At 70.5% G+C, this 44,353-nt stretch carries 35 protein-coding genes, 3 pseudogenes and 1 riboswitch; of the genes and pseudogenes, 17 read left to right on the forward strand and 21 right to left on the reverse strand.

Annotated elements, in window-relative coordinates; genetic code table 11:
• Positions 1 to 204 precede the first annotated feature (204 nt).
• Positions 205 to 2,874, reverse strand: coding sequence for an ATP-binding protein (locus tag ACFWP7_RS36710; RefSeq protein WP_384390959.1), 2,670 nt, complete (start codon positions 2,872 to 2,874; stop codon positions 205 to 207).
• A 260-nt stretch (positions 2,875 to 3,134) separates the two neighbouring features.
• On the opposite strand from ACFWP7_RS36710, the gene ACFWP7_RS36715 reads away from it, so the two are divergent.
• From ACFWP7_RS36715 to ACFWP7_RS36725, 3 genes are read left to right on the forward strand one after another with little or no spacing between them, the layout of a single operon-like run.
• The gene (locus tag ACFWP7_RS36715) at positions 3,135 to 4,430 is read left to right on the forward strand and encodes an MFS transporter (RefSeq protein ID WP_384390963.1); all 1,296 of its coding nucleotides are present in this window, start codon (positions 3,135 to 3,137) and stop codon (positions 4,428 to 4,430) included.
• A gap of 4 nt (positions 4,431 to 4,434) precedes the next feature.
• Complete coding sequence (locus ACFWP7_RS36720) at positions 4,435 to 5,589, forward strand: anhydro-N-acetylmuramic acid kinase (RefSeq protein WP_384390965.1); 1,155 nt, start codon at positions 4,435 to 4,437, stop codon at positions 5,587 to 5,589.
• A gap of 55 nt (positions 5,590 to 5,644) precedes the next feature.
• The gene (locus tag ACFWP7_RS36725) at positions 5,645 to 6,628 is read left to right on the forward strand and encodes a DUF2510 domain-containing protein (protein ID WP_384390968.1); all 984 of its coding nucleotides are present in this window, start codon (positions 5,645 to 5,647) and stop codon (positions 6,626 to 6,628) included.
• Between the two features lie 185 nt (positions 6,629 to 6,813).
• On the opposite strand, the gene ACFWP7_RS36730 is transcribed toward ACFWP7_RS36725, so the two are convergent.
• A complete protein-coding gene (locus ACFWP7_RS36730) occupies positions 6,814 to 7,428 on the reverse strand; it encodes a TetR/AcrR family transcriptional regulator C-terminal ligand-binding domain-containing protein (RefSeq protein WP_384390971.1) in 615 nt (204 codons plus the stop codon).
• 244 nt (positions 7,429 to 7,672) lie between these two features.
• Between ACFWP7_RS36730 and ACFWP7_RS36735 the strand changes: the two genes are divergently transcribed.
• A complete protein-coding gene (locus ACFWP7_RS36735) occupies positions 7,673 to 8,545 on the forward strand; it encodes a phosphatase PAP2 family protein (RefSeq protein WP_384390974.1) in 873 nt (290 codons plus the stop codon).
• On the forward strand, positions 8,542 to 9,483 hold the full coding sequence (locus tag ACFWP7_RS36740; RefSeq protein WP_384390977.1) for a DMT family transporter: 942 nt from the start codon (positions 8,542 to 8,544) through the stop codon (positions 9,481 to 9,483). The genes ACFWP7_RS36735 and ACFWP7_RS36740 overlap by 4 nt, the downstream gene beginning before the upstream one ends.
• A gap of 50 nt (positions 9,484 to 9,533) precedes the next feature.
• Here ACFWP7_RS36740 and ACFWP7_RS36745 read toward each other — a convergent pair whose 3' ends face one another.
• Positions 9,534 to 11,585: a phosphocholine-specific phospholipase C gene (locus ACFWP7_RS36745; RefSeq protein ID WP_384390980.1), complete on the reverse strand. Its 2,052-nt coding sequence runs from the start codon at positions 11,583 to 11,585 to the stop codon at positions 9,534 to 9,536.
• A gap of 346 nt (positions 11,586 to 11,931) precedes the next feature.
• A riboswitch (cobalamin riboswitch) is annotated at positions 11,932 to 12,151 on the forward strand.
• Positions 12,152 to 12,316: 165 nt separating this feature from the next.
• On the opposite strand from ACFWP7_RS36745, the gene metE reads away from it, so the two are divergent.
• The 3 genes from metE to ACFWP7_RS36760 all read left to right on the forward strand — a co-directional run bounded on the left by metE (position 12,317) and on the right by ACFWP7_RS36760 (position 16,259).
• Positions 12,317 to 14,635, forward strand: coding sequence for a 5-methyltetrahydropteroyltriglutamate--homocysteine S-methyltransferase (gene metE, locus ACFWP7_RS36750; RefSeq protein ID WP_384390983.1), 2,319 nt, complete (start codon positions 12,317 to 12,319; stop codon positions 14,633 to 14,635).
• 144 nt (positions 14,636 to 14,779) lie between these two features.
• Positions 14,780 to 15,367, forward strand: a complete 588-nt coding sequence (locus tag ACFWP7_RS36755; protein WP_384390986.1) for a histidine phosphatase family protein — start codon at positions 14,780 to 14,782, stop codon at positions 15,365 to 15,367.
• 169 nt (positions 15,368 to 15,536) lie between these two features.
• Entirely contained in the window at positions 15,537 to 16,259 is a 723-nt protein-coding gene (locus tag ACFWP7_RS36760) for an FAD binding domain-containing protein (protein ID WP_384390989.1), read from the forward strand.
• Positions 16,260 to 16,319: 60 nt separating this feature from the next.
• On the opposite strand, the gene ACFWP7_RS36765 is transcribed toward ACFWP7_RS36760, so the two are convergent.
• Complete coding sequence (locus tag ACFWP7_RS36765) at positions 16,320 to 17,174, reverse strand: NAD(P)H-binding protein (protein ID WP_384390992.1); 855 nt, start codon at positions 17,172 to 17,174, stop codon at positions 16,320 to 16,322.
• A complete protein-coding gene (locus tag ACFWP7_RS36770) occupies positions 17,171 to 17,596 on the reverse strand; it encodes a nuclear transport factor 2 family protein (RefSeq protein ID WP_384390995.1) in 426 nt (141 codons plus the stop codon). The genes ACFWP7_RS36765 and ACFWP7_RS36770 overlap by 4 nt, the downstream gene beginning before the upstream one ends.
• A gap of 94 nt (positions 17,597 to 17,690) precedes the next feature.
• Here ACFWP7_RS36770 and ACFWP7_RS36775 point away from each other — a divergent pair, with 94 nt between their 5' ends.
• On the forward strand, positions 17,691 to 18,287 hold the full coding sequence (locus ACFWP7_RS36775; RefSeq protein ID WP_384390998.1) for a TetR/AcrR family transcriptional regulator: 597 nt from the start codon (positions 17,691 to 17,693) through the stop codon (positions 18,285 to 18,287).
• 16 nt (positions 18,288 to 18,303) lie between these two features.
• Here ACFWP7_RS36775 and ACFWP7_RS36780 read toward each other — a convergent pair whose 3' ends face one another.
• From ACFWP7_RS36780 to ACFWP7_RS36810, 7 genes and pseudogenes are all read right to left on the reverse strand, one after another.
• Positions 18,304 to 18,438: a hypothetical protein gene (locus ACFWP7_RS36780; RefSeq protein WP_384391001.1), complete on the reverse strand. Its 135-nt coding sequence runs from the start codon at positions 18,436 to 18,438 to the stop codon at positions 18,304 to 18,306.
• A gap of 134 nt (positions 18,439 to 18,572) precedes the next feature.
• Positions 18,573 to 19,430 carry an isocitrate lyase/phosphoenolpyruvate mutase family protein gene (locus tag ACFWP7_RS36785; RefSeq protein ID WP_384391003.1) on the reverse strand — a complete coding sequence of 286 codons (858 nt, stop codon included), beginning with the start codon at positions 19,428 to 19,430 and terminating at the stop codon, positions 18,573 to 18,575.
• Between the two features lie 48 nt (positions 19,431 to 19,478).
• Positions 19,479 to 19,757 carry a hypothetical protein gene (locus ACFWP7_RS36790; protein ID WP_384391059.1) on the reverse strand — a complete coding sequence of 93 codons (279 nt, stop codon included), beginning with the start codon at positions 19,755 to 19,757 and terminating at the stop codon, positions 19,479 to 19,481.
• Between the two features lie 67 nt (positions 19,758 to 19,824).
• Positions 19,825 to 20,118: pseudogene (locus ACFWP7_RS36795) on the reverse strand (hypothetical protein); the annotation flags it as partial.
• Positions 20,119 to 20,620: 502 nt separating this feature from the next.
• Complete coding sequence (locus ACFWP7_RS36800; protein ID WP_384391006.1) at positions 20,621 to 23,560, reverse strand: hypothetical protein; 2,940 nt, start codon at positions 23,558 to 23,560, stop codon at positions 20,621 to 20,623.
• 2 nt (positions 23,561 to 23,562) lie between these two features.
• The gene (locus ACFWP7_RS36805) at positions 23,563 to 25,410 is read right to left on the reverse strand and encodes an HSP90 family protein (protein ID WP_384391009.1); all 1,848 of its coding nucleotides are present in this window, start codon (positions 25,408 to 25,410) and stop codon (positions 23,563 to 23,565) included.
• Between the two features lie 46 nt (positions 25,411 to 25,456).
• Complete coding sequence (locus ACFWP7_RS36810) at positions 25,457 to 26,443, reverse strand: hypothetical protein (protein ID WP_384391012.1); 987 nt, start codon at positions 26,441 to 26,443, stop codon at positions 25,457 to 25,459.
• Positions 26,444 to 27,034: 591 nt separating this feature from the next.
• Here ACFWP7_RS36810 and ACFWP7_RS36815 point away from each other — a divergent pair.
• Positions 27,035 to 27,467, forward strand: a pseudogene (locus tag ACFWP7_RS36815) (flavin reductase family protein); the annotation flags it as partial.
• On the opposite strand, the gene ACFWP7_RS36820 reads toward ACFWP7_RS36815, so the two are convergent.
• Positions 27,418 to 28,233 (reverse strand): IclR family transcriptional regulator C-terminal domain-containing protein, encoded by an 816-nt coding sequence (locus tag ACFWP7_RS36820; RefSeq protein WP_384391015.1) that lies wholly within the window; start codon positions 28,231 to 28,233, stop codon positions 27,418 to 27,420. The pseudogene ACFWP7_RS36815 and the gene ACFWP7_RS36820 overlap by 50 nt on opposite strands.
• A 188-nt stretch (positions 28,234 to 28,421) precedes the next feature.
• On the opposite strand from ACFWP7_RS36820, the gene ACFWP7_RS36825 reads away from it, so the two are divergent.
• Genes ACFWP7_RS36825 through ACFWP7_RS36840 form a run of 4 tightly spaced genes read left to right on the forward strand, consistent with a single transcriptional unit; the run spans position 28,422 to position 31,766 of the window.
• Positions 28,422 to 29,393 carry an ABC transporter substrate-binding protein gene (locus ACFWP7_RS36825; RefSeq protein ID WP_384391018.1) on the forward strand — a complete coding sequence of 324 codons (972 nt, stop codon included), beginning with the start codon at positions 28,422 to 28,424 and terminating at the stop codon, positions 29,391 to 29,393.
• The gene (locus ACFWP7_RS36830) at positions 29,390 to 30,163 is read left to right on the forward strand and encodes an ABC transporter permease (protein WP_384391021.1); all 774 of its coding nucleotides are present in this window, start codon (positions 29,390 to 29,392) and stop codon (positions 30,161 to 30,163) included. Before ACFWP7_RS36825 ends, ACFWP7_RS36830 begins: the two co-directional genes overlap by 4 nt.
• Positions 30,160 to 30,939 carry an ABC transporter permease gene (locus ACFWP7_RS36835; protein ID WP_384391024.1) on the forward strand — a complete coding sequence of 260 codons (780 nt, stop codon included), beginning with the start codon at positions 30,160 to 30,162 and terminating at the stop codon, positions 30,937 to 30,939. Before ACFWP7_RS36830 ends, ACFWP7_RS36835 begins: the two co-directional genes overlap by 4 nt.
• A 20-nt stretch (positions 30,940 to 30,959) precedes the next feature.
• The gene (locus ACFWP7_RS36840) at positions 30,960 to 31,766 is read left to right on the forward strand and encodes an ABC transporter ATP-binding protein (RefSeq protein ID WP_384391027.1); all 807 of its coding nucleotides are present in this window, start codon (positions 30,960 to 30,962) and stop codon (positions 31,764 to 31,766) included.
• Here the strand turns inward: ACFWP7_RS36840 and ACFWP7_RS36845 are convergent.
• The 8 genes and pseudogenes from ACFWP7_RS36845 to ACFWP7_RS36880 form a co-directional block, all read right to left on the reverse strand.
• Positions 31,738 to 33,903, reverse strand: coding sequence for a discoidin domain-containing protein (locus tag ACFWP7_RS36845; protein WP_384391030.1), 2,166 nt, complete (start codon positions 33,901 to 33,903; stop codon positions 31,738 to 31,740). The genes ACFWP7_RS36840 and ACFWP7_RS36845 overlap by 29 nt on opposite strands.
• 64 nt (positions 33,904 to 33,967) lie before the next feature.
• Positions 33,968 to 35,578, reverse strand: coding sequence for a glycoside hydrolase family 13 protein (locus tag ACFWP7_RS36850; protein WP_384391032.1), 1,611 nt, complete (start codon positions 35,576 to 35,578; stop codon positions 33,968 to 33,970).
• Between the two features lie 39 nt (positions 35,579 to 35,617).
• Positions 35,618 to 36,493 carry a carbohydrate ABC transporter permease gene (locus ACFWP7_RS36855; protein ID WP_384391035.1) on the reverse strand — a complete coding sequence of 292 codons (876 nt, stop codon included), beginning with the start codon at positions 36,491 to 36,493 and terminating at the stop codon, positions 35,618 to 35,620.
• Positions 36,490 to 37,452, reverse strand: coding sequence for a carbohydrate ABC transporter permease (locus ACFWP7_RS36860; RefSeq protein WP_384391038.1), 963 nt, complete (start codon positions 37,450 to 37,452; stop codon positions 36,490 to 36,492). The genes ACFWP7_RS36855 and ACFWP7_RS36860 overlap by 4 nt, the downstream gene beginning before the upstream one ends.
• An 8-nt stretch (positions 37,453 to 37,460) precedes the next feature.
• Positions 37,461 to 38,807, reverse strand: a complete 1,347-nt coding sequence (locus tag ACFWP7_RS36865) for an ABC transporter substrate-binding protein (RefSeq protein WP_384391041.1) — start codon at positions 38,805 to 38,807, stop codon at positions 37,461 to 37,463.
• A gap of 145 nt (positions 38,808 to 38,952) precedes the next feature.
• Entirely contained in the window at positions 38,953 to 39,951 is a 999-nt protein-coding gene (locus ACFWP7_RS36870) for a LacI family DNA-binding transcriptional regulator (protein WP_384391045.1), read from the reverse strand.
• 131 nt (positions 39,952 to 40,082) lie between these two features.
• Positions 40,083 to 40,302, reverse strand: a pseudogene (locus tag ACFWP7_RS36875) (ABC transporter permease); the annotation flags it as partial.
• Positions 40,303 to 40,814: 512 nt separating this feature from the next.
• Positions 40,815 to 41,471 (reverse strand): hypothetical protein, encoded by a 657-nt coding sequence (locus ACFWP7_RS36880; RefSeq protein WP_384391048.1) that lies wholly within the window; start codon positions 41,469 to 41,471, stop codon positions 40,815 to 40,817.
• A 222-nt stretch (positions 41,472 to 41,693) separates the two neighbouring features.
• Here ACFWP7_RS36880 and ACFWP7_RS36885 point away from each other — a divergent pair, with 222 nt between their 5' ends.
• Genes ACFWP7_RS36885 through ACFWP7_RS36895 form a run of 3 tightly spaced genes read left to right on the forward strand, consistent with a single transcriptional unit; the run spans position 41,694 to position 44,116 of the window.
• Complete coding sequence (locus ACFWP7_RS36885) at positions 41,694 to 42,350, forward strand: helix-turn-helix domain-containing protein (RefSeq protein WP_384391050.1); 657 nt, start codon at positions 41,694 to 41,696, stop codon at positions 42,348 to 42,350.
• Between the two features lie 32 nt (positions 42,351 to 42,382).
• Entirely contained in the window at positions 42,383 to 42,913 is a 531-nt protein-coding gene (locus tag ACFWP7_RS36890) for a toxin-antitoxin system, toxin component (protein WP_384391053.1), read from the forward strand.
• 6 nt (positions 42,914 to 42,919) lie between these two features.
• Positions 42,920 to 44,116, forward strand: a complete 1,197-nt coding sequence (locus ACFWP7_RS36895; protein WP_384391056.1) for an MAB_1171c family putative transporter — start codon at positions 42,920 to 42,922, stop codon at positions 44,114 to 44,116.
• The last annotated feature ends 237 nt before the right edge of the window (positions 44,117 to 44,353 follow it).

Genomic DNA, 44,353 nt, shown 5'->3' on the forward strand with positions numbered 1-44,353 from the left:
CCGAGCAACTGCTCGCCGGTTAGGGCCGACGCCCGCGCCCAGGGGGTGTCGTTCGGATCACTTCGGATCAGGCCGCGGCGCATGGTGCGGTGCATCGCAAGGCGGAGCATGACCCCGGGTACTGGGCCGTACTCGGGTGATGCGACGACGCGGCCAGCTGCCGTGCCAGGCGTCGCGGACCCGAGGCGATCCGAACGACACCCCCTAGATGCCGTCGAGCGCCCGCTCCGCCTGTGCCACCAATCCGTCCGCGCCGCATGAACGCGCCAGTGTCAGGCCCTTGTTGAGCTCGGACACCGACCGAGCGGCGATGCCGTACTCGACGCGGGCCGCCGCGTGCTCGTACTGGCAGGGGGAGGCCTCCAGATAGGTGACCGCCTGGGCGGCGAGCCGTACCGCGCGCTGGCCCGATTCCAGCGCCGCCGCGCAGCGCAGGGCCTCACCGATGGCCGTGTCCGTGCCGAAACGCTCGGCCTGGCGGCGGGCTTCGGCAGCCAGTGCTGCGGCGCGCGCCGGGTCCTCCGTGGCGAGAGCGCGGGCGAGGTCGCCCGCCCAGGGCGCGAGCACCGTGTTGTGGTGGCCCCGTGCGGCGGCGGCCTTCTCGGCTGCCTCCAGTTCGTTGACGCCTTCCTTCGTACGGCCGACGGCGCACAGCAGCCGGCCCCGTACGGAACGGATGTCGGGGAGGACGATCGTGGAGGGGTAAGGCGGTGCGAAGCCGTACTCCTCGGCGATCTCCTCCGCCTCCAGGAGGTGGCCGCGGGCGAGCAGTGTGTCGATGAGCCCGCAGGTCGCGGACCAGTACAGGGGCAGCCCGCGCCCGACCCGCTCGGCGAGGCGCAGCGACTCGCGCTGGTAGGTCTCCGCGTCGGCGAGGCGGCCCCGTCTGCGGTGCGCGAGGCCGAGGTAGGCGTTGGCCAGGGCGAGATGGCCGCCGCTCCAGCCGGCCTTCATATAGGCGTGCAGGGCCTCGCTGAACAGGCTCTCGGCGCGGTCGAGCCGGTCGGCGTAGGCGTACGCGCTGCCCAGCATCAGGAGGAGTTCGATGCCCCATTCGGTGTCGGTCCAGCCCAGTCCCGGTGCGAGGCGGCCGTTGACGAGGACGCGGTCGCAGAGTTCCGCGACCTCCTCCGCGTTCTCGCCGCGCGTCATCGCGTCGAAGCCGCGCAGTATGAGCAGCGCACGCTCGGAGTTGTCGCGGCCCGTGCAGGTCCTGGCGAGTTCGGCGAGACCGCTGGAGCGTCCCGAGGCCTGGTCCTCGCCGGCGTGGATGCCCTCCCACATGTAGTGCACGGCCTGGAGCCGCATCCGGGCAGGGCCGGGATCGAGCCGTGCGGCCTCCGCGTCGACGGTGCGGACGGCCTCTTCCAGCTGATCGTTGTGGAGGAGTGCCTGGGAGAGGCGGAAGACCGCGTCCACCCGGAGGTCGCCCTGGAGGCCGGGCCTGTCGAGTGCGGCCCGTAGATGGCCGATCGTCCTGGCGGGCGCGGTCAGGAGCGTGGCACAGCCCAGTTCGTAGAGCACGCGCGCGTGGACGTCGGGACGCGGGGGTTCGGCCAGTGCGCGCTCCAGACAGCGCCTGGCCGCGTCGGGCGCGCCGACGGCGAGGTGTTCGCGGGCGGCCTCGCGCATCTGCTCGACGAGTTCGGGGTCTTCGTCCGGGTGCACTTCGAGGAGGTGGCGGGAGGCGGCCGCGGCGCCTCGCCCGGAGTCGGTGACCGCCCAGGCGGCCTGGCCGTGCATCGCGGTGCGCAGGGCGTCCGGGATCGAGCGGTAGACCGCGCTGGCGATGAGCGGGTGCACGAACTCCAGGTCGCCTTCGGGAACCCGGCCGTTCACTGGCTCGGTCCTGGTCAGGATGCGGGCGACGCCGAGCAGTTCGGCGCAGCGCACTGCCTCCTCGGCCGGCATTCCGGCGAGGTGGGCGGCCAGGTCGAGGGAGATTCCGGTGCCGAGGATCGCGGCCGCCCAGGCGAACCGGGTGGCGTCAATGCCGAGTCCTTCGAGGCGGGCGACGAGTCCACGGCCGCGGGCCGAGCGGTTCAGGGCGCGCAGTTCGGCGGCCGTGGCCTCCACCGGATCGAGCCCGCTGTCCTGGACCTTGGCGAGCAACTCGACGGTCTCGTACGGATTGCCGCCGGTGACCGCCCAGACCTCGCGGCAGAACGGGCTGTCGGCGTGCTCGCCGACCGTGGCACGGGTCAGTCCTTCGGCTGCCGACGGGGTCAGCGCGCTCAGGGTGGCGGTCGGCCGGGCCGCGGCGGCGATGGTGTCCAGGTGACCGGCGCTCACACCGCTCACACCGCCCGGGCGGCGGGCCACCACGATGAGGACGGACAGGTCGTCGAGGCGCTCGGCGAACGCGGCCAGCCAGCGCAGGGTCTCCTGGTCGGCCCAGTGCGCGTCGTCGACGAGGAGGACGAGCGGCCACTCGCGCTTGGCCAGCCGTCGCACGGCCGCGACCAGGCCGTCGCAGACGCCCTGCGGGTCGGGTTGCCGGTCGCCCGGTTCCGCTATGCCGAGCGCGGGTCCCGCGATGTCGTACCAGTCGCCCAGGTATTCGCGCGCCTCCTCGGGCAGCAGCGACACCAGGGCAGGCTGCAGGAGCTGCCGTACGACATTGAAGGGAACGGACGTGACGGTCTCGCCGCCGCGGGCCGACCACACCGCGCAGCCGGCGCTCTCCGCCATCCGGCGCGCCTCCGCGAGGAGTGCCGTCTTGCCCAAGCCGGCGTCACCGCTGAACACCAGCAGGCTTCCCGGCGTGGCGGAGTCCGCGCGCAGGGCGCCGATCGCCTGTTCGAGCGTGGCGACTTCCTCGTCGCGCTCCCACAGGGGAGCCGAGGCGGCCATTCCTGGCCCAGCCTCCGTCATCCCGCTACCTCCCCAGGTCGCCCAAACGACGTACAGGCAATGAGCGTAGCCCTCTCGGAGCCGTCATGTCGGCGGGTCCGGGCAGCTGTTGCCGAGACGAGTGACGGCGGGGTTCCGCAGGCGACGCGCCGACGCTCCGACCAGCCCGGGTGAAAATTATTGACAGTCAACCACCCCCGAACTGAAACTAATTTTCCACCATCAGTCTCCGCCGTCCCGCCGCGGCCATCCGGCCCCGGCGCGCCCCGGGAGGAACCGGCATGAGCGCCCCCGCGCACGACTCCGACCTGCGCGCCTCTCCGCCCGGGCAGTCCCGCAGAGCTCTGTTCGCGGGCTCCGTGGGGAACTTCATCGAGTGGTACGAGTTCGGGGTCTACGGCTATTTCGCCACGATCATCGCGGCGCGGTTCTTCACACCGGAGGGCGGCAGCGAGGTCGAGGCTCTGGTGAAGACGTATGCGTCCTTCGCACTCGCGTTCTTCTTCCGGCCCGTCGGCGCCGCGCTGTTCGGACGGCTCGGCGACCGGATCGGGCGCCGTCCGGTGCTGATCCTGGTGATCGTCCTGATGACGGCCGCGACGACCCTGATCGGCCTGCTGCCCACCTATGCCACTGTCGGCGCCCTCGCTCCCTGGCTGCTCACTCTCCTGCGAGTCCTCCAAGGGCTGTCCGCGGGCGGGGAGTTCGGGGGCGCGGTCTCGGTGATGACGGAGTTCGCGCCGCCGGGCAGACGCGGGCTGTACGGGTCCTGGCAGTCGTTCACGGTGGCGCTGGGGCTGCTGGCCGGCGCGGGGGTCGCGGCGCTGCTGGCCACGGTGCTCGGCGCACAGGAGCTGGGCGACTGGGGCTGGCGGCTCCCCTTCCTGCTGACGCTGCCGCTCGGCCTCGGCGCGCTGGGGCTGCGACTGCGGCTGGACGAGACGCCCGCCTTCGAACGGGAGCAGCACCAAGAGCGTCCGACAGGGCGGGAGTTGGCCCGCGCGATCGCGCTCGGCGCCGGGCGCGTCATGGGCTGGGCGGCGGCCGGTTACACCTTCCTGGTCGTGCTCCCCTCTTATCTCCAGAGCACCCTGAACGCCACCTTCCAGCAGGCGCTGCTCGCCACCGTCGTCGCCAACCTCGGCTTCGCGGCCACGATCATCCCGGCGGGTCTGCTCAGCGACCGGATCGGACGGCGCCCGGTGATGCTCACGGGAGCCGTTCTGGTCACCGTGCTGGCGATCCCGATGCTCAACGTCCTTCAGGACAGCGGGACTTCGAACACCGTGAAAGGTGTCGCCGTGTTCCTTGCGGGTGCCGTGGTCGGGCTGATGGCCGGGCCCGGACCGGCGATGCTCTCCGAGATGTTCCCCACGAGCGTCCGCCACACGGGCCTGGGACTCGCCTACGCCCTGTCCAATGCGGTGTTCTCGGGCTGCGCGGGGCTCATCATCACCGAGACGATCGAACGGACGGGGAACGTGGACATTCCCGGGTACTACGCGGGGGCGACCTGCGCCGTCAGCGTCCTGGCGCTGGCCACACTGCCCAAGGGACAGCATCAGCAAGGGAGTTGAGAAGGTGCGGGTGATCGGCCTGATGTCCGGCACATCGTACGACGCCATCGACGCGGCGGCCGCCGAGCTGACCCTCGACGAGGACGGTCTCGTACTGCGGCCGCTCGGGTTCGTCAGCGAGCCGTACGCCCGCGAGCTGCGCGACGCGCTGGCGGCGGCGCTTCCGCCCGCCGCGACCGACCTGGCCGAGGTGTGCCGCCTGGACACCCGGATCGGGCAGGCCTTCGCGGCGGCAGCCGTCCGTGCCGACCGCGAACTGTGCAACGAGGAGGCCGAGTTGGTCGCCTCGCACGGGCAGACCGTCTACCACTGGGTGGCGGACGGGCGGGTGCACGGGACCCTCCAGCTCGGGCAGCCGGCCTGGATCGCCGAGGCGACAGGGCTGCCTGTGGTCGCCGACTTCCGGCCACGTGACATCGCCGCCGGCGGGCAGGGCGCACCCCTGGTCAGCCTGTTCGACCTGCTGTGGCTGCGCGGCAGGCCCGGGACACCGGTGGCACTGAACCTCGGCGGTATCGCCAACCTCACCGCGCCGGACGGCACCGCCTTCGACACGGGGCCCGCGTGCGCGCTCCTCGACGCGGCGGCGCGTGGCTTCAGCGGCGGCCGCCTCGACCACGACGTGGACGGCGCGCTCGCCGCCCGCGGCACCGTCCACGGCCCGCTGCTGCGACGCCTGCTCGCCGAGCCGTACTACGGGCTGCCCACGCCCAAGACGACCGGCAAGGAGCTGTTCCACCTCGGCTATCTGCGCGACGCACTGACGGGTTTCGGGACGCTGACCGGCGAGGACGTCGTCGCGACACTCACCGCGCTCACCGCCCGCACCGTCGCCGATGCCGTGCGCTCAGTGCGGGCCACCGAGGTGATCGCCTCCGGCGGCGGCACCCGTAACCCCGTACTCATGACGATGCTCGGCGCCGAACTCCCCGGCGTCACGCTGCGCACCTCCGACGCGCTGGGCCTGCCCTCGGCCGCCAAGGAGGCGTACGCCTTCGCCGTGCTCGGGTTTCTGACCCTGCACGGCCTCGCGGGCTCCGATCCGGCGAGCACCGGGGCCCGTCATCCCAGCGTGCTCGGGTCCCTCACGCCGGGGCGGGACTGGCTGCGGCTGCCGCCACGAGCGGACCGGACACCTCTCCGGCTGGTCCTGAAATGAACCTTGCCCGGCCCCTCTCATCCGTCTTTCACTCAGGCCTCATACGGTGGGCACCATGACGCAGGTGACTCCTCCCGGCTGGTATCCCGACCCCGGGCAGACAGATGACATTCCCGCCACCGAGCGCTGGTGGGACGGGGAGACATGGACGGACCAGACCCGGCCCGTCGGGTCGGCCGCCGCATGGGGTCCCCCGGGGCACCCGCCGGCCACCGGACCGTATCCGGACTATCCGCCGGGTCCGCCGCGGCGCGGGATGCGCACGGGCATAGCCGTCGCCGTGGCGATAGCGGTCCTCGCCGGCATCGGGGGTGGGGTGTACGCGCTGACGAAGAACGACAGCAGCAGCGGCAACACCGCCAACTCCCAAACTCCCGGCGGGTTCCCGGGCGGTTCGGGCGGTCCCTCGGACGCCCCCAGCGGCGGCCCCAGCGGCGGCCCCCGTGGCGGCCCCGGTGGCGGCTCCGGCGGCCAGACCGCGCCGCCGGGTCAGCCCCTTCCGCAGCAGACCGAGGACGGTTTCGCCACCGACCCGGTCAACGGCATCAGCATCCCGGTGCCCGACGGCTGGACCGGCTCCAGCATCACGGTGGGCGCCGCGGTGACCTCGGACGACTCCTACAAGTGCCCCGGTGACACCACGGCGACGTGCACCGCAGGCGGCCTGTACTCGGCTCCGGCGGTGGCGCTGGAGCTGAAGGCCACCACGGCCGAGGCGGCGGCGAAGGAGGACATCTCCAAGAACGCCGAGGAGTCCTACGGCGGCAAGTCCTACGGCGAGATCACCTCGCACGAGGTACTCGCCTCCAAGGCGGTCACCGTGGCCGGGCAGAAGGGCTACCTGGTCCGCTGGAAGGCGGTCACCAGCAAGGGCGAGGACGGCTATGTCGAGTCGCTCGCCTTCCCCTCCCCCCTCAATGCCAAGCAGCTCGTCGTGATCCGCTTCGGCGTCGACGTCAGTCAGAAGCAGGACGTGATCGACGTCATCACGAAGGGCATCAAGGTGGCGTCCGGGACCGGCAGCGGGCAGGGCGTGTAGGGCCGTACCGCCTGCCCGGCGGATCGCGCCGGACTCGGAAGAGGATCAGGAAGTAGTTCGGCCGGGTGGGGTGCCCCTCCGCTCAGGAGGAACCCCACCCGGCCGGGGGTTCGCGCCGCCCCCGTCCCCACGGTGCGGCGCGCGCAGGCCGACGTCCGGTCATCCCGCGGACGGCGGCCTGAGTCTCAGGTCAGGCCGAGGGCCGGAATCACGACCGCCTCCACGAACTGTGTGAGATAAGCCGCGTCCGCGTACTCCCCCTCCAGCACGGGCCGGACCCTCATCACACCGATGACCTGCGCGGGAATGAACTCCAGCGCGGGGTGATCGGCGGCGATCTCACCTCGGTCGACCGCGCGCTGGATCATCCCCCTCAGCGCGGCGACCTCGGGCTCGACGAGCGCTTCGCGCAAGGCCCGCTGGAGCTCCTCGTCCGCCATCACGGTGTGGCCGAGCGCCTGGAGCAGCTGCGTGTCCCGGCCCGACCACTCACCGGCGGCGCGCGCCGCGGCGCGCAGATCCTCGGCGAGTGAGCCGGTGTCGATACCCAGGAACCGGGGGCAGCGGTTGGCGCGCAGCGCCGCCGCCACGAACTGGGGCTTCGTCTTCCACTGCCGGTAGAGCGTGGACTTGCTGCAGCGGGTGCTCGCCGCCACGCCCTCCATGGTGAAGGCGTCATAGCCGCACTCGCGGAGCTGGTCGATCACAGCGTCGTAGAACTCCTGCTCACGCTCGGGCGTGATCTTGGAGCGGCGCGAGGCGACGACCGTCTCCGGTCCGTCCGCGGCCTGCGACGTCATGCTCTTCTCCTCGCTCGGTCGGATCGACACGGTGGGGTTCGGTGGTCCGTCTCACACAGCCTAATCGATACGCCACTGTACCGGAACGGAAGCGTATCGGTACACTCTCGTATCGGTACACTGGCGTATCGATGAGCCTTGGACAGGACCCACTCCGTTGTCGAGTGGACCGGCATGGAGTGGACCTTGTCCTGGGCTCACCACGCACCACGCCACGCAATACCGTCAGCAAGGGGGCCGGGGGATGGATTCCCGAACCGAGCCTGCAGAATCCGCAACCGAACCGGAGACCGACGCGGCGCCCGGCCGGGCCGAACCGTACGAGAAAGTGGCGCACCCGCCGAACGACACCGCCGCACGCCCGCCGCTGCTGCGCGAGCTCCTGCTCGTGGTGGGCCTCTTCCTCGTCTACAAGATCGGGCGGCAACTGGCCGCCGGTCACACCGCCGAGGCCTTCCGCAACGCGGACCGCGTGTGGGACTGGGAGCGCGCCCTCCATCTGCCGAGCGAGAGCGACATACAGGGCGTGCTGCTGCACAGCGACACCCTGGTGCACATCGCGAACACCTACTACGCGACCGTCCACTTCCCGGCGACCGTGGCCTTCCTGGTCTGGCTGTATCTGAAGCGCCCGGCCCACTACGTATGGGCGCGCCGCGTCCTGGCGATGGTCACCGGCGCCGCTCTGGTGGGGCATCTCTTCTTCCCGCTCGCGCCACCGCGGCTGCTGAAGGCCGCGGGGCTCGTGGACACCGGACAGGTGTACGGGCCCACGGTGTACGGGGCGCACCCCGCGACCGATGCGGTGGCGAACCAGTTCGCGGCGATGCCCTCGCTGCACTTCGGCTGGGCCCTGATGGTCGCGATCGGTCTGATCGCCGCGACCAGGTCCCGGTGGCGCTGGCTGTGGCTGCTGCATCCGCTGATCACCCTGCTGGTGATCGTCGGTACGGCGAACCACTACTGGCTCGACGCGATCGTGGCGGCCGCGCTGCTCGGCATCGCCCTTTCGGTGATCCACCTGCCGCACCGGACGACGACAACGGCGGGGCGTACACAGGAATTTGCCGATGACGCCGTACGGGACATACCGGAGCTCGTGGGAGCCGGCCGATGAACGCCACGGTCGCCGCCGTCGTCCTGTCGCTGTTCTCGGCCGTCGCGTACGCCGCCGCGGCCGTGGCACAGGAGCGGCTCGCGTCCCGCAGCTCGGACTCCGGTGTGCTGCGGCTGCTGGGCAGCGGCGCCTGGTGGTGGTCGGTCGCGCTGAACGCGTCCGCCGCGCTGCTGCATGTCGCCGCGCTCAAGTTCGGCACGCTCACGCTGGTGCAGCCGCTCGGGGCGCTCACCCTGGTGGCGGCGGTGCCGCTGGGTGCGCGGGTCGCCGGGCGACGGGTCAGCGCGGTCGAGTGGCGTGGCACCGCGCTCACCCTGACCGGACTGGCGGCGCTGCTCGTCACGGCGTCCGGTCCTGCGCCCGACAACGTGCTGAGCCTGCCGCAGGCGCTGGGCGTCGCCGCCACGACCGCCGTACTGATCGGCGCCCTCGCGCGCCGGGGCGCACGGCCGGGGCTGCGGCACGCGACCGCCTCGGGATTCGCCTCCGGCGTCGCCTCGGCGCTCACCCAGACGGTGACGGTGGCCGCGACCGACCGCTCGGATTCGCTGCTCAGCGCCCAGGTGATCGTGGTGGCCGTGCTCGTGGCGGCCTTCGCGGTGGGCGGACTGTTCCTGTCGCAGACCGCGTACCGGGGCGGCCTCGGCGCGCCGCTCGCCGTGGTGACGCTCGCCAATCCGGTGGCTGCCGCGGTGATCGGCCTGTCCCTGCTCGGCGAACGGCTCCAGGATGGCGCGGCGGGTGTGCTGCTGGCCCTCGTGGGAGCGGGCATCGCGGCCTGGGGTGTGGTGACGCTGTCCCGCTCGACGCCACGGCCCCCGCTGCCGGTCGACGACCATCCGGTCGCCGCGGTGCTGGCCCTTGAGCCCCAGTCGGCGGCGTACGAACCCTCGTTGCTGCCGCAGCAACCGAACGCGGGGCATCTCACCGCGCTGTAGAACCGCCATGGAACGGGCGGTCACGGAGGGGCCGTGACCGCCCGTTCCCCTCAGTCGGTCACGATCGCCGGGTCGCTCACGCCCGGCCGCCCGTTCTCCACATGTCCGGCGAACCTGCGCAGGAAGCTCGCATCCGCGTCGGAGACGACGGTCAGGTCGTACCAGCGCTTGCTCGCCCACAGGTCGAACGTGCGCTGCACACTCGCGCCCGACCGCACCTTGAACGACTTCGGTCGGCCGCCGTAGCCGTTGCTCACCTTCAGGTTGACCGTTCCGGGGCCCTTGTTGGTGAGGGTCAGCTCGACGTTGTCGCCGACGTGTCGTGCGGTGACCTCGGGTCCGGCCTTCTTGCCCGGGCCCCCGAAGGTGCGCAGGAAGCCGTTGGGGCCGTGCACCGTCAGGTCGTACGAACCGTTCGAGTACGCCGAGTTCCAGCTGTCGTCGACCTTCTTGCCGGCCCCGGTCGTGTAGGTCCAGGGGCCGTCGGTGCGGTTGCCGGACGTGACGAGGAAGACGGCGCCGGCCTCGGCGCCCGAGCCGAAGGTGAGCGTGTACTTGCCGGCCGCCGCGTCCGCCGAACCGTCCACCGCGGGCTCGTACTTGAGCGGGCGGGCCGGCCGCGAGCCGGGCTCCTGCTTGGGCAGGACGGGGTTCGCGGGCGGGGTCGGCACGTAGTCGGGGTGGTGGTCGTTGTCCGGCGGTTCGTAGCCGTCGGTGTCCGGCAGCGTGACCGGCGACGCGTTCTTGTGGGCGAAGTCGAAGGCCGAGCTGAGGTCGCCGCTGATCGCCCGCCGCCAGGGCGAGATGTTGGGCTCGTGCACTCCGAAGCGGCGCTCCATGAACCGGATGATGGAGGTGTGGTCGAGCGTCTCGGAGCAGACGTAACCGCCCTTGCTCCAGGGCGAGACGACGAGCATCGGCACCCGCTGGCCCAGCCCGTAGGGGCCCGCCGTGTGGCTCGCGTCGCCCGCGAAGAGGTCCGGCGCGACGTCGACGGTGGACTTGCCCTGCGCGGCGGACTGCGGCGGGAATGGCGGTACGAGGTGGTCGAAGAAGCCGTCGTTCTCGTCGTACGTGACGAACAGCGCTGTCCTTCCCCACACCTCGGGGTCGGAGGTGAGCACGTCCAGGACCTGGGAGATGTACCAGGCTCCGTAGTTCGCGGGCCAGTTGGGGTGCTCGGTGAAGGCCTCGGGCGCGACGATCCAGGAGATCTTCGGCAGCTTCTTACCCTGTACGTCGGCCTTGAGCTGGTCGAAGAAGCCCTCACCCTTGCGGGCGTCGGTGCCGGTGCGCGCCTTGTCGTAGAGCGGGTCGCCGGGCTTGGCGTTGCGGTACTTGTTGAAGTACAGCAGCGAGTTGTCGCCGTAGTTGCCGCGGTAGGCGTCGGGTATCCAGCCCCAGGAGCCGTTCGCGTCCAGGCCGTCGCCGATGTCCTGGTAGATCTTCCAGGAGACGCCGGCAGCTTCGAGGCGCTCGGGGTACGTCGTCCAGTCGTAGCCGACCTCGTCGTTGCCGAGGACCGGGCCGCCGCCGGTGCCGTCGTTGCCGGTGTAGCCCGTCCACATGTAGTAGCGGTTCGGGTCGGTGGACCCGATGAACGAGCAGTGGTAGGCATCGCAGATGGTGAACGCGTCGGCCAGTGCGTAGTGGAAGGGAATGTCCTCGCGCGTCAGGTACGCCATCGTCGTCGACGACTTACTGGGCACCCACTTGTCGCACTTGCCCTTGTTGAAGGCGGCGTGTCCGTCATTCCAGTCGTGCGGGAGGTCCTGGATGAACTGCAGGCCCAGGTCGTCGGCGTCGGGCCGGAAGGGGAGCACGTCCTTGGCGCCGTCCGACTGGTGCCAGACCGACCTGCCACCCGAGGTCGTGGCCGGACGGGGGTCGCCGAAGCCGCGGACACCCCTGAGCGAGCCGAAGTAGTGGTCGAACGAACGGTTCTCCTGCATCAGGACGACGATGTGCTCCACATCGTCGATCGTGCCGGAGCCTTGGTGCGCGGGCAGCGCCGCGGCCCGCTCGATGCTGTTGGACAGCGCGGTGAGCGCCGCGGTGCCGCCGGTGACCTGGAGGAAGCGGCGCCGATTCACTTGAGGCATGGGTTGGGTGACCTCTTGTCCTGACGGAAACAACGGAACTACCGAACCACCGAACGACGGAACTGCGGGATGACCGGGTGGCCGGGCTGCTGCTGGAACATGTGCGATTGGAGTGTTGCAAGAGCACCGAACGACAAGGAAGGGCCTCATGGCCCCTGTGTGAAACTCGGCGATACGTGCGGCGAACGGCGACAATAGGAGCGCCAATGGCCGACTCCCGCAACCAACGTCAGGCAAAACCCGCGGCGAGGCGGCCGCCCGGTCCCGACTCGGATCGCAGGGACGGCATGTCTCGTCCCACCATCCGGCATGTGGGCGTTGTCCCCGCGGTCGCCCGAAGCCCTTTAGGCTGGTCTGTGCAGCTGGTTCGCCCCGTCCGCCAGGCGGGAGGCGTCGTAAGAGGGAACCCGGTGGAACTCCGGGACTGCCCCGCAGCGGTGAGTGGGAACGACCGCCGTCATACGCACTGGACCCGAGAGGGACTGGGAAGCGACGGCCAGTAGGTGTCCGCCCTTCGGAGGACGCGCCCACAAGTCCGAAGACCTGCCCGCTGCCCGTGCGTGACCCATCGTGCGCGGACATCCCGGTGACCTCGTGGGCGGGTCGGCGTACATATCCAGACGGACGATCGTGCCTTTCCGCGCGAGGATCGTCGCGTTCGGTGTGTCACCCCTTCGCGCTCTCGTCCCGTCTCCGGGATCTCAGGGATTCATCTCGCGAAGGAGATTTCCGTGACCACCAGGACCGCAGCCGCGGCAGCACAGGCCACCGTGTACGGCTACCCCCGCCAGGGCCCGAACCGGGAGCTCAAGAAGGCGATCGAGGGTTACTGGAAGGGCCGCGTCATCGCCGACGCCCTACGTGCCACCGCCGCCGACCTGCGCCGGACCAACTGGCAGCAGCTGGCGGGGGCCGGCGTCCACGAGGTACCGACCGGCGACTTCTCGTACTACGACCACGTCCTGGACACCACGGTCATGGTCGGTGCGATCCCCGAACGCCACCGGACCGCCGTCGTGACCGACGCCCTGGACGGCTACTTCGCCATGGCGCGCGGCACGCAGGACGTGGCGCCGCTGGAGATGACGAAGTGGTTCGACACCAACTACCACTACCTGGTGCCCGAGCTGGGTCCCGACACCGTCTTCACCACCGACTCCACCAAGCAAGTCGACGAGCTCCGCGAAGCCCTCTCCCTGGGCCTGACCGCCCGCCCGGTCCTGCTGGGCCCCGTCACCTATCTCCTGCTCGCCAAGCCCGCGCCCGGCGTGGCCGCGGACTTCGACCCGCTCACCCTCCTCGACCGGCTGCTGCCCGTGTACGCCGAGGCCCTCGCCGACCTGCGAGCCGCGGGCGCCACCTGGGTACAGCTCGACGAACCCGCCCTCGTCCAGGACCGTACGCCGGCCGAGCTGAACGCCGCCGAACGCGCCTACCGCGATCTGGGAGGGCTCACCGACCGACCGAAGCTGCTGGTCGCCTCGTACTTCGACCGGCTCGGCGACGCCCTGACCGTGCTCGCCAAGGCTCCCGTCGACGGGCTCGCCCTCGACTTCACCGACGCGGCCGCCGCCAACCTGGACGCGCTCGCCGCCGTGGGCGGTCTGCGGGGCAAGCGCCTGGTCGCCGGGGTGGTCAACGGACGCAACATCTGGGTCAACAACCTGGAGAAGTCACTCGCCACGCTGGGCACCCTGCTGGGCCTGGCCGGTCAGGTCGACGTGACCGCCTCCTGTTCGCTGCTCCACGTCCCGCTCGACGCCGCCGCCGAGCGTGACATCGACCCGCAGATCCTGGGCTGGCTCGCCTTCGCCCGGCAGAAGACCGCCGAGATCGTCACCCTCGCCAAGGGCCTCACCCTCGGGACCGACGCCATCACCGCGGAACTGGCCGCCAACCGGGCCGCCCTGGCCGCCCGCGCCCGCTCGCCGATCACCCGCGACCCCGCCGTACGGGCCCGCGCCGCCGCCGTCACGGAGGCCGACGCCCGCCGCAGCCAGCCGTACCCCGAGCGGGCCACCGCCCAGCGCGCCCACCTCGGCCTGCCCCTGCTGCCGACCACCACCATCGGCTCCTTCCCGCAGACCGCCGAACTGCGCACCGCGCGGGCCGACCTGCGCGCGCGGCGGATCGACAGCGCCGGGTACGAGGAGCGGATCAGGGCCGAGATCGGCGAGGTGATCTCCTTCCAGGAGAAGATTGGCCTGGACGTCCTGGTGCACGGCGAACCCGAACGCAACGACATGGTCCAGTACTTCGCCGAACAGCTCACCGGCTACCTCGCCACGCAGCACGGCTGGGTCCAGTCGTACGGCACCCGCTACGTCCGCCCGCCGATCCTGGCCGGCGACATCTCCCGCCCCGAGCCGATGACGGTGCGCTGGACGACGTACGCCCAGTCCCTGACCGAGAAGCCGGTCAAGGGCATGCTCACCGGGCCGGTCACCATGCTCGCCTGGTCCTTCGTCCGCGACGACCAGCCGCTCGGCGCCACCGCCCGCCAGGTCGCCCTCGCCCTGCGCGACGAGGTCAACGACCTTGAAGCGGCGGCCACTTCGGTCATCCAGGTCGACGAGCCCGCGCTGCGCGAGACGCTCCCGCTGCGAGCGGCCGACCGCCCGGCCTACCTGGCGTGGGCCACCGAGGCGTTCCGGCTCAGCACCAGCAGTGTGCGTCCGGACACACAGATCCACACCCACATGTGCTACGCCGAGTTCGGCGACATCGTCCAGGCCATCGACGACCTCGACGCCGACGTCATCAGCCTGGAAGCCGCCCGCTCACACATGCAGGTCGCCCGCGAACTGGCCGGACACGGCTACCCCCGCGAAGCCGGACCTGGCGTCTACGACATCCACTCCCCGCGCGTACCGGGCGCGGACGAGGCAGCGGCCCTGCTGCGCAAGGGACTTGAGGCCATCCCCGCCGAGCGGCTGTGGGTCAACCCCGACTGCGGCCTGAAGACCCGCGGCTGGCCCGAGACCCGCGCCTCCCTGGAGAACCTGGTCGCGGCGGCCCGGACGGTCCGCGCCGAGCTCACAGGATCCTGACTCCGCCGGGGACGGCCGAGAGGGAGTGCTCCGGCTCCCTCTCGGCCGTCCCCGGTCGGTGCTCGGCGTACAGGTGGCGCGTGGCTGTGATGTCGTAGCCCAAGCACGTGCCCGTCCCCCGGCACGGAGAACAGGAGCGAAGTGGTGACCAGCCGCGTCACATTCATCTCACCGGCGATGAACCGGTCGTTGCGCGAGGCCCGGTTCGACGACGGCAGCCCGCTCGATGCGAGTGGCGCCGCACGCGCCGAGTCCGCCGCCGGCACCCTTCCCACTGCCGACCGGGTGCTGGTCTCCCCGACGGTGCGCTGCCGGGAAACGGCGTCGGCCCTCGGGCTCGCCGCGCGGGACGAACCCGGGCTGCGTGCTCCGGACATGGGCCGCTGGCGGGGTCGGACGCTCGACGAGGTCGGCGGCGCGGAACCGGACGCGATGGCCCGCTGGTTGACGGACCCGGCCGCGGCACCGCCCGGCGGGGAATCGGTGCGGGACCTGTGCGAGCGGGTCGCCGGGTGGCTGGACGCGTCCGCGGAGGTCACGGGCAGGACCCTCGCCGTGGTGGAGCCGGAGATCGTACGGGCCGTGGTGGTCACGGTCCTCAAGGCGCCACAGGCGGCCTTCTGGCGGCTCGACGTACCGCCGCTGACCGCGACCGAGGTCAGCGGACGCTCCGGACGCTGGAACCTGCGGCTCGGACAGCCGCTCGGTACGCGCACCGGTGCCCGCCGCTGACGCCGTCAACGGCGGCGTACCGCGGGCCCGCACGCCAGGAGAGCCCCGTGCAGGAGTGAGCCCTGTACGCGCCCCCGCGGGCGCGGGGAAAATGCGCGATGCCAACGGTCTTGCGGTTGAGGTAGCGCCTATCTCAACCCCCAACTTCCAGGAAGGCAGGTCGGCCACCGTGCTGTTGCGTCTGCCCACGTCCCTGTCCGAAGCACAGGAGTGCATGGCCGAAGGGGCGGTGCCGATAGGCGGGGCGACTCTGGTGTGGGCCACCTGGCAGCGGGACGGCTTCCCCGAACAGGCCCTGTCGCTGCGCGACCTGCCGGAGGCCAACGCGATCGGCCGCGAGGCGCTGGGCGCGGCCGTGGTGCTGAACCGGATCGACGATCAGCTGCCGGAGACGCTGCGCCGGGCAGCCTCCTCCGTGGGAACCGGAGCGGTGCGCCGGACGGCCACCGTCGGCGGCAACATCGTCGGGAGCACGCTGCGATGTCTGCTGCCCGCGGCACTCGTCCTGGACGCCCGCGCGACGGTCCTGGAACCGGACAACGTCTATGAGACGGACCTGGCCGAGGTGCTGGCCAAGCGCCATCTGCTGCTCGGCCTCCGCTGGCGCGAACCGATCGCCAGCGCGTACTACAAGGAGCCCGGCGAGGCGGGTGGGCCGCCGCCCCTCGTCGTCGCGACGGCTGTGCATGGCGACGGCGACGGACGAACCCGCCTTCGCGTCGCCGTCCGCGACGGCTACGAGGTACTCAGCGACAGCGCCGTGTGTGACGCCGATACCGAAGAGGTCCTCCACACTCTGCGCCGTACGGCTGTCGGCGGACTTCACGCGGCGGCCTGGGAAGTGGTCCGCCGGCAGGTCACCGAGCTCTTGGCGCGCCCGGCCATCCGTTGAGGACGGGCGATTTCGGCGGAGGTTTTCGCGGTGGCCGCCGTTGTCCGTGGACCGGGGATGTCAGACCCGGAGTCGGCCCAACTCCCGTTCCGCGAAGGCGCGGAAGCTGCGCGGCGGACGGCCGGTGAGGCGCTGGACCGTGTCGGTGGTGCGGTCCTCGGCACCCTCGGCGATGGCCCGGTCCATCCCGGCGAGCATCGCGGCGAACTCGACGGGCATGTCGGCGGTCAGCCGGTCGCGCATCTGCTCGTAGGTCAGTCGGCTGTGGGTGACGGTCCGGCCGGTGACCTCGGTGAGTACGGCCGCGATGCCGCTGTAGTTGAGCGCTGCCGGCCCGGTGATGAGCAGGTCGGTGTTCGGGGCCTGCGCCCCGGTCAGTGCGTGGACGGCGACCGCGGCGATGTCGTCGGCGTCGACGAATCCGACGCGGCCCTCGCCGGCTGCCGTTCGGATGGTCCCGTCCGCCCGGATGGTCCGGGCGTGCGCGTGGTCGCCGGTGAAGTTCTGCATGAACCACGAGGGCCGCAGGACGGCCCACTCGGCGAACAGGCCGGGCAGCGCCTGGTGAACCTGCCCCACGGCGGGGCCGCCGGCGGGGATCGCCGACGAACTGAGGAGCACCGCCCGGCGTACACCCGCGGCGCGGGCCTGCCGGAGGAAGGGCAGCATGACGGCTGCCGGGTCCGGAGCACCGAGCGGCGGGATGAGATACACCCGGTCCGCGCCGGCGAGAGAGGCCTCGTAGGAGGTGGGGTCGTCCCAGTCGAACCGCACGGGAGAAGCGCCGTCCACGGGGGTGGCACGTCGGCTCGCCGCCCTGACGCGCCGGCCCTCGGCGGCCAGCCGGGCGGCGACGCGGCTGCCGATGGTACCGGTGGCTCCGATGACCAGGGTGAACTCCTCGGCAGCGTTCATCGGTTGCTCCCGGCGAAGTGGGTGGCGGGATCCTGGACGGCGAGCGGGTTCCAGTAGTCGCGGTAGCTGGTCATGAGACCGTCCTTGACCGTGACCACGGCGATGTAGGTCATGTCGAAGGGGCTGTCGGTGTCCACGAGGCGGCCCACGCCGCGCATCTCGACCACGATGGTCTCCGGGGCGAGAGTCTGGTGGATCTCGACGTCGGGGAAGTCGTGCATGTCTATGTGGTCGGGGTAGCCACGCATGTACTCGGCGATGGCCGTCCTGCCCTCCAGCCGCTTCGGCCAGCCCTCCGGCGCGAACGGGAACTCGAGGATCCCGTCCTCGTCCCACAGGCCGACCCAGGCGGGGATGTCCTTGTCCAGCAGTAGCTGCAGGCCTCGGCGGTACAGGTCCGCCGGTGCGGTGTTCGTACTCATGGGGTGCTCCGTCCCGTAGAATGCGGACCCTGGGTCCGCTTCACTGAGACCGACGATACGGACCCGCGGTCCGCTTTGCAACCGGAGGAACCACATGCCCGAACGCAAGCCACGATCGGACGCCACTCGCAACCGCGAGGCTGTCCTCGCGGCTGCCGACACCCTCTTCGCCCACTGCGAGAGCCCCGAGGCGGTGACCATGGCCGACATCGCGGCAGCGGCCGGCGTCGGCAAGGCGACGCTCTTCCGCGGCTTCGGCGACCGTACGGGCCTGATCCACGCGCTCTACGAGCTGCGGCTCGCACCCATCAGGCTCGCGGTCGAGGAGGGGCCACCACCTCTGGGGCCCGCCGCCCCGCCGGTCGAGCGCGTACCCGCCCTCCTCGACGCTGTCCTCTGCTTCAAGCTCGACCACCGCCACCTCGCCCTGGCGCTGGAGGGAACCGGCGGCGACAGCAGCCCTTACCAGGCAGAGCACTACGAGCAATGGCACAGCACACTCAAGGCCGCGCTCGACCGGATCCCCGGACTCACCGACACCGATTTCACCGCGCACGCGCTGCTCTCCGCCGTCCGCGCCGACCTCGTCGAATATCTCGTCGGCCAACAGCGGCTGACTCGCGACCAGATGCGGGCTCACCTGGCGGCCTTCACCGCCAGGATCCTGAACTCCCGTACGCTGCCTGCCTGAACCGGTCCGCCGACGCTTACGGGCAGACGGCACGGACGCGCCGGCGGGGAGCGACCTTGACTCCCTCCTCGACCCACGGCAGATCGTCCATGACCTCCGGTGTTCCCGCGCTTGCGGCAGCTGCTTCGGGGCCGTTCACGGAGGAAGTCACGGTGCCACCTTGGGTGGAAAGCAGGGTAGGCGTCTCCGGCGTGTGCCCGCTCCCGGCGGCGTAAACGACAGCCGCGCGCCGGCACAGCTCGGGGCGGTACCTGCCGCTCGCCCGGCCTCGGACGGCCACGGGCCTCAGGGCCGCCGGAAGAGGTGGTTGAGCTCCGTCTGGGAGAGCTGGTCGTCGGCGTAGGAGAAGGTGCCCAGGTCCGCCAGTTCCCGTGCGGCGCGCAACAGGTGGTGGTACATGGCGCGGGCGATGCTGCCGCCGACCGTGACCCGGCGTACGCCGAGCCCCCGCAGGTCGGCCAGTGTCTGCGTGTTTCCGGTCAGCCCCATGACCACGTTGAGCGGGCCGTCGAGTTCGCGCACCAGTGTGCCGATGGTCGCGGCATCGGCGGCGCCCGGGACGAACGCGCAGTCCGCCCCGGCCGCCAGGTAGGCGTTGGCCCGACGTACGCACTCGTCGAGCCCACCGCCGACCAGGAGCACGTCGGTGCGGCCGACCAGAACGAACGGCTCGCCGTCGGCGTCCACGGCGGCCCGGGCGGCGCGGATACGGTCCACCGCGAGCGCCTCGTCGTACAGCGGCCGGGTGCGGTCGCCGGTGAAGTCCTCGATGTTGCCGCCGACGGCGCCCGCCGCGAGCGTCAGCGAGAGGGTGGCGGCCACCGTGTCGGGCGCCTCACCGTACCCGTCTTCGAGGTCCGCGCTCACGGGCACCGTCACGCCTTCGGCGATCTCGCGCACCCGACGCATCATCGTCTCGCGGTCGACCCTGCCGTCCGGCGCCTTCTCGTCCTCGTCGGAGAAGTCGTGGTCCGGCCGTCCGAGAGAGAACGCGACCCCCGCGCTCGTGGTCGCCAGCGCGGGGAAGCCGGCCGACTCCAGGACGCGGGCGCTGCCCACGTCCCAGGCGTTGGGCAGCAGGAAGCAGCCCTCTCGGTGCAACTCCACGAATTTCTCTGCCCGTTCACGGCGGCTGCTGTCCACGTGACCCTTCCTCGATCAACTCAAGGAAAAGCTACGCCCCCGACCCCATCAGCAGGAACCCCCGAGCGATCCGACCCACCGGTCAGGTCGTCCGGGTCGTGCCCCGTGCAGGCGGGCCTCCCGGCGGGCGTTTGAGCGGCGGCCGGACAGAGGCCACAGGTGGCGGGCGGGCAGCGGTGCCTTGGTGCGAAGCGCCAGCTGCTCTTCGGGAGTTGCCACTGCCGTCAACGCGCTGAAGGTGCGCAGCAGATGCTTCTTGGCCAGCTTCGCCAGGCTGATCTCGCCGATTTCCTCCCCTTCGGCGACGCTCAGATATTCGGCGGCCAACGGCAGGATGGTGCTCCTCTAGCCGGTGGTGCTGTTCCTCCATGCGCGCGATCACCTCGGTCCGCCCCGCCGTCCGTGCCGCGAGCCGGGGCCAGAGGAACTCGTCCTCGCTGACGTGGTGGGCTTCCAGACCCATGAGCACCCCCATGTCGTGGACGTCCGGCTTCGAGCTGACTGCATCCGGCATGGTCGCGTGTTCCTTGATGCACCGAGCGCACCGCGTTACCCGGCGGCTCTTCCCACAGCGCGTCGATGAGGTGGTCGAGGTCGCACTGGCGTCCTTCTCCGAGCAGCAGCCGGACCAGGACCACACGCTGCAGCGGGCTGCCCAGCTCCAGCTCACACCCGTCATGACGGCCATTCAGTGGCCCCAGCAGCCCGAACTCCTACCCTTCCACCGCTGTTGCCACCTGGCAGTGTCCAGCGGGCCGAACGGGCTCGTCGGACGGCTGCCTGGCGAGGGGGCCGGCGCCTGCCGAGCCCCGGACAGGAGTGTGCACGGGCTCGATGCGACGAGCAGGCCGCGCAGCTCTCACAGCACCGCCACCGGCCTCCACCGATCGTGACCATGCCCGCCCGGGGATCCTGGTGAGGGAATCCGGGGCGGGCTGTGGTCATGGCCGATCGTGCGGGACGAGGGGCACGGGTCAGCGGCGGCGCAGCAGCAGGACGACAGCGACGATGACAATGATGACGACGACGGTACCCAGACCTATGTACACGAGTTTCTCTTTCCCTCGGGGTGCGGCACCCATCCGTGCCGCAGAGACCCGAGTTCCCCCGTCAAGGCCTTTCAGCCCCCTCCGGCGAGTCTGTTGCCGCCGGGACATGCATCCGTAGCTGCCGGCGGCGGCGCCACGCCGTCACTCCTCGTCGCGCAGCTGGGCCGCCAAGGAGGTCAGCGGCTCGGTCTCCTCGGTGTGGCCCAGGGCGGTCAGGTGGGAGGCCGCCGCGTCGAGACGGGTGAGGGCGGGGGCCGGGCGTTCCAGGTAGATGCCCTCCACGACACCCGCGAGGCGGATGCACTCGGCCCACTCGCCGACGCGGGCGTCCTGCCGTCCCGGCTCGCCGAGCAGGGCGAGGGCCTTGTCCAGGGCGGTCAGGGCGTCCTCGTACTCACGGGCGTAGGCGTTGACCCGCCCGTATTCGTAGGCCAGGGCCGTGTCCAGCGCGCGGCCGCGCGCCTCGTACTCGGCGGCGCGGGCCTCGTCGGCGATCCGGCCGGCGTCGGCGAGGAAGGCGAGGGCGTCGGGCAGGCCGTCGGGGCCCCGCTGCTGGGCCTGGAGGCGGGCGAGTTCGCGCAGGCAGTTGCTGAGCTGCTCGTACTGCGGGGCCCGGGCGTGGGCGGCGAGTGCCTGGTCCGCGACTTCGCGGGCCCGGCCGAACTCGCCTGACTCGCTGAGAAGTACGGCGGTCTCCGCGGCGATCAGGGCGTGGCTCCCTGGGTCGTCCTCCCAGCCGGACGACTCGGCCGCCAGGGTGACGAACTCCGCCGTGGCGGCCTTGAGGTCCTCCCCCGTGTGCAGCGCGCGGGCGCGGGTCAGGCGCAGCTGGGCGACGAGCCGGTCGTCCACCTCTCCGGCGGCGACGTCCGGTTCGGCCAGCAGGGAGTCGAGCAGAGCGATGCAGTCCTCGACGCGGCCGAGGTCGAGGCTGAGCTGGGCGGCGTTGCTGTAGGTGCAGAACGCGTCCGTCCGGCTGCCGCGGCGAAGATCCAGCTCCGCCGAGCGCGTCAGGTGCCGCAGTGCCTCGTCGGGGCGGCCCAGGCGGATGCAGGCCTCGGCCAGATCACCGTGGATGCGGGTGGTACTCACCGCGTCGGTCGGCCAGTCGGCTGCCAGGCGCAAGCTCTCGGTGAGGTCCGTGTGCGCGGCCTGGGCGTCCTGGAGACCGAGCTGGAGACGGCCGCGCAGTCCGAGCACGCGGGGCAGGTGCCAGGCGGGGCCCTGCGCCTTCAGCCGGTCGAGGAGGGCGTCGATCTCGGTGACCGCGGCGGGCAGGTCGCCGGAGATGGCGTAGGTGCTGGCGCGCAGCAGCAGGGCGCCGGAGATCTGCCCGACGACGTCGTGGCGGGTGGCGAAAGCGTGCAGCAGGTCCACCTCGGCGAGGACCGGCGCGACGTGCTCGTCGCTCCCCGAGGTCTGCAGGCGCAGGCCGAGCATGGTCGCCCGCAGCCGCATCAGTCGTGCCTCCTGGAACGGGGGGAGTCCGGGCGTCTCCTCGTGCAGACGGACCATGGACGCGTGGGCGGCGGTCAGTGCGGCGGCCTTCGCCTCGGCTCCGTCGGCACCCTCCGCGGGGATCTCTGCGGTGGCGAGCAGGGCGCAGCCTCGGGAGAGGGCCGCGTGACCCGGCTCTCCTGCGTCGTCGTACAGGCCCGCCGCCTCCTCGTGGAGGGCGGCGGCGTCGGCGAACTCGTCCTTCTCTCCCTCCCGGCTCGCCTCTTCGGCCAGCAGGTCCGCGCGCAGCCGCACGAGCGGGCCCACGGCCGGATCGTCGGGGTGGGTGTAGTCGCGGGCGGTCACGAGCGTGCGCAGCCGTGCCCAGCAGACCTGTGCGTCCGGGTGCCCTTGCTCGTCCAACGTCCTTGCCCGGAGGATGAGTTCCGGGAGGGATTCGGGGAGGGCGTCGGTCGTACGGGCGGCGGGCTCGGCAACCGGGGCGGCCGGGGCCACGTCGTCGAGGGTGCGGGTGCGCAGGGTCAGGTCCAGCGTGTCCAGGAGCGGGGCACGGTCGAGGCGGGCGGTGCGGCGGTCGGAGTGGGCCGCGGTTCCGTTGCGGGCGTCGAAGCGGGCGGCAAGGTCGTCGGCGCGCTTGCGCACCTCGGCGCGCAGGCCGGCCACCGTCCAGGTGCGGCCCGCGTACCCGGCTGCGGGCAGTTCGCCGTGGCCGAGGAGTTCGACGCGCTGGAGGAGGACCTCCACGCCGGTGAGGAAGCCGAGCAGGTCCAGCGGCGATTCGACCTCGTCGAACAGGTTCCGGTTCTCGGCGAGCAGTTCCAGACCGCGTGCTTCGTTGCCGGTCAGCGCGCAGAACTCCAGGTGCCGGCCGACTGCCGTGGACATCCCGGGGTTGCGGCGGCAGCCGCGGTAGCCGACGAGGTGCAGTTCGCGTGCCCGGTCGGCGCCGGCGGTGCGCAGCAGGGGCAGCAGCGCGTACGAAAGGGAGCGGGTCGGCTCCTCCTGGCAGGAATCCTTACCGGCCAGGACGGGCTCCCAGGTGCGCAGCGCCCGCTCGTCGTCGCCCGCGGTGAGGTGGTACAGGGCGCGTTCGCAGATCTCGCAGGCCTCGCAGTCGCTGAGCCTGGTGCGGGTGCGGCCCGCCCACAGCTCGTAGGCGAGGGTGGTGTCCTCGCCGAGGTGGGCGGCGAGCTGGTACGCCTGTCCGTAGTAGGGCTGGAGGCCGAGGCCGGCCTTCTCGTAGCGGTCGCGCATCTCCGTCAGCCACTGGCGCAGGCTGGCCAGCGGTATCTCGGGCATCGCGCGCAGGGCGTTGGACACCCACTTGAACCGCCAGAACAGCATGTGGTGCAGGCGCTCGTCGAAGACGTCGGGCTGCTCGTCGAAGAGGGTGAGCAGTCGGGCGAAGACGACGGGCGACTTCCGGGGTTCGGAGCCGTAGGTGTACGCCTCCTGGAGTTCGAGGAGTGCGTGGATGAGCGGGACGGGCTCCTCGAGCTGCTCGGCGGCGTCGACGATTTCCTCGGCGGTGACGGTGCGGGTACGGCCGTAGGGGCGCCGGTCGTTCTCCTGGAGCGCCTGGAACAGCTCGGCCGTGTTCTGGGGATGGGGTGCGGTCGGCATCGTCAGCTGTCCTTGCGGAGGGCGTGGGCGAGAAGGTCGAGGAAGGAGCGGTTGATCAGGCTCGATTCGGCGGGCCTGAGCGGGCGCCGGGACAGCATCGCGGCCTGCCCGTAGAGGGCTTCGGCGCTGGTGCGGGCCAGCTCGGGCTCGTCGATGGCGACGGCGGTGCGGACCAGTGGGTTGAGCTGGTTGAGGATCAGCTGGGCCCGCGGTGCCTCCTGGCGCAGGGCGCCGAGGATGTCGCCCCACAGGCCGCCGTCCTGCTCACGGGCGAGCTGGGAGCGGGTGCGCTCGTGCCGGGCCTCGCGGCTGTCCACCAGGAGTGCGGGTGCGTGGGCGGGCTGGAAGGTGCGCAGCGCGACGTCGCAGTCGAAGATGGCGAGGGCGTCACGGGCCTGGGCGAGGTAGGCCGCAGCAGCCAGTTCCGTGTCCCGGTCGACGGGGTCGAGGTGGGCGGTGAGGGTTGCCGGATCGAGGTCGGCGACGCTGACCTCGGGCCTGATCTCGGGCAGCCGGTGGACCAGTTCGCGGTCGTAGGTGTAGCCGCCGTTGACGACGCCGAGCCCGGCGGCCGAGGCGATCGCCGCGACCTGCCGGAACTCCTCCACGCTGGACGTCACGAGCACGGTGCGGTGGGTGCGCGCGAACTCGTCCAGGGTGGAGTGCCCGTCGGTGGTCTCGAACGGCAGCCAGGGCAGCAGCATCCGCAGGATTTCGTCGTCGTGCACCGCGAGCGACTTCACGGCCAGGTGGTGGGCCTGGAGGAAGCGGGAGAGCAGGTCCGGGTCGCTGGCGGCGGCCCGGGCGATCCACCCGCGCAGCCGCTCGGCGAGGGCGTCGCGGACGGCGGCGAGCGTGTCGTCCTCGTACAGGGACTCGCGGGACGCCGTCGGGCGCAGGCTCTCGGCGTCGACGACGCAGCGGACGAAGAAGGCCCACTCGGGCAGGATCTCCTCGGCCTGCTCGGACAGCAGCATGCCCTTGACGTGCACGCGGTGGCCGTGACGGCGCCCGGCCGGCACCGCCTCGGGCAGCACGCACGCGATGCCCTTCAGGCCCACGGCCGGCAGGTCCAGCTCGATGGTGTCCAGCGGCGTGAACCCGAGGACCTCCTCGCCGTACGCGGCCAGCGCACGGGAGCGGGCTCCCGGTGTGGGGTACGTACGCGTCCAGGGGGCCGCCTCCGGGTTGACGGGCGCGCCCTGGCCGCCCGTGCCGTCGTCGAAGGTCACCGGGTGGCGGAGCAGGGAGCCGAAGTGCCGGGCCAGGGCGTGCACTTGTGCCGGGCGGGTCCACTCGCCCGCGTCGGCGCGCGGCGTCAGCGTGACGGTGGTGCCCGGCCGGGGGCGGGCGGAGGCGGGCAGGGTGCGGACGGTGTAGCTGCCGTCGCCGCGTCCCCGCCATTCCACGGCGGGAGCGTCGGGATGGCCGGCGGAGCGGCTCAGGACGTGGATCTCATCCGCGACCAGGAAGCAGGAGAGCAGGCCGATGCCGAACTGGCCGATGAAGTCGCCGCGTTGCTCGGCGATCTTCTCCGCGCGCTTGCTGCTGCGGCCGATCGTGGCGAGGAAGGTGTGCACGTCGGCCTCGGTGAGACCGACGCCGTCGTCCTCGACGCGTACCACCGAACCGTCGGCGTACAGGCGGATGCCGAACGCGTCGGCGGGTGCGGCGGGTTCGAGGCGGCGCCGGGCGGTCAGCGCGTCCACCGCGTTCTGCATCAGTTCACGCAGGTAGACGCGGGGGCTGGAGTAGAGGTGATGGGAGAGGAGGTCGACGAGGCCACGCAGATCGACCTGGAAGGTGCGGTCGGCGGCGGCCGGGCTCAGAGGGGTGTCGGGCAGAGTCATCAGGCAGTCCGGGGTGAGTGATCGGTGGCAGGCGGGGCGGGCGGAGTCAGGCGTGGCGCCGGAAGCGGGCGTACGCCTTCTCCGGCTGTGCCATGTACTTCCAGGGCCACGGGGTGTAGGCGCCGCCCAGCTCGTGGAAGACGCGCGGGGCCACGATGCTCTCGGTCGACAGAGCGAGGGCCATGGCGAAGATGTTGAAGTCCTCCTGCCAGCCCGGGCGCCGCTCGTAGGCGGGGTGGAGGATGCTGCGTTGGGCCGCCTCCCTCAGCTCGTCCTGGGTCCGGGGTGTGTCGAGATGGTCCTGCTTGTCCGACTCCACCCACTCCTCGATGTGGGCCATGGCGATCACGCAGCCGAGACGATGCCCGTCGGGCGCATCGGCAAAGGCGTCGCGGGCGAACGTCATCGCCCGTCCCGGCTCACCGCTCCAGCGAGGCTGCAGCTGCGACACCCACTCGATGTGCGTCTCCAGGTCGAGCGGGTCGCGGTGCAATGCGGCGTCCCGCCGGGTCTCGGTGATGGCGGGGCCCAGCGACATGCCGCGCCCGGAGGTGAGGAGACGGCGCCACGGCGTGATCCATTCGGGCCGCAACTCGGCGGCCTCCAGAAGCTGTTCCTCGGCGATGTGGAGGCGCTGGTGGAAGATCCGCCACTGCTCCTGCGTGACGTTCACGGCACGGTCGGCGGTGCGCGCCTCCCAGCCCCAGTTGATGTGGCGCGTCCCGGATATCAGCAGGGCCGTCGCCCGATGCTCCTTGTCCTCCTCGACGGCCCGCCCGATCCAGTCCTGCACCCCGTCCAACTCGGCCAGTTCAGCGAGGACTTGGTGGTCGCGGCCCAGATCGAAGGGGACCAGCGCCGCCTTGACCGCCTCCCAGTCACCCGCGTCGGCCGCCTCGACCAGCGCGAGCACCCGCGTGTCCCCGAGCGCGCGCAGCGTGTACGTCCCGTTCTTCTGCCTGCGTGGAACGGGAAGGGCGTGCGGATCCGCCACCGGTCTCTCCGCACCCCTGCCGAACAGCTTCCCCAACATGCCGCACCCTCCCGTGGCCCCACGTGATCATCGTGTGCAGCATAAACGGCCCCACCGACACCACTCCCACAGGGTTTTCACCGCTGCTCCACGCCGCTGGCCCCGCCCTCACGCCCCTCGCGACGCCCGCCGACACACCCTGCACTTGCAAAGGTGCTTCCGCGCGACGGAAGCCCCCTGCGCCTCCGCAAGGCCCTTCCGGACGATGAAGAGGTGGGCGAGTTGCCGCGCGCGAAGATCGACGGCGCCGACAAGGAGTCGGACACCGCCCCGGCCAACGACACGGCCGTTCGCCCAGGCTGTCCCGCCCCGACACACCCTGCGGCTGTGGGAAACCGACATCGGCCGCGCCACCGCACGCGTCTGCGCCCTCGCCCACCCGCCCATCACCCGCGCCGAATGGGAGCAGTACCTCCCCGGGGTGCGCTACCGCACGCCCTGCCCGGAATCTCGACCGGGTGATCTCAGTCGGCCGCAGGTATGAGAACGGCATCTCGCCAAGGCTGCAAGAAACCCCGGCTCCGGGCCGGCCTGGCGCCCGCATCGACAGGGCGCTCGGTCCGGGTACCGGTGCACGGCCCGCGTAATGACTTCGTACCGCAGGACGAGACCGGGCTGCATGATCCGGCTCCTCTCGCCGCGCCGGACGCTCTGGTCCAGCGCTGCGGGCCCGGACCGCTCCTGGACGCGGTTGAGGAGCGCTGCCCTGCCGGGTTGGTGCATGTCGTGCGCTTCCGGCCGAAGGTCCAGGAGAGCGGCGTGGACGGTGAGTTCGAGGCGGAGCTGTTCCGGAGCGGGCGCACGGTGACCGTCCCCGCCGAGGTCTCCGTGCTCGACGCCGTGCGGGCCGCGGGCGTCGAGGTGCTGTACTTCCGGTACCGAGGGCACCTGCGGGACGGACGTCCTCGAAGGGACCCCGGACCACCGGGACTCGGTGCTCGGCTCCGAGGAGTGGGAGGCGGGCGAGACGGTGCTCATCTGCGTCTCTCGCTGTCCGGGGAGGCGGCTCGTGCTGGATCGGTGACCCGGAGGTCCGCCTCGATGCGGGCCACGGTCGCGAGCAGATGGGGCAGCAGATCGCGCCGTACGGACTCCACGGAGTTGCGGCTCGCGTGCACCGGGATGTTCACGGCCGCCACGACCTCGCCGCCCCGGTCCCGCACCGGGGCGGCGACCGAGCGCAGCCCCTCCTCCAGTTCCTGGTCGACGATGGCGTACCCCTGGCTTCGTACGCACCGCAGTTCCGCCTTCAGCAACTCGGCCGAGACGATCGTGCGCGCTGTCAGGGGCCGCAGTTCGGCGCGGGCGAGCCGGGTGTCGATCTCCTCGTCCGGCAGGTGGGCCAGCATCACCCGGCCGACCGAGGTGACATGGGCCGGGAAGCGGGTGCCGACGGTGATCGTCGCGGTCATGATGCGGCGGGTGGGGACGCGCGCCACGTACACGATGTCGTCGCCGTCCAGGACGCAGAGCGAGGACGATTCCCGTACCCGCTCGACGAGTTGTTCCAGATGGGGTTCGGCGAGATCGGCCAGCGTGAAGCCGGAGAGGTAGGAGTAGCCGAGTTCCAGCACCCGTGGGGTGAGCCGGAACATCCGGCCGTCCGTGTGCACGTATCCGAGGTCGAGGAGCGTCAGCAGGAAGCGGCGGGCAGCCGCTCGGGTCAGGTCGCAGGCGCGCGCCACCTCACTGAGCGTCAGTTGCGGGTGATCCGCGTCGAACGCGCGGATGACGGCGAGGCCGCGCTCGAAGGACCGGACGAAATGGGGCGCGCGGGATGCTGCGGGCATCGTCGCCTCCAGGTTGACGCACGGAGTACGCCTGCTGCGCACACCATGAGCGCACTTCGGGGACTGTCAACAATATTGTCAGCGAAGGGGATTGACCCCGTCGTGCAGGGGTCCTACTTTCCGGCTGAGCACTATTGTGCGGTGTGCGCACACCCTGTCGGAACATTCTCGTCTGCACAGGAGGAGTCATGCGTCGTCTGCTCGCCGGTCTCGCGGCCACCATCGTCCTGGCCACCGCGACGGCCTGCGGATCGTCCGACACCTCCGGGTCGTCGGACAAGAACTCGTCGTCCGGGGGCACCAGCACCGTCAAAGTGGGGCTCATCCCCATCGTCGACGTCGCCCCCCTCTACCTCGGCCAGGCGAAGGGCATCTTCGCGAAGCACGGTCTGAAGCTGGAGATCACCACCGCGCAGAGCGGCGCCGCGATCGTGCCGGGTGTCGTCAGCGGCCAGTTCCAGTTCGGCTTCTCGAACGTGACCTCGCTGATGATCGCCCAGACCAACAGCGTGCCCGTGCAGGCCGTCGTCAACGCCATCGCCTCAACGGGCGTGCAGGGCAAGGACTTCGGCGCGATCACGGTGAAGAAGGACAGCTCCATCAAGTCGGCGAAGGACCTTGAGGGCAAGACGGTCGCCAACAACGCCCTCAAGAACATCAACGAGACCGCGGTGCGCGAGTCGGTGCGCAAGGCGGGGGGCGACCCGGACAAGGTGAAGTTCGTCGAGCTCGCCTTCGACCAGATGCCCGCCGCCCTCGACAGCGGCCAGGTCGACGCCGCGATGGTGGTCGAGCCGGCGCTCGCGACCGTCAAGAGCCAGGGCGGCCGGGAGATCGCCTCACCGTTCGTCGATGTCGCGCCGAACCTCACCATCGCCATGTACTTCGCGTCGACGCAGTACACCCAGCAGAGTCCGGACGTCGTGAAGAAGTTCCAGGAGGCCACGTCGGAGTCCCTCGCCTACGCCGACGCCCACCCGGACGAGGCCCGGGACATCGTCACCACGTACACCAAGATCCCGGCGGCGGTGCTGGCGGACGTGGTCCTGCCGAAGTGGCCGGCCGAGCCGAACCGCGCGTCGATCGAGGCGCTGGCGAAACTGGGCGAGTCGGACGGGCTGTTCAAGTCGACCCCCGACCTCGACAAGCTGCTTCCGTGAAAGGACTGAACGCCGCACTGGGTGCGGCCGGGCTCGCGGTCTTCCTCGCCCTCGGCGAGGCGGTGCCGCGACTCGGCCTCGTCAAGGAGGCCTACTTCCCGCCGACCAGCCGCATCGCCGCCGCGCTCGGGCAGGAGCTCACCGACGAGGTGTTCTGGACGGCGCTCGGGGACACCCTCACCGGCTGGGCGCTGGGTCTTGCGATCGCGGTGACTGCCGGAATCCTGGCGGGCGTTGTGATCTCGGTCGTGCCGCACCTGCGCCAAGTCACCGCCTCCACCATCGAGTTCCTCCGCCCGATCCCCTCCGTCGCCCTCATCCCGCTCGCCGTCCTCCTCTACGGCTCCGAACTCCGCTCCGTCCTCCTCCTCGTCGTCTACGCCTCCTTCTGGCAGGTCCTCATCCAGGTCCTGTACGGCGTCCAGGACGTCGACCCGGTGGCGGAGGAGACGGCGCGCTCGTACGGCCTCGACACCTGGGCGCGGATCCGCCATGTGCTGTGGCCCTCGGCCCTGCCGTACGTCATGACGGGTGTCCGGCTCGCCGCCGCGGTCGCCCTCATCCTCACCGTGACCGCCGAACTGGTCATCGGAGCACCGGGGCTGGGCAAGAGCATCGGGGTTGCCCAGACCTCCCAGGCCGTCCCGGAGATGTACGCCCTGCTGGTGGTCACCGGTCTGCTGGGCCTGCTGATCAACGTGGGTGCCCGCGCGGTGGAGCGGCGGGCGCTGGCCTGGCATCAGTCGGTGCGCGGGGAGGTGATGGTGTGAGGCGCGTACTTCTGCGGATGCTCCATGTCCTTGCACTGCCCGCACTGCTCGTCACCTTCTGGTGGTTCGCGTCCGACGGCAGCACCGACGTCTTCTGGCCGCCGCTGCGTACGATCCTGAAGACCTTCCCGGATGTCTGGACGGGCGAGCGGCTGCGCGCCGACGTCCTGCCGAGCGTCGTACGGCTCCTCGTGGGCTTTGCGTCGGCTGCCGTCGTGGGCGTGGCGGTGGGCACGGTCATCGGCTCGTATCGACGGGTACGGGCCTTCTGCGAGCCGGTCCTCGAATTCCTGCGCGCGATACCGCCACCCGTCCTGGTCCCGGTCATCATGCTGTTCGCGGGCATCGGCGACACCATGAAGATCGCGGTCATCGCGAGCGGCTGCGTCTGGCCGATCCTGCTCAACACCGTCGAGGGCGTGCGCGCGGTCGACTCCGTGATGGCCGAGACGGCCCGTTCGTACGGCATCACGGGCGTCGCCCGGCTGCGGAGCGTGGTCCTGCGCGCGGCGAGCCCGCAGATCTTCGCGGGCCTGCGTCAGGCGCTGTCCATCGGCATCATCCTGATGGTCATCAGCGAGATGTTCGCGGCCAGCAACGGTCTCGGCTTCACCATCGTCCAGTTCCAGCGCAGCTTCGCGATCCCCGACATGTGGACCGGCATTCTGGTTCTGGGCCTGCTCGGTTTCCTGCTCTCGGTCGTCTTCCAGCTGGTCGAGCGCCGGGTGCTCGGCTGGTACCACGGTCTGCGCGCGTCCTCCCGGCGGTCTCCGTGAAACTCGCGAAAGGTCGGTCCATGCTTGACGTACGCGGCCTGCACAAGGTCTACGAGGGTTCCGGTCGGCGGGTGGAGGCAGTACGGGATCTCACCTTCACCGTGGAGGCGGGTGAACTCGTCTGTCTGGTGGGGCCGTCGGGGTGCGGCAAGACCACACTGCTGAAGTGCATGGGCGGGCTGCTTACGCCGACCGCCGGCGAGGTGTTGCTGGGCGGCCGCCGGGTCAGTGGGCCGCCGCCCGGGATGGCGTTCGTGTTCCAGGAGTACGGGCGGAGTCTGTTCCCCTGGATGCGGGTCGGCGAGAACGTCGAACTCCCGCTGAAACAGAAGAAGTTGAGCAGGCCGCGGCGCCGGGAGCTGGTCGCCGACGCGCTGGAGTCGGTCGGGCTCACGGATGCCGCGGACGCCTATCCCTGGCAGCTGTCCGGCGGAATGCAGCAGCGCGTCGCCATCGCCCGCGCGCTCGCCTATGAGCCCGAAGTGCTGCTGATGGACGAGCCGTTCGCAGCGGTCGACGCTCAGACGCGCGCCGATCTGGAAGACCTGGTGCGGGGACTGTGGCGGGAGCGCGGGATCACGATCCTGTTCGTCACCCACGACATCGACGAGGCCGTCTACCTCGGCGAGCGGGTGCTGATCCTCTCCGCCTCCCCCACCGTCGTACAGGAGCAGTTGAAGGTCGATCTCCCGGACGAGCGGGACCAGTTGCACACCCGAGTCGCCCCGCGCTTCGCCGAACTGCGGACCCATGTGTACGAGCAGATCCAGGCGGCGAAGCGCGGGGCGGCGTCGGATGTCAGGACAGGTACGCCTCCACCTCGCTGAGCTGGGCGGCCGGCCAGCCGGTGTTGCCGGTGACGTTGACCCTCAGGTAGCGCAGGTTCGTGGTGCTGGGCAGGGACACGGTGACCGTGTTCCCGGTGGCCGGGTCGAAGCGGTAGCCCGTCGAGGCCACCACCGTCGAGTACGACGAGCCGTCCGTGCTTCCCTGTACGGACAGGGTCTGGGTGCGCGCGCCCCATGCCGTGGCGGGCGGCAGCTTCAGAACGACCCTGCGTGCAGCCTGGGTTGAGCCGAGGTCGACCGTCAGAGCCTGCGGAAAGGCGTTACTGGGGGACTCCCAGTAGGTGTTCGCGTCGCCGTCGACGGCCTTGGCGGGCGTGTAGACGTCCACCGAGCCGGTGGCGGTGGCGGCGCGGCCCTTGGCGAGGTTGGTGGTCGGATCGGGTGCCGGGTTTCCGGTCCCGGGCTGGGGCCAGGCGGAGCAGTTGGACCAGGTGCTGTCCCAGCCGGTGTTGCCGCCGCCGTTGGTGAGCGTGAAGGTGCCGCTCGGGTAGGGGCAGTTGTAGATGCCCGCCGCGCCCACACCGGTGGCCGTGACGTTGGTGAACTTCGCCGCGCCCGGTGTCTCGGCCTGGACGACGACCGTGCCGACCTTGTTGACCGTGGCGCCGGTGACGTTCACGTTGTTCGTCGCCAGGCCACGCCCGCTCCCCGAGACGAACTCGAAGGCGCTGTACGGGCTGTCGGTGATCGTGGTGTTGGTGATGTTGACCGTGGCGTTGATCGCGCTGTCGTACGCGTCGACGCGCAACGCACCCATCGGGTGGCCCCAGTTGGGGTTGATCGCACCGCCGCGCACGATCGTGTTCCCGTCGACCGTGATGGTGCCGGCCAGCGGGTAGAAGGGGTCGAGGAACTTCTGGTTGGAGATCGCGATACCGCTGCCGAGCGCGTTGGTGTCGGAGATCAGGTTGTTCCTGACCGCGATGTCGGTGCCACCGTAGATGGCGATGCCGTTGGCCAGGTTCGGCTGCGAGATGGTGTTGTTCTCGAAGCTGCTGTTGCTGTCGGGAGCGTTGAGCGACCACATGGCGAGCGAGTCGTCGCCCTGGTTGCGCAGGAAGTTGTTGCGGACGCGGACACCGTGCGCGTTCCCGTTCAGGTTGAGGCCGTCGGCGGTGGTGTCGAGGATGCGGTTGTTCTCGACGACAAGGTTGTCATTGTTGCCCGTCAGCCAGAGCCCCACCTTGAGGTGCTGGATCCACATGCCGGAGACCGTCGAGTTCGGGCCCAGGGAGCCGTTGACGAAGTTGTCCGGGTTGGAGTCGACGCGCTCGGTGACGTCGCCGATGACCGCGAAGTCCTTGAGACGGACGCTTCCCGAGGAGCTGGTCTGGTCGATGAAGCGCGAGGTGCGCACGACGGAGTACCAGCTGCCGGCGCCCTGGAGGGTCACGTTCTGGACGCCACTGAGCGAGGACGTGATCTTGTAGTCGCCCGGCGGGATCCAGACCACTCCCCCGGGCGCGGCGGCGATCGCCGACCGGAAGGCCGCCGTCGAATCGCCCACGCCGCTGGGGTCGGCGCCCTTGTCGACGACGGACACGGCTCCCGCGGGCTTGGTGGCGGCCGCGGCCACCTGCTCGAAGTCGGCGACGTCGACGGTGACCTGGACGGAGGTCGCCTGGAAGGCGATCTTGTCGCCCGCCTGCACGTTCAGGCCGAGCAGCAGCCTGGAGTTGTCGAAGAAGTGGTGGGTCTTGGCGCCCGCGATCCAGGAGGTGTCGACGTAGGAGTACCTGGAGGTGACGGCGAGCGTCTTGGCCAGCTTCGTGCCGTTGACGTAGACGTCGAGCGTCCCCGACTGCCCGTCGGGGACGCTGTACGCGAGGTTCACGGCGTTCGCCGCGCGCGGCGCGGTGAACTCGACGCGTTGCCCCGCGGTCAGCCGCACGGCCTGTCGCCCGGACGCTTCGGAGGCGAGAGTGCCCTGGGTGTAATCGGGGCCGATCTTCGTGCCCGTGGTGGTGGCGGACTCCGCCTCGACCGAGGTGAAGGGCAGGGTGGCGCCCGAGGCCGCCGCCGCGGGGGGTGCCACGGTGACACTGAGCATGCCGGCGGCGAGAGCGACGGCCACTGCGGCCGCGCTTGCTGGCATGCGCCTGACAGATCTGGACATATGCTGATCCCTTTCGTGTGGGGGTGCCGGGATAGCGGGGTGGAGCGGCGGCCGGGCTGCGGTGTCAGGCGCGCAGCCAGGCCGCCGTGTCTTGGGGAAGGCGGCCCTCGGCGTCCAAGGGGCCGCTGGTGAGCAGGAGTTGGGAGTGTGTGGGGAGGTCGGCGGGGGTGTCGGAGAGGTTGACCACGCAGACCGTGCCGCCCGTGCGGGCGAAGGCCAGGATGCCGTCGGCGGCTGGGAGCCAGCTGAGAGGGCCGTCGCCGAAGCCGGGCTCGGTGCGACGGACACGGAGTGCGTCGCGGTAGAGGGCCAGCATCGAGCCGGGGTCGGCCGCCTGCTGGTCGGCCGCGTACGCGGCCCAGCCGGCGGGCTGCGGAAGCCAGGGGTCACCGCCGAAACCCGCGTGGGGCGAGCCGGCGGACCACGGCAGCGGAACCCGGCACCCGTCCCGGCCCGGGTCGGCGCCGCCGGAGCGGAAGTGCATCGGGTCCTGGATATGACTGCGGGGTATCTCCGCCTCGGGCAGGCCGAGTTCCTCGCCCTGGTAGACGTAGACGGCGCCGGGCAGGGCGAGCGAGAGCAGGGCGGCAGCACGGGCGCGGCGGGTGCCGAGCGCGAGGTCGGTGGGGGTGCCGAATGCCTTGGTGGCGAAGTCGAAGCCGGTGTCGCCGCGGCCGTAGCGGGTGACCGTGCGCGTCACGTCGTGATTGCACAGCACCCAGGTGGCGGGCGCACCGACCGGAGCGTGCTCGGCGAGGGTCTCGTCGATCGACGTACGCAGCCGTGCGGCGTCCCAGGGGCAGGACAGGAAGGAGAAGTTGAAGGCGGTGTGCAGTTCGTCCGGGCGGAGGTAGCGGGCGAAGCGCTCGGTGTCCGGGAGCCAGACCTCGCCGACGAAGATGCCGTCGTAGTCGTCGGCCACCGCGCGCCAGGAGCGGTAGATGTCGTGCAGCTCGTCGCGGTCGACGAAGGGGTGCGGGTCGCGGCCCTCGACGAAGTCGGGGAGGTCCGGGTCCTTGGCGGGCAGCGCGGCCGAGTCGATGCGGACGCCCGCCACGCCCCGCTCGAACCAGAAGCGCAGCACGTCCTCGTGCTCCTGCCGGACCGCCGGGTGCGCCCAGTTGAGGTCGGGCTGCTCGGGGGTGAACAGGTGGAGGTACCAGTCGCCGTCGGGCAGCCGGGTCCAGACGGGTTCGGTGGACCCGGCGAACTGGGACGGCCAGTCGTTGGGCGGGAGTTCACCGTTCTCACCGCGTCCGGGGCGGAAGTGGAACAGCTCGCGCTCCGGGCTGCCCGGACCCGCCGCGAGGGCCGCGCGGAACCAGGCGTGCTGGTCGGACACGTGGTTCGGCACGATGTCGACGAGGGTGCGGATACCCAGCTCGCGCGCCTCTGCGATGAGTTTCTCCGCCTCGGCGAGCGTTCCGAAGGCCGGGTCGATGGCGCGGTAGTCGGCGACGTCGTAGCCGCCGTCGGCCATGGGCGACAGATACCAGGGGTTGAACCACAGGGCTTCCACGCCCAGTTCGGCGAGGTACGGGAGTTTGGCGCGGACGCCCGCGAGGTCGCCGGTGCCGTCGCCGTCACCGTCCGCGAAGCTGCGTACGTACACCTGGTAGATGACGGCGGAGCGCCACCATTCGCCCTGGATGCGGGCAGGGGAATGCTGTCCCACGGTGCCAACCTTTCTGTGGAGCTCTGGAAGGGGGTGGGGTCAGCCCTTCGTGCTGCCCGCGCTGATCCCGGCGATGATGTGCCGCTGGAACACCAGGAACATCACGACCATGGGGATGCTGGCGATCACCATCGCGCCGAGCAGCACGGTCAACTGGATGTTCTGCGACAGCTGGACGAGGGCCACGCTGATGGGCTGCTTTTCGGTGTCGGAGAAGACCATCAACGGCCAGAGGAAGTCCTGCCAGACGGCGACCAGGGCGAAGATCGACACAACTCCCAGAACCGGCCTGGACATGGGCAGCACGATCGACCAGAGGGTGCGCAGCCGGCCGGCGCCGTCGATCTCGGCGGCCTCCAGGACGTCGCGCGGGATCTGGTCGAAGAAGCGCTTGAGGAGATAGAGGTTGAAGGCGTTGGCCACGGCGGGCAGCCAGATGCCGAGCGGGTCGTTGAGCAGGCTCGTGTGGATGAGCGGGAGGTCGGCGACGGTCAGGTACTTCGGGACGACCAGAGCCTGCGCCGGGACCATCAGGGTGGCGAGGATGCCGCCGAGGATGATCTTGCCGAAGGCGGGCTTCAGCTTGGACAGGGCGTACGCGGCCGCCGTGCAGAACACGAGTTGGAGAATCCAGGCGCCGGTGGCCTGCACCACCGTGTTCCACAGGTGGGTGGGCAGGTCCATCAGGTCCCAGGCGTCGGTGTAGCCGCTGAGGCTCCACTTGTCGGGGACCAGCGTCGGAGGTGTACGGGTGACCTCGTCCGGCGACTTCATCGCGCCGGTGATCATCCAGTAGACGGGGAAGAGGAAGGCGAGCGCGAAGAGCAGGACCACTCCGGAAAAGACGCTCCAGTAGAGCGCCTTGCCGCGGCGGCGGGCGAGGGTGAGCGGTGAGACGAGCGTGCGGGTGCTCATGAGTCCTCGCCTCCGGAGCTGGTCAGCTTCAGATAGAGCGCCGAGAAGGCACTGAGCAGGACGAGGAGCATGACACTCAGGGCGCAGGCTCCGCCGAAGTCGTTGTAGAGGAAGGCGTACTTGTAGATCAGGTACAGGACGGTCACGGTCGCGTTCTCGGGGCCGCCGCCGGTGATCACGAACGGTTCCGTGAAGATCTGCATCGTGGCGATGATCTGCAGCAGCATCAGCATCAGGATGATGAAGCGGGTCTGCGGGATCGTCACATGGCGGATGCGCTGCCAGATGTTCGCGCCGTCCAGTTCGGCCGCCTCGTACAGCTCACCGGGGATGCTCTGCAGCGCGGCCAGGTAGATGAGGACGGTGCCGCCGAGGTTCGCCCAGGTGGCGACGATCACGAGTGACACGAGCGCGGTGTCGGCGCCGTTCGACCAGTTCGAGGTGGGCAGGTGCAGATAGCGCAGTGCCTCGTTCGCCAGGCCCGCTCCGGGATCGTAGAACCACTTCCAGAGCAGGGCGCTGACCACCGGCGGAATCATCACCGGCAGATAGACCACGACTCTGAAGAAGGACTTCGCATGCCGGAGTTCGTTCAGCACCAGCGCCATCACGAAGGGGACGGCGAAGCCGATGAGCAGGGCGAGGAGGGTGAAGGTCAGGGTGTTGCGCCAGGCGGCCGCGAACTCCGGGTCGTGGAAGACGCGGGTGAAGTTCTCGGTGCCGACCCACTCCGGTTCCGCTCCGGGCGTGTACTTCTGGAAGGCGATCACGAGGGCGCGGATCGCCGGGTACCAGGAGAACAGCGCGAAGCAGAGCAGGCCGCCGATGAGGAAGGCATACGCCCGCGACTGGTCGGCCAGGCGCCGGCTCAGTGGCCGCTTGTGGGGTCCAGGCCCCGGTGCCTCCACCGGCCGTACAGTCGTCGGTGGAGGCACCGCGGGCTTCGATGCGGTCTTCATGAACGGTGTCAGCCCCGGGCCAGAATGGAGTCGATCTTGCCGGACGCGTCGCTCAGGAGCTTGTCGACGTCGGCGTCCTTCTTGGTGAGCACCGAGGAGACGGCGCTGTCCAGGACCGAGTAGATCTGCTGGGCCTGCGGCGGCTCGATCTTCTTGTCCAGGCTCTCGCTGCCGTCGAGGAAGGGCTGGTAGTTCGCCACCGGGACGTTGGCGTTGGCTTCCTTGACCTGCTGGTCCTTCTCGTCGGCCGCGCCGGTGAACAGACGGGGCTCGGGCAGGCCGACGGGAGCGTCGTTCTGCTTGGCGCGCGCGTAGTCACCGAGGAAGCCGTCGCCGGGGGTGAGGAACATCGAGTCGAGCCACTTCAGGCCCGCCTTGATCTCCTCGGGCGTCGCCTTCTTGTTGAACATGTAGCCGTCGCCGCCGATGAGCGTGCCCTGGCCGCCGGGCATGGGCGCGAGGGCGAGGTCGTTGTAGTTCCCGCCCTTCTCCTTGACCAGGATCGGGATGTTGTCCGGCGCGGAGAGGTACATGCCGAGCTTCCCGGAACCCATCATCTGCTGGACGTCGTTGATGACGAGGAGCTGCTTGCTGCCCATGGAGTTGTCGGTCCAGCGCATGTCCTTGAGGTTCTGCAGGACGGCCTTGCCCTCGGGGGTGTCGATGGTGGCCTTCTTGCCGTCCGCACTGACCACGTCACCGCCCTGCGAGTACATCTCGGCGGTGAAGTGCCAGCCGCCCTGGTTCTGGGCGCTGTAGTCGGCGTATCCGACGGTGCCGTTGCCGAGCCCGGCTATCGCCTTGGCGGCCGCACGCAGCTCCTCCCAGGTGGCCGGGGGCTTCTCGGGATCGAGGCCCGCCTCCTTGAAGAGCTTCTTGTTGTAGATCAGGCCCATCGAGTAACCGGTGCGCGGGATGCCGTAGATCTTGCCGTCCACGGTGTAGATGTCGCGCAGCTGCTGCTGGATGGTGTCGTAACTCTTGAGATCCTTGACGTAACTCGTGATGTCGGCGGCCTGGTTGATGTCGACGACGTGCTTGGCATCGGTGAAGTAGGTGTAGAAGACGTCCTCCATCTGACCGCCGGCCAGCTTGGCGTCGAACGTCTTGGGGTCCTGACACGGGAACGCGTCATGCGCGACGACGTCGATGGTCGGGTTGGCCTTCTCGAAGGCCTTGATGTCCGCCTCGAAGAACGAGCGGTCGACCTTCGCGCTCTTGGGCGGCATGCAGTTGACGGTGATGCTGGTCTTGCCGTCGGCCGTGTCGTCGCTCGAACCGCAGGCTGTGGCGGTGAGCGCGAAAGAACACGCCATGAGCGTGACGAAGGTACGGCGGAACCCGGTGCTTCTCATCGGTGGACCCCTTTGGGCAGGAGCGGGTGGAACCCTTTTGGCAACCCGTGGCCTGGAGCGGTGGGCGCCGCACACTCAAGCACCGACGACATCTCTTCGCAAGATGTCGCGCAGAATATGTAATTATTTGACAGTCACCTGCTGCTCAGTGGCGCGGCGCTTGCGCTGTCGAACCACGGACCACCAATTCGGGCTCGAACAGCAGCTCTTCGGGGGTGACACTGCTGCCGCCGATCTGGGCGTTCAGCAGCTCGACGGCCGCGCGTCCCATGGCCTCGATGGGCTGGCGCACGGTGGTCAGCGGCGGCTCGGTGCAGTTCATGAACGCCGAGTCGTCGTAGCCGACGACGGAGACCTCGCCGGGCACGTTGAGCCCCCTGCGGCGGGCGGCCCGTACGGCGCCGAGCGCGAGCGGATCGCTGGCGCAGATGATGCCGGTGACACCCCGGTCGAGCAGCCGGGTGGCGGCTGCCTGTCCGCCCTCCAGGGAGAACATCGCCCGGGCGATGTTCTCGTCGGGCAGTTCGGGGGCGAGCACGCGCGCCGCGGCGAGCTTGCGCCCCGAGGGCATGTGGTCGCCGGGGCCGAGGACAAGTCCGATGCGCTCGTGTCCGAGCGAGTCCAGATGGCGCCAGGCCTGCTCAACGGCGACGGCGTCGTCGCAGGAGACGCAGGGGAAGCCGAGGTGCTCGATGGCCGCGTTCACAAGGACCACCGGAATGTTGCGGTCCGCGAGCTGCCGGTAGTGATCGTGCGGCGCGTCCGCCTGCGCGTACAGGCCGCCCGCGAACACCACGCCGGAGACCTGCTGCTGAAGCAGCAGTTCCACATAGTCCGCCTCGGAGACGCCGCCCTTGGTCTGGGTGCACAGCACCGGGGTGAGACCGAGCTGCGCGAGCGCCCCACCGATCACCTCCGCGAACGCCGGGAAGATCGGGTTCTGCAGCTCCGGCAGCACCAGGCCCACGAGCCGGGCGCGTTCACCGCGCAGTTGCGTGGGCCGCTCGTAGCCGAGGACGTCGAGGGCGGAGAGCACCGCCTGCCGGGTGGAATCGGAGACTCCGGGTTTGCCGTTGAGCACCCGGCTGACCGTGGCCTCACTGACCCCGACCTTCTGCGCCACCTGAGCAAGTCGTCGCGTCATGCACGCAAGAATAGCGCAAGAAATGCAAGCGGCTTGCGTATTGCGGGTGAAACGGCTGGATCCCGCGCGATTGGATCAGCTGGGAGGGACTTGTTCGGCTGCGGAAGTTCGCCGGGTGACCCCAGGCCGGTTCAGATCCTGCTCTCCGTCGGCCTGTCGGCCGGCAGGCACCGGGCCGGGCGGATCGGAATCACCGAGAGCAGGACGAGGACCACCGCCACGACGTTCACGACCGGTGCCTGCCGGGGGCGCGTCAATATTGTTGAGGATCCAGATCGGCAGGGTCCCGATGCCGGGGCGGCCCGTCAACGTCGTGACGACCATGTCGTCGAAGGAGAGTGCGAAGGCGAAGGAGTTGACCAGGGCCAGCGCAAGCGGGACGCCGATGACCGCGAGCCGAGCCCGGCGGCGACCCGCAGCGCGATGCGCGCGGAACGGGACGGTTGCACGGAGGGTTCCTCAGCGGCTGCTCAGGGTTCCGGTGCGGAGGGCATCGACGCCACCCGGGCCGATACGGCGGCCGTGCTCACCCAGGTCGCCGCGCAGGGCCGCCGTCCGGCGAGCGCGGACCTGGCGGCGCTGCGCCCGGCCTACATCTGCGGCTCGTCCGGCGGGAGTTGGTGGCGGGCGCCGGGTTCGTGCGGCACTTCGGATCCGCCGTGGTCCCGCTGCTCCAACGGCTGCCGGGGGCGGCCTATTTGGTCAACGCGTGGGGGCGGGTTGCGCCGTCGCCGGTGGCATCGCACCCGTCACGCGCCTGAACGGGCTCACACCGCCGTGGCACGACCCCGCCGCGGGCTCACGGCTTGGAGCTTGGACGGACCGCTCAGCGCGCGCTCAGCCCTTGGGCCGCCGAGGGCGGCTCACACCGCCCGCAGTTCCGCCGCGCCGTTGCGGGTCTTGTGCGCCCTGCCCGGTCCGGCTGCCGCGTGCCGTGCCTCGCGCAGCACCAGTGTCATCCGCGTGTAGCCCATGTCCTGAAGGGACTTGGGGGTGTCGATGACGATCCGGCAGTCCGTACGACCCCAGCGCGGGTCGGGGTGCACCAGCGGGCGTACGGCACCGTCGGACTCGACGCCGTCCGGGCCGACCGCGCGGATCCAGTGCGGCAGCCCGTGCCGGTAGGCGGCGTCCATGATCGGGTCCTGGGCGATGTCCCGGCGGATCGACTGGAGTGCGCGGTCCTGGTCGTGCCGCTTCACGGCGTCCGCGAAGTTGGCCAGCATCGGCAGGCACCAGCTCGACTCGTGCTCGCCGAGGACGGTGCTCGCGTCCGGATGGAACAGGACGAAACGCAGGAAGTTGTGGCTGGGCATCGCCGTCGGGTGTGGTCCGATGCCGACGAAAAGTGTCTCGAACGCGTCGTTGCACAGAACGACGTCCCAGCATTGGTCGAAGACGACGGAGGGGAACGGGAGGGCCTCGAGGAGATCGGCGTAGTCCTGGAGATACGCCTGCGCTTCGAGACTCGCGGGGACAGGTCGCGGCTGGGACCGCTGCCATCCTGCCTGGTACGCCATCGGGAGGTCACCCCTCTTGCCTATGCGGCCTTCACGCGGCGCCCCGATCCTGCTTCCCGGAGTGTTGTCGTGTCAACTATCGTGGCATTTGACGCTCGTTGACGGCTGAATCTCGCCACAGTTGTGGCGAGACCTGGATGTGAGTTCGACCAAGAGGCTAGTCTCCCGATGGTTGCTGACCATCATGTGAGAAACCTGAGAAAAGACGTAGGAGATCTGTCGGTGACGGATGGCTTCGAGGTTCCGGCCGCCACGGCGACGGTTCTGCTGCAGGCCGTCGTGGCCCGGGTCAGCGGGCTCGCCGACCGGCTCGGTGTGCGGCACGCCGAGGTCTTCGACGCCCGGCGCCTGTCGGCCGAGTCCGGCGTCCCCGAGCCCGTGGTGCGAGCCCTGCTGAGCGGCCGCCGCGCGGGCGAGCCCGATCTGCAGGCCCGGTTCCTGCAACGGCTGGATCTGCTCCGTCGTACCCGGCTGAAACCCAATGGGCGCCGGTACACGCAGCAGGAGATCGCCGACGGCGCGGGCATGTCGCGGCAGCAGGCGGGGGCTCTCATCAACGGCGACCGGCGCCCCACCATGGAACACTGCGACGCCATTCAGCGGTTCTTCCGGGTGCACGCCGGGTTCCTCACGGCCGAGGACTCCGAGGCTCTCGTGGGCGCTCTCCAGCGCTCGGAGCAGGAGCTGTTGCAACGGGTCGCCGACCGTGAGCGCGCGGCGGCCTCGGTGGCCCCCGATCCGCTGGAGCGACTCCTGCTGGACCACGGCGTCCGCGGAATCGCCTGGCGGGCCGCCCAGTTGCCCACCGACCAGCACCGGGACAAGGTCGCCGAGTGGCTGGACATGCTCCTGGAAAGCGTCAAGCGGCCCGAGTCGTGAGCACGGGGAGAACTGTGGGCATCCAAAGGGACATGCGACGCCTGTGCGGTGAGTTGGTCGGGGAACTGACACTCGCGGCGCCCGCCGAACCCGCCGACCTCTACGCGGCGCTGTGCGACGCCATGAGCAGACGCCGCGGCCGCCCCGTCCAGTTCCGCACCGCCGCGTTCCCGCCCGGGACGGCCAGTGGACTCTGGCTCGACATGGCCGAACAGGACCTCGTGGTCGTCGAGGAACGCACCGCGCCCGACCACCAGTTGGTGATCCTGGGCCACGAGCTGTGGCACATGCAGGCCGGGCACTGCAGCCACCACGTCGAGGGCGCGGCCGTCGCGGCCCGGTTACTGAACGACTCCGCGGACCTCCAGGAGACCGTCCTCAAGGTCGCCGCGCGCACCCGATCGCACCTCGCGGACGAGGCGGAGGCCGAGAACTTCGGTCTGCTTCTCGCCAGCAAGTGCCGTACCTGGCTCGCGGGTTCATCGCTGCGCAGGCCGGTGCAGCGAGACGGACTCGCGGGCCGGATCGAGGCGTCGCTCGGCTACCGCGGGCCGCAGGGCTGAGACGGCGTGCACGACACCAGCTACTACATACCGGCGGTCGCGATGGCGATCGCCCTTGCTCTCAAGGGCCCGGCGGTCCTGCGCGCCTGGCGCGATCCGCTGCTGCGGTCGGTGTACGCGCTGCTCGCGCTGTCCGCCCTGGTGTTCTGCTTCGCGGCCCCGCCGACGATCACCTGGGTCAACCACATCACCGGCATCCCGAACGTCTCCGCGCCGCTCGTGTACAGCCTGCTGAGTGCCTTCAGCGCCTCCTGTCTGGTGCTGATCATCCACTGGCGCGGCGGACCGTCGGAGGTCACGCGTCGCGCCTCGCGCCGTTGGATCGCCGGGTACTCCGTGGTGATCGTGGCGTGCGTGACGCTGTTCGTCCTCGGGCACGCGCCGGAAGAGCGCCTGCGGGACCTCGACACGTACTACGCCAACACGCCGTTCATCCGCGAGATGATCGTGCTCTATCTCGCCGCACTCACCTTCGCGAACGTCGCGATGGTCATGATGTGCTGGCGCTGGGCACTCCAGGTGCGGGGCTGGCTGCGCGCCGGGCTGCTGGTCATCGTGTCCGGGTTCCTGACCAACATCGCTTTCGACGCCGCCAAACTGACTGCCGTGGGCGCCCGCTGGACCGGCGGGAACCTCGACTACCTGAGCACCGACGTCGCCCCCGTCCTGGCCGCCGCAGGAGAGCTGATCTGCGCGATCGGCTTCTGCGTCCCGATGGCCTGTCAGCGCTTCGGAGATGTGTGGAGCACCTGGGCGACCTACCGTCACCTCGGGCCGCTCTGGCGGGAGTTGCGGCCCGCAGGCGACCACGGTGACCACGCGGTGCGGATCGCCTGGTGGTCGCCGACCGAACTGTTGGTGACCCAGCGGGAGTCCGACATCCACGACGGCCTCCTCAGCCTGTACCCCTACTTCGACCCCGAGGAGCGCGCGCGGGCCTACGACGCCGCCGTGTCCGCGGGCTCCGGCGAGAACCGGGCGCGGGCCGAGGCCGACGCGACGATGGTGACCGTGGCACTGCGGGCCAGGGCCGAGGATCCGGAGGGCAGGATCGTCAGCGCGGCGGCGGACGCCACCCCGTCCGCCACCACGGCCGCCGGTCCGCGGGACCTTGTGGGGATGTCCCTCGCCCTGCGCCGCTCCCCCGTCGTCGCGACCGCCCGGGAACGGGTCGCGTCCGGTTCCCGGGAACACGTCGGCTAGGACCCGTCCGGCCGATCAGGTCGCAGGAATTCAACGCCCTGGGGGTCGCTGGGGGCCCCCACGCCCTTGAGGCAACGGGAAAGTGCGTGCCACACCCCGCGTCTCCGCCGTGATCGGCCGGACAGGTCTAGGTCCTGTCGTCACATCCCCGTCTGCCGCGCGACGCCAGGCCGCCCTCCGGGCGACGACGGGGATGTGACGACAGGACCTAGGCGCACGAGACGAGTTCAGGGACCG

The sequence above is a fragment of the Streptomyces sp. NPDC058470 genome, assembly GCF_042721055.1.
Classification (GTDB): Bacteria; Actinomycetota; Actinomycetes; order Streptomycetales; family Streptomycetaceae; genus Streptomyces.

Excerpts from the sequence above, each read along its gene's own strand:
- ACFWP7_RS36800 (WP_384391006.1), bottom strand. The coding sequence starts at position 23,560 with ATGCCGACCGCACCCCATCCCCAGAACACGGCCGAGCTGTTCCAGGCG.
- ACFWP7_RS36745 (WP_384390980.1), bottom strand. The coding sequence starts at position 11,585 with ATGCCTCAAGTGAATCGGCGCCGCTTCCTCCAGGTCACCGGCGGCACC.
- ACFWP7_RS36775 (WP_384390998.1), top strand. The coding sequence starts at position 17,691 with ATGCCCGAACGCAAGCCACGATCGGACGCCACTCGCAACCGCGAGGCT.
- ACFWP7_RS36715 (WP_384390963.1), top strand. The coding sequence starts at position 3,135 with ATGAGCGCCCCCGCGCACGACTCCGACCTGCGCGCCTCTCCGCCCGGG.
- ACFWP7_RS36725 (WP_384390968.1), top strand. The coding sequence starts at position 5,645 with ATGACGCAGGTGACTCCTCCCGGCTGGTATCCCGACCCCGGGCAGACA.
- ACFWP7_RS36770 (WP_384390995.1), bottom strand. The coding sequence starts at position 17,596 with ATGAGTACGAACACCGCACCGGCGGACCTGTACCGCCGAGGCCTGCAG.
- ACFWP7_RS36730 (WP_384390971.1), bottom strand. The coding sequence starts at position 7,428 with ATGACGTCGCAGGCCGCGGACGGACCGGAGACGGTCGTCGCCTCGCGC.
- ACFWP7_RS36825 (WP_384391018.1), top strand. The coding sequence starts at position 28,422 with ATGCGTCGTCTGCTCGCCGGTCTCGCGGCCACCATCGTCCTGGCCACC.
- ACFWP7_RS36855 (WP_384391035.1), bottom strand. The coding sequence starts at position 36,493 with ATGAGCACCCGCACGCTCGTCTCACCGCTCACCCTCGCCCGCCGCCGC.
- ACFWP7_RS36880 (WP_384391048.1), bottom strand. The coding sequence starts at position 41,471 with ATGGCGTACCAGGCAGGATGGCAGCGGTCCCAGCCGCGACCTGTCCCC.
- ACFWP7_RS36765 (WP_384390992.1), bottom strand. The coding sequence starts at position 17,174 with ATGAACGCTGCCGAGGAGTTCACCCTGGTCATCGGAGCCACCGGTACC.
- ACFWP7_RS36840 (WP_384391027.1), top strand. The coding sequence starts at position 30,960 with ATGCTTGACGTACGCGGCCTGCACAAGGTCTACGAGGGTTCCGGTCGG.
- ACFWP7_RS36805 (WP_384391009.1), bottom strand. The coding sequence starts at position 25,410 with ATGACTCTGCCCGACACCCCTCTGAGCCCGGCCGCCGCCGACCGCACC.
- ACFWP7_RS36735 (WP_384390974.1), top strand. The coding sequence starts at position 7,673 with ATGGATTCCCGAACCGAGCCTGCAGAATCCGCAACCGAACCGGAGACC.
- ACFWP7_RS36845 (WP_384391030.1), bottom strand. The coding sequence starts at position 33,903 with ATGTCCAGATCTGTCAGGCGCATGCCAGCAAGCGCGGCCGCAGTGGCC.
- ACFWP7_RS36710 (WP_384390959.1), bottom strand. The coding sequence starts at position 2,874 with ATGACGGAGGCTGGGCCAGGAATGGCCGCCTCGGCTCCCCTGTGGGAG.
- ACFWP7_RS36890 (WP_384391053.1), top strand. The coding sequence starts at position 42,383 with ATGCGACGCCTGTGCGGTGAGTTGGTCGGGGAACTGACACTCGCGGCG.
- ACFWP7_RS36820 (WP_384391015.1), bottom strand. The coding sequence starts at position 28,233 with ATGCCCGCAGCATCCCGCGCGCCCCATTTCGTCCGGTCCTTCGAGCGC.
- ACFWP7_RS36865 (WP_384391041.1), bottom strand. The coding sequence starts at position 38,807 with ATGAGAAGCACCGGGTTCCGCCGTACCTTCGTCACGCTCATGGCGTGT.
- ACFWP7_RS36740 (WP_384390977.1), top strand. The coding sequence starts at position 8,542 with ATGAACGCCACGGTCGCCGCCGTCGTCCTGTCGCTGTTCTCGGCCGTC.
- ACFWP7_RS36870 (WP_384391045.1), bottom strand. The coding sequence starts at position 39,951 with ATGACGCGACGACTTGCTCAGGTGGCGCAGAAGGTCGGGGTCAGTGAG.
- ACFWP7_RS36810 (WP_384391012.1), bottom strand. The coding sequence starts at position 26,443 with ATGTTGGGGAAGCTGTTCGGCAGGGGTGCGGAGAGACCGGTGGCGGAT.
- ACFWP7_RS36860 (WP_384391038.1), bottom strand. The coding sequence starts at position 37,452 with ATGAAGACCGCATCGAAGCCCGCGGTGCCTCCACCGACGACTGTACGG.